We start from the raw sequence: 57,671 nt of genomic DNA on the forward strand, positions 1-57,671 counted from the left end.
TGGGACAGGTTTGAAGTATCACCAGTGTAACCTAAATTTTTCAGCCGTTGACTAGCACGAATTCTTGATTCTAAATCCAGCATATCCATTTGGGATAGGTTTGACGTATGACTTGTGTAGTTTAATTTTCTTGGCTGTTGGCTAGTAAGAATTGTTGGTGCTGGCTCTATATTTCTGCTAGAAGTAGAATCAGTGAAACTATATTGTTGGTTGGTTAGCTTTTTATTTGATGAATAGGATGTTGTATAAAGCGTATTTAAATCTTTAGGGGGTGAAGGTATATAAGTAATTCCTTGATTTGAATTAGTCGTTTTTGTTCCATATTCCCCTGTATGTGGATTAACATTACCAGCAGTTGACCAATTATTATAAAAGTTTCCATCAGGATTTGATCTGTAATGGGGTTGGACATAGGTTCCATTTTTACGGTAATAACCACTAATTCTTACATCAGCATAGATGTGAGAACTAGCCATTAAAAACAATAAAATAAAAATAGACTTTTTAAATAACATGAAAAATAAAACCCCGCCTAGGCGAGGATTTTTATCTCATAAAAACAATAGATTAGTCAACTATTAACCAATCAATTTCTTCATCAACTCATTCACTTGTGAAGGGGCTGACTTTACCATTAGATGATTTCATCACTTGGCCAAGGAGACTATCCTAGGTTTTTTTGCATTTTAAATTCACTTAGCTTTTAAGCGAACTTTTTAAAATGCCATTTTCTCCAAATAATTTTTCTCGGTATTCAGCTTCAAGTTGTTCTGTCTGCATATCTAATGGATCGAAATGTTGATCTCTGACATCAAGCATTTCTATAAATGTGCGGGAGAAAATACCTAAACGATTTACACCACCAAATGCCAGATAAAATGCATCTTTCAGTTCTTTGCCTGAAAACTTAACATCCTTACGTTTTAAAATCTGTATCCAATAATCAAAGGTAATTGGCGCAATAAAGCGAGCTACTCGAATCAAAGCAATTCTTCGATTTCTAACCGTATTACCACCAATCGCTTTCAGCGCATCAAAAGCAACAGATTTATGCTCCAGTTCTTCCAGCGCATGCCATTCCCAAAGATTTCGACTTTCTTGAGTGGTTTTCTGTTTGATTAATGGATCAGTCAACAGCAAACGAGCAAGTGTAGCAGTGAAATGCTCCATCACTACGGTCGCCGCTAATTGTTCAACTTTGGGAAGTTTACGAAAATTATCCAATCTTGCTTTGGTTAAGGCTTCGATTTCGACTACTTCGGGGTAATTTGATTGAATCAGATGCTCATTCAGAGATTTATGTTCTCGACTATGAAAGGCTTCTTGCGCAATAAAATTACGAATATCTTCGAGTAACTTTTCATCCGTAATTTGATCACGAACATTACGTACGCTCTCGATGAAAAACATTTCACCTGGTGGAAACATCGCAGATAAAACGACAAAAAGAGAGGTCACAACAGCATTATCTTCATAGTAAAAAGTAAATTTTTTGTTTTTGTCTAAAGGAATAATCACATTGCGACGGACGATTTGTTGTAGAGATTGCACTGATATATTCATCTTTTTTCCTTTATAGAATACAATTTGAACAAAATTTAGTATGTATATAGAATCTATCAGTGAATTTATACGGAAAAAAGACGGATTTAAGGATGGAATTTTTATAATGGTAACTATCAGAAAACCAAAACAAAGTAGGTCTAAAAATACTTATAAGTCTATAGTTGATGCAGGATTTATATCAGTAAAAAATAATGGATTGGATCACACTACCGTGTTGAAAGTCTGTGAGATTGCGGGAGTTGGTTCTGGAAGTTTTTATGAATATTTTAAAAACAAAGAAGCCTTGTTTGTAGAGATGCAACAACACTTTATTGCTGAGCTTGCCAAAGTGATTTACGAGGTCATTCCAACCATTCAGGAAATGGAAATTCCCGAAGCGATTAGATCCATTTTTTTACATATAGGTGAGTTTTTAGCAGCAGATGAGAATAAATATTTTTATTGGTTGAGTGTATCGAGTAAATACAGTACTGAAGCCAGTCACGTAAAAGCAGTCAAGGCGATCAATACATTAGCGATTGAATACGCGGTGAAACATCCTGAGGTATTGAGAATAAAAAACCTAAAAATGATGGTTTATATTTTGATCAATTCTAGTGTCGCACTGACGATGAATTTCTTTTCATCTCAAAATATGGGTTTTACTTTTGAAGAATTAATAGATTGTCTGATTGATATTACAATGTCCTACATTGATGATGATCGTAATAAGTTAAAAATATAAAAAAACCCGCTCTAAAGCGGGTTTTCTTTTGAAATCAGATCAGTTTAACCAATCAATTTCTTCATCAATTCATTCACTTGAGCTGGGTTAGCTTTACCTTTTGCAGCTTTCATGACTTGACCAACAAGACCGTTAAAGGCTTTTTCTTTACCAGACTTGTACTCTTCAACCATTTTTTCATTGGCTGCAAGTACGTCTTTGATAATTGCTTCAATCGCACCTGTATCGGTTTCTTGCTTTAAGCCTTTCTCAGCAATAATGTCATCTGCAGATTTTCCTTCTGCTTCCCACATAAAGCCAAATACTTGCTTCGCAATTTTGCCGTTAATAGTGTTATCGACAATACGTGCGATCATCCCACCCAATTGCTCAGCAGAAACAGGAGAGTCTGCTAAATCTAGGCCTGCTTTGTTTAAAGCACCTGAGAATTCACCCATCACCCAGTTTGCAGAAACTTTACCTTGCTTCGCACCGCCAGCAGCAGCTACAACAGCCTCGTAGAAGTCTGCCATTTCGCGTGACAGCGTCAATACATGTGCATCGTATTCAGTTACACCGAAGTCAGCAATAAAGCGCTCACGACGTGCAGCAGGCAATTCTGGCAGGGCAGCACGTGCCGCTTCGATCTGCTCATCAGCAATGATCACTGGCAATAAATCTGGATCTGGGAAGTAGCGATAGTCGTTCGCTTCTTCTTTCGAACGCATTGAGCGAGTTTCCATCTTGTTTGGATCGAACAAACGAGTCTCTTGGTCGATCTTGCCACCATCTTCCAAAATTTCCATTTGGCGTTCAATTTCAACATTGATCGCTTGCTCGATGAAACGGAATGAGTTGAGGTTTTTCAACTCGCAACGCGTACCGAATGGTTGACCCGGGCGACGCAGTGACACGTTACAGTCGGCACGGAATGAACCTTCTGCCATGTTACCGTCAGAAATCCCTAACCAACGCACGAGCGTGTGAATTGATTTAATATATGCAACCGCTTCTTCAACCGAACGCATATCAGGCTCAGACACGATTTCTAGCAATGGTGTGCCCGCACGGTTTAAGTCGATACCAGACATACCTTCGAATTGGTCATGAATCGATTTACCTGCATCTTCTTCAAGATGGGCACGAGTCACGCCAATACGCTTTACAGTACCATCTTCAAGCTGGATATCGATATGACCCAAGCCCACAATCGGATTGTCCATCTGGCTGATCTGGTAGCCTTTTGGCGAATCTGGGTAGAAGTAGTTCTTACGTGCAAATACAGAGGCTTGGTCGATATACGCGTCAATACCCAAACCGAAGCGAATCGCAAGATCAACGACTTCTGCATTCAATACAGGCAATACACCCGGCATCGCCAAATCAACAAGGCTGGCTTGCGTATTTGGGTCTTGACCAAATTCAGTTGATGAACCAGAGAAGATTTTTGATTGAGTTGCAAGCTGAGTGTGGATCTCAATCCCGATAACGACTTCCCAACCGTCAATCAGCTTTGATGAAGGAGCTAACTTTTGAGCTTCAGCCATTATGCATTCTCCTCAGCAATTTCCGCACGTTTGGTATGCCAGTCTGTATTTTGTTGATATTGATGCACAATCGAAAGCAATTGCGATTCTGACCAGTAGTTACCAATCAACTGTAAGCCCACAGGCAAGCTGTCTTTATCGAAACCAACAGGTGCGTTGATCGCAGGTAGACCTGCCAAGTTCACAGCAAGGGTGTAGATATCGCCTAAATACATTTCAGTCGGGCTGAGATTCGCACCGATTTTGTACGCTGTCGTTGGTGCAGATGGTGCTGCAATCACATCGACATTTTCAAATGCTTTCAAGAAATCTTGCTGAATCAAACGACGTACTTTTTGTGCTTTCACATAATATGCATCGTAATAACCCGCAGAAAGGGCATAGGTCCCGATCAAGATACGACGTTGTACTTCTGCACCAAAACCTTCTGAACGTGAACGTTTATACAAGTCCATCAAATCCACTGGATTTTCACAACGGTAGCCATAACGAACGCCATCAAAACGTGACAGGTTTGAAGAAGCTTCCGCAGGTGCGATCAAGTAGTAAGTTGGTACATAGGCTTCAGTCATGTTGAGATCAATCTCAACCAAGATCGCGCCCATCTCTTCAAGCTTTTTCAATGACTCTTCAACGCGTGCTTTCACATCTGCATCTAAACCTGCGACATTGAAGTATTGCTTTGGAATACCAATGCGTAGACCTTTCACCGCAGTGCCATTTAGGTTAGCAACATAGTCATCCACTTCTTTGTTGATTGAAGTGGAGTCTTTAGCATCATGACCTGCAATCACATTCATCAAGTAAGCACAGTCTTCCGCAGAACGTGCCATTGGACCACCTTGATCCAGTGATGATGCATACGCAATCATACCGAAGCGTGATACGCGACCATAAGTCGGTTTTAAGCCTGTTAAGCCACAGAATGAAGCAGGTTGGCGAATAGAACCACCTGTATCAGTACCAGTCGCAATTGGAGCCAAATCTGCTGCTACAGCAGCAGCAGAGCCACCTGATGAACCGCCCGGAACATGATCTAATGCCCATGGGTTGCCTGTTGCACCAAAGTAAGAGCTTTCAGAGGTTGAACCCATAGCGAATTCATCCATGTTCACCTTACCTAAAGTCACAAGACCCGCAGCTTTTGCTTTAGCCACCACAGTCGCATCGTAAGGTGAAATGAAGTTATCCAACATTTTTGAACCCGCAGTGGTTTTAATTCCTTGGGTACAAAAAATATCTTTATGCGCCAGAGGAATCCCTGCAAGTGCATGTGCATTGCCAGATTTAAGTGCTGCGTCAGCAGCATCTGCTTCAGCAAGTGCTTGTTCTGCGGTGACCGTCACATAACTTTTTACTTTTGGGTCAATTTGGGCAATACGTTTTAAATAATGTTCAGTCAATTCACGTGATGAAAATTGGGCTTGTTTTAAGCCTTCAGAGAGTTCACGAATTGATAAGCGATGTAAATCTGTCATATGAAAAATTTCTTTACATTCTAAATATAAATTATTGACGAATTGAATATAAATTATTCAATTACACGAGGTACAAGGTATAGACCTGCTTCTGTAGCTGGTGCTATCGCTTGATATTCATCACGATGATTGGTTTCGCTAACAACATCTACGCGTAAAGGCTGAGGATTATCAAATGGGCTTTTTAAAGGCTCAACATCATCTGTATTAATGCCTTTTAAGCTTTCCATCATGCCAAGGATTTTATTTAAACTTTCAGCATATTCAGTAGATTGCGTATCGTTTAACGACAAACGAGCAAGGTGTGCAATCGCTGAGACGGTCTGTGCATTTAAGTCCGTTGTCTGCTGAGCATCTGATGATGTAGACATAACATTACCTAATTCAGTATCAAAAAATTGCAAAATATCGTGCGTTATAATAAGCGATTGACTTGTTCAAAGCATCACATTTCGTTAAAGTTGCCACCTTGCATCCATACAAAGTTTAATTGAGAACGCACCCGTGATTCTAAAACGACTAATTGGCTTGTTTTCGCCGGATTTAGCCATTGATTTAGGTACTGCAAATACACTTATTTATGCTCCAGGCCGCGGCATTATTTTAAATGAACCAACTGTTGTGGCAATTCGCCATAGTGGTTCACAAAAAATTGTAGCTGCTGTTGGTCTTGATGCTAAACAAATGTTAGGTCGTACACCAGCGAATATTTCAGCGATTCGTCCAATGAAAGACGGTGTGATCGCCGATTTTGAAGTAACTGAGACCATGTTGAATCAGTTTATTGGCAAAGTACATGAAAAGCGTTTATTCCCACCAGCACCTCGTGTTGTAGTGTGTGTGCCATGTAAATCAACGTTGGTAGAACGTCGTGCGATTCGCGAAGCAGTATTTAATGCTGGTGCACGTGATGTTCGTCTCATCGAAGAGCCGATGGCTGCTGCGATTGGTGCAGGTATGCCAGTTGAGCAAGCGTGCGGTTCGATGGTGGTTGATGTGGGTGGTGGTACCACTGAAATTGCGATTATCTCATTACAAGGGTGTGTTTACGCCGATTCATTACGTATCGGTGGAGATGTCTTTGATGAACAGATTATCAATTATGTTCGTAAAGCACATGGTTGCGTGATTGGGGAAACAACGGCTGAAACGATCAAGAAAGAAGTCGGTATGGCTATTCCTGATGGCAAAACACTACAAATAGAAGTGCGTGGACGTAATTTAGCTGAGGGGGTTCCTCGTGCAATTACAGTCACTTCTGATGAAATTTCACAAGCGATTTCAGATCCATTACAAAGTATTGTCAGTGCTGTGAAATCTGCTTTAGAACAAACACCTCCAGAGTTATCTTCTGATATTGCTGAACGTGGCATTGTTTTAACAGGCGGCGGTGCATTACTGCGTAACCTAGACAAACTCCTTGCTCAAGAAACAGGTTTACCTGTGATTGTTGCGGATGATCCTTTAACTTGTGTCACTCGTGGTGGCGGTAAAGTTTTAGAATTCTTTGACAATCCAAACCATGACATGCTTTTTGTTGGTTAATTCATAAGGACTAGGCGGTGCAACCGAATCTTTTTTCAAGACAACCGCCATCTTTTCGCTCATTTATCATTGCGGTCATTACATGTTTGGTTGTGCTTTTCTTTGATTGGCGCATGCCTTATGTAATTCAGCCAGCAAGGGATGTCTTATATGCGGCGTATAATCCAATTTATGCGCTAGCGAGCTATCCTGTACTTTCGCGAGAATGGCTAAACCAACAAACCAAATCTGAAGCTCAATTGCGTCGTGAAAACACGGCAATGCAGGCTGAACTCCTCCAAGCACAAGTCCGTCTACAAAAACTTTCAGAGCTTTCTGCAGAAAATAACCGTTTACGTGGTCTTTTGGATACGCCGTTAATTATTGATGGTCGTATGCAAATTGCTGAGGTGATTGGTACAGATGCAGATCCCTTACGCCATATTATTATTATCAACCGTGGTTCAGTTGATCATTTAAAAATTGGACAAACTGTTTTAGATGATAAAGGAATTATGGGGCAGTTGATTAACGTCTACCCGCATAGTTCTCGTATTATGCTACTTTCCGATAAAGAACATTCATTGTCCGTACGTTTAGAGCGTACAGGAATGCGTGCAATCATTTCTGGAACAGGTGATTTAGGTCAGCTTAAAATGGAATATGTACCAACTAGTGCTGATATTAAGGTTGGGGATAAAGTGTTTAGCTCTGGCTTGGGTGAGCATTTTCCAGCAGGTTATTTGGTGGGTACTGTATCTAAAGTCAGTCGACACACATCAGGTGAGTTTGCTGAAATCAGTGTTAAACCAGCTGCACAATTGGCAAGTGGTCATCATGTGGTTGTCCTCTTCTCAGAATCTTTAGCGCAGGAGCAACCATATGCCGATCGCTAAGTTAAATTTTGAGAAACGTAAAGATCCATTATGGATGATTATTATTTCAATCGTCATTGGGTCGGTTTTACTTATATATCCAATGTCGTATGAAGCTGCTGGTTGGCGGCCAGCAATCATGCTAATGATCATGTTGTTTTGGATATTGTATCAACCTGTTTGGTGTGGTGTCTGGTTTGCCTTTGCGATGGGTATTTTTACCGATTTATTATTGGATGCACCTTTAGGTCTAAATGCACTCAGTTTTGTGTTAATTACCTTTGCAACCCGATATTTTATTCGCGAACGTCGTATTTTGACTTTTGGAAATTCATGGGTCATCGCAACACTTGCTGTAATTGCACATATTACGTTTCTGTGGATTAGCCAAACAATTTCCGGAACGCACTTTACCATTGCAAGACACTGGCAACCCTTGGGTACAAGTATTTTAGCTTGGCCAGTACTCTATTATTGTTTGCATAAATGGCGGATATAATTCTTGCTTCAAGCTCACCACGTCGGCAGGAGCTATTGACACAACTGGGGTTGGATTTCGATATCTTTAGTCCAAATGTGGATGAGACTGTACAAGAAAATGAAAGCGTTACGGATTATGTTGAGCGGCTTGCTCGTCATAAAGCGCGAGTCGTTTTAAGCCAGTTTCCAAGTGCGATTGTGATCGCCGCAGATACCAGCTTAAGTGTGAATGGCAAAATTATTGGTAAACCAACATCAAAGCAACATGCTTTTGAGATTTGGTCGCAGCTTTCTGGGCAATGGCATGATGTCTATTCAGGAGTATGTGTTGCTACATCGGCACAAGTATTGAGTCAAGTGGTACGAACACAAGTTGAATTTCAACAGCTTAATCAGGTCGAGATGGAAAAATATTGGGCAACAGGTGAACCAATTGGGAAAGCTGGTGCATATGCAATACAAGGAATTGCTGCTCAATATATTCCTCAAATTAAAGGAAGTTACAGCAACGTTGTTGGCTTACCTTTACATGAGATTGTACAGTTATTAGCAAGCGTTAAAGTTTGAAATAAACACTTTCGGATATAAGAATTTTTATAAAAGTTTTGAGTTGATTATGGCAGAAGAATTACTAATCAATGTCACACCGATGGAATGTCGTGTCGCATTGATTGAAAATGGTACGGTCAATGAATTATTTGTTGAACGCACTGTAAAGCGTGGTTTGGTGGGTAATATTTATAAAGGAAAAGTTGTGCGTGTACTGCCAGGTATGCAAGCTGCTTTTGTTGATATTGGTTTGTCTCGAACCGCATTTTTACATATTAATGATATGGTATGGCCACGTTCGCAGCCAACCCCAAATGTTTTTGAACTGCTCCATCCTGGACAAATGCTCACAGTGCAAGTGATGAAAGATATGTTGGGTACTAAGGGTGCTCGCTTAAGTACAGATCTTTCCATTCCATCGCGTTATCTTGTGTTGATGCCTTATGGTAATCATATCGGCGTATCTCAGCGCATAGAGTCCGAAGAAGAGCGGGATCGGCTGCGTGGAATTATTGAACATATCCAAGCTGAGCATAACTTACCGGGTAGTGTGATTGTCCGCACCGCAGCAGAAGGGGTGGATGAAGCAGCTATTGTTCAAGATATGTGTTACTTGAGCAAACTTTGGGAGTTTATTCAACGCAAGCAGAAAGAAGTGGCAACTGCTGAACTGATTTTTGAAGAATTACCGCTACCACAACGGATTGTTCGTGATTTAGCTAGTGATGAAACCGCAAAAATCTATGTCGATTCGCGTGAAATTCATGCCAAATTGAATGATTTCGTGCTTGAGTTTGTACCTACAATTCAAAATCGCTTAATTCATTATCCGGGTGAGAAGCCACTATTTGATTTGTACAATGTCGAAGAAGATATCCAAAAAGCATTGCAAACGCGTGTAGCGTTGAAATCTGGCGGCTATTTGATGCTTGATCAGACAGAAGCCATGACCACAATTGATGTGAATACAGGGTCTTATGTCGGCGGTCGAAGTTTAGAAGACACTGTTTTTAAAACCAATATGGAAGCTACTCAAGTGATTGCACGACAACTTCGTCTACGCAATTTGGGTGGTATTATCATTATTGATTTTATTGACATGCAAGAGGCAGAGCATCGTGAAGAGGTGATGCGTCAGTTTGAAAAAATGCTCGAACGCGATCATGCAAAAACTAAGATTACTCAAGTTTCTGAGCTGGGTTTAGTGGAAATGACGCGTAAGCGTACGCGAGAATCTTTGGAACATTTGCTTTGTGAGTCGTGCCCAACCTGCCAAGGTCGTGGATATGTGAAAACAGCAGAGACAGTGTGTTACGAAATATTTCGAGAGATCATGCGATATGCTCGTGCATTTGATTCCAAGGGTGGCTTTACTGTCGTTGCTCATCCCGCAGTGATTGATCGACTATTAACAGCAGAAGCCCCAGCCGTGGCTGATTTAGAACATTTTGTGAACCGCGTCATAAAATTCCAAGTGGAAAATTTATATACGCAAGAGCAATACGATATCATTTTAAGCTAAAGTTGTAACAAGATTTCGCTTAATCCTTGTTACAACTGAAATTTTACTTTCTATCACGAATTTTAAATACTAGAACTATAAAATTAGCCATAGATACTTTCGGGTGTCTTAGCAAATATAAGAGGTCTATAATTATGAATGTCAGTGAAAGATTAGTGAGTCATGGTTTTAAACATGTTTTGGACAGTAACCCTGTAAATACATGTTATATGGTCGATAGCCAAGGTAAGGAAGTTCCGATTACCACAGCAATGATTCGATCTGCTTGTCATCAACTTTTACAGCGCTGTCGTGCGATCAAAAAATAAGAGGCTTGTTAAAGCCTCTTATTTTTTCTATAGAATTAATTCGCAACTTTTTGTTTAGGTAAGTCTTTAATAACTTGCTCAAAACGTTGAATTTCATCTTCTAAGTGTGTCAATAAGTTTTGCATCTTCGGTAAAGCATTACGACATGCAATCAAACCCACTTCAAGTTTATCTAAATAACTGGTCATCGTGATATTTAACGCTTGTCCATCCATCACGATAGAAGCAGGATAAAGCGCGTCAAGCTTTGCACCATTCCAATACAGAGGTTCACGTGGACCAGGTACGTTTGAGATGACAAGGTTAAAGGCTTGGCGTTTAGGCAGCATACCAGACACGATATTTAAACCTGCTGGACCATAAACCAAAGCACTGTAATTCAAGATTTCGTTTGCTGTCATACGACTAAAACGCTGTTTTGAATTTTGTACACTACGGCGAATGATTTCTAAACGCTCAATTGGATCTTCAATATGAGTGGCTAGGTTTGCCAAAATCATGGTAATACGATTACTCACATCAGAATCATCTGTACGTAACGATGCTGGTACCATTGCAATGAGTGGCTTCTTAGGTAAGCTATCATGACTGATGAGATATTCACGTAATGCGCCAGAACAAATCGTCAAAACGACATCATTAATCGTTACACCCAATGATTTTGCAATATTGCGCAGACGATCAAGTTCAAATGATTGTGCAGCGAAGCGACGAGACGAACTCACACGTTGATTAAGAATAGAAGGCGGTGCCTGAAAAGTGGAAACATAATCAGGATTTTTACCCATTTCTTTGAATAATGTTTGAGAAAGTTCCTGCATCACTTTAGGTGTGACTTCAAGTTGTGATTTGATTCCATTCATCACACCCTTGATTTTACTGACTGTAGGTGGTTTTGGCGCTTTTAAACGTTTCGTACGTTTACCTTCTACACACCATAATGGTACGACATGCTTTTCATTTGGATCTTTTGAAAGCGATTTTTCAATCAGACGCATACCTGCAACGCCATCGACCATCGCATGATGAATTTTGAAATACATGGCAAAACGATTACCTTCGATTCCTTCAATCACATCGCAGGTCCAAAGTGGTTTTGCACGATCAATCAGTGAGCTATGTTGCTGCGAGATATAGACCAGTAATTCACGAATACGTCCCGGATTGGGTAATGCAATATGACGGAAATGATGGTCGATATCGAACTCTGGATCTTCACCCCAAAACAATCCTGTTAACTGATTGTTGAAAGGCGCAACAGGAATACTTTTGGATTGGCGAATATCTTGAACCAGATCATGCACAAAGGTTGGAGAGGCATTTTCTGGAATTTCAAATAAGAATAAACCGCCGACATGCATAGGTTGCTGTCTTTTCTCTAATGAAAGAAAAATGAAATCAATCGGGTGTAATGGGCGCATAGCAGACATAGCCTCTCTTGCATTTTTTATAAGATACTCTTTGAGCTCTTATTAGAATTATTGAACCGTTGTGTGAAGTATATACGGTTTAGTCTGGTTAAAATATGACTTTGTACAGAGGAGTCAGAAAAAATAAAACCACTGACGAATCAGTGGTTTTTATATACCAAATCTGCTAAGCGTTATTATTTAAGATTGCCTGCATGCAAACCACATTCTTTATGTGTTGCTTCTTCCCACCACCAACGACCTTCACGTTCATGTTGATTTGGTAATACAGCTCTCGTACATGGCTCACAGCCGATTGAGATAAAACCACGCTCATGCAACGGATTATATGGTATTTCCATCATACGTATATAACTCCATACCTCTGCACTTGACCAGTTCGCAAGCGGATTATATTTAATCAACTGTTTGCCTTCACCAGAAAAACCAATATCAGCTTGAACGACGGGCACATCACTACGGGTTGGACTTTGATCCTTACGTTGACCTGTGATCCAGCCATCTAAAGTTGCTAACTTTTTACGTAAAGGTTGTACTTTACGAATACCACAGCATTCTTGATGACCATCTTCAAAGAAGCTAAATAACCCTTTTTCATTTACAAACTGTTGAACTGCATCTGATTCAGGAAAACAAATTTCGATATTAACATTGTAGTGTTTACGAACAGTTTCGATAAATTGATAGGTCTCTGCGTGTAAACGACCAGTATCTAAACTGAATACACGAAATGGTTTGCCGATTCGTGATGCGATATCAATCAATACAACATCTTCTGCACCAGAAAATGAAATGGCGATTTCGCCTTGTTGGCTTAATGCAAGTTCTAAGATTTCTCGTGGTGATTTATCTGCATATTCAGCAGCGAGTGCATCTACATGGTCAATAGTTGGAATAACAGTCATGGATGTTCCTGGCGAAAGGCTTGGGCACAATTGTAAAACATTCTAAGCAAAGCAGTTTGCTTGTGATCGATTTTAATCTTGCAGAATAAAATCGTTTTATTCAACAACAGCGCAAAAATGAAAATCTTAATGGTATGATACAGCAATTTTTAACCAACATTGGACGCATTCATGGAAATCGTATGCTTAGATCTTGAAGGGGTTCTTGTCCCTGAGATATGGATTAACTTTGCAAAAAAAACAGGAATAAAAGAGCTAGAAGCAACGACGCGTGATATTCCAGATTATGATGTTTTAATGACTCAACGTTTAAACATTTTAAAAGAACATGGTTTAGGCTTAAATGATATTCAAGCTGTGATTGCGGATATGGGGCCGTTTGAAGGTGCAAAGGAATTTGTTGAATGGGTGCGTACGCATTTTCAATTGATTATCTTATCTGACACATTTTATGAGTTTGCACATCCTTTGATGAAACAATTAGGTTGGCCAACGATTTTCTGCCACAAGCTTGAAACCGATGAAAATGGCATGATCACAGCATACAAATTGCGTCAGCCTGATCAAAAGCGTCAAGCAGTAAAAGCATTACATGGTTTGAATTATCGTGTCATTGCTGCGGGCGATTCTTATAATGATACAACCATGCTAGGTGAAGCTGATCATGGCTTCTTATTTGATGCACCAGCAAATGTCATCGCTGAATTTCCTCAATTTCCACCACTTCATGGTTATGAAGCATTAAAACAGGCGATTCGTTCTGTATCACAACGTAATATTCCTGAATAACTAATCCTCCCCAGCCCTCCTTTAGAAAAGGAGGGAGTTTTCGCTCTTTATTAAAGAGGGGGTAAGGGGAGATTTCTTAGAATTTATAACCAATCTTTAAACCATAGGCAATTGCATCATTATTTTCAAATTCAGCAACATAAGCTGGCGTATTAAACTGAGAACCTGATTGTGCATTTGCATCACCCAACCAGAAATACTTCACGCCGCCTGCGATAAAGTAATTTGGAGCAGGGCTGTACTGAATACCAACGCCAACATTCCAATAACCCTCAGTTGGACCTAATGTAGTGACTGGATTACCTGCACCAGAATCCCAACCTACAGAAATGTTACCCGCCCATTGCTCATTCAGTTTACGACCTACACCAGCTGTAATCGAGTATTGATCTTCGGTATAAGCAACCAAGTCAAAACCATCTTTTTTACCTGTATTACTTACAATTGGAGGTAATGTGGAAGCTTCACCAAATTTATAAGGTCGAATTGCAAAGTCTTTCCAGTTCACCCAGCGCAGATTGGCAAATGCAACCGTGTTTTCCATAATACCTGTCTGGAAATCAAGATTGACTGATTGTGGGGTTGTGATTTCAGTTGTGCCTTCAGAATTATTAATTTTATTCAAAATGGCGTCAAAACCAGCATTACCAGTCATTCCTGCAATACCATGCTTTTCATAAGCATTCATTTCATGCTTAATCTTAGCGCGATAGGTAATAGAGGCTTTAAGTGCAATTTCTGGCATTTGATAAGCAGCACCTGCTAACCAACCTACTGCCTCATCTTTACCTGTTTTAAAGTCATATCCACTATAAGCACTATAACTTTGACCACGTAACAATACGGTACTATTTAATGTTTGATATACCGCACCAGCATAAAAATTCCAATTTTGCGTTGGTTGAAAACCGAATAATAAATTTAGATTTTCAGTATCAACAGTAACCGATGTACCACCTTTAAATGGGAGTGGACGACTTTCTATAAAATTACTTTGACCTTTATATGCCGCATCAGCACCATAGGGTTGGTCATAGATTAGACCAATAGAGAATTGTTCTGTGGCTTGAATCTTTAATGCAGCATTTGGCGAATAGTAATGATTTGCCATATTGCCAGTACTATTTTGCGCTGTATCTTTGCCAGATACGTTTGGGTCGAGAACGGTAATACCCGCTTCAAAATAGTTATTGGGTTGTAAAAATGGTGCGATAGATTGACCTGAGCGATCCAATGCCGCGGCAAATGTTGTGGTTGTTGGAACTAAACTAAGTAGAAGAGCCGTTTGAATAGCATTAAGCTTCATTGATTTTCTCTCTCAAATCACTTTGTAACAAGAATGGCGCGAAAAGTAACACAATTTTTGTGAGCTTAAATAATTTTACAAATGTCCATAAATGAACTGATAAAGTCATGAAAAATTATTGAATAACATTGTTTTATCGACTATTTGCTCTAATTGTGTTTGTTATCTTTTTGCTAGGGCTAATGTTATTTATAGATGGATTAATTTGAGAGTATTTTTTGTAATTTTCACATAAAAAAAGACCATCATAACGATGGTCTTTTTTTTAAGCTTTTAGCTTAGAAACGGTAACCCATTTTTAAGCCATAAGCGATTGCTTTGTTGTCTTCAAATGTACCAGCAGCTGAGTGAGCACCTGTTACAGCATCAGCATCACCTAACCAGAAGTATTTCACACCACCAGCAATAAATGTCGCAGGAGTTGGGCTATATTGAACACCTACACCAACATTCCAGTAACCTTCTGTTGGACCAAGTGTTGTCACAGGATTACCTGCACCTGAATCCCATCCCACAGAGACGTTACCCGCCCATTGCTCGTTTAATTTACGACCAACACCAGCAGTTACAGACCATTGGTCATCGCTATAATCAACAAGGTTAAATCCATTTGGTTTACCTAATGCTGGAAGCATTCCGCCAGCTAATTTAGATAATTGACCGAATTTGTAAGGTTGGATTGAAAAGTCTTTCCAGTTTACCCAGCGGACATTTGCAAATGCCACGGTATTCGCCATCACACCTGTTTGGAAATCTAAATTCACAGACTGAGGAGTCGTAATTTTAGTTTCGCCACTTGCATTTAATAAGCCATTCAATTGCGCTGGTGTTACTTTACCAGTTGCAACAAGAAGTGAACCTAAAGGACCTAAAAGAGGTAATGATTCATCAACATTAACTTTGTGATCAATTTCAGAACGATATGTTAAAGAAGCTTTTAGCGCAATTTCAGGAATCTGGAATGCTGCACCAGCTAACCAACCAAATGCTGAATCTTCAGGAATATTTGCATCATAACCGTTATATAAGCTATATGCTTGACCACGAAGGCTTACATCACCTTTTACTGTTTGATATACACCACCAGCATAGAAATTCAAGTTTTTATTTGGTTGGAAACCGAAAATAAAATTGATGTTTTGTGAATCTACTTCAACAGATGTATTACCTGATTGCGCTGCATTTAAAGCGATAGCAACAGGTTGACCATTACCATTTACAATCACAGGAATGCCGCCTGGACCCACTGCATTAGGCTTGCCTGTTACTACTGGTAGACCATTAGTTAGAGAAGTTCCTGGTAGTACACCATCAGAGCCTGAAGCTACAAAATTACTTTTGTTTTTGTATTCAGCATCAGCACCAAATGGTTGATCGTAAATTAAACCGAATGAAAAATTTTCTGTAGGTTGTAACTTTAATGCTGCATGCGGGAAATAATAATCGCCAGCCATATCCCCAGTTTTATTACCAGCAAGATCTTTTCCTGAAACATCAGGATCTAGAACCGAAATACCAGCTTCAAAATAATTTCCTGGTTGTAAGAAAGCAGCAATTGATTGACCTGAACGATCTAATGCCGCTGCAAAAGCTCCAGTTGCAGGAAGCGTCGCTAAGATCATGGCAGTGCTAAGATATTTTAATTTCATTTTAAATCTTTCCTTGAACTTCAAGATTCTAAGTATTAAGAAGCTACGATTGGCTATAACTTCATGTAACAAAAATACCATAATTAGAATAAGAGTAAATGTTCTAAATGAACTCCTTAGTACGATTGATTACATGAAAATGAACAAAAATAATGCTAATAAAGTTTTTATACATATGTGTTTTTATTGATAATATCATGAAAAATATAAATTATTATTTAAAAATATTCATATATGTTTTTTGCATTTTATCAAAAATTTTTTTAAAAAAGGTCAAAGATTTTTTGTAAAAAATACGATTTTTTTCTTCATCTTTTGCATTTTGCCGACTTTTTGAGGTTTTGAGCTTTATTTTAAAGAAGTTTACGCAAAATTTACGCGGCTCTCTTATTTCAATATAGAGAATTTACGTCCTGAATTTCCATACTAATACTGACTTATTTTTTAAATGGCATGTGCTATGTGGGAATTTATTTCCGTATTTATCCTTGCATTGGTTTTAGCCTATCCATTAGGACGCTATCTTGCGGATGTGATGCAAGTTCAACCAATGAAAAGCGATCGTTTCTTTAAATGGATTGAGCAACCAATTTATTCCATTTTGAATGTGAAACAAGTGGGTATGAATTGGCGGCAATATCTTGCTGCTTTTGTCATCAGTAATCTTTTGTTATTAGGCATCAGCATCGCGATCTTGATGACGCAAGCTTGGTTACCGCTGAATCCTGATCGTATTCCAAATATGAATTGGGATTTGGCAGTACACACAACGATTTCATTTCTAACCAATACCAATCAGCAGCATTATTCAGGCCAGGCTCAATTGTCTTATCTGTCGCAAATGACTGTGATTGTTGGTTTGCAATATTTATCTCCAATTATGGGTTTAGCTTTGTTAACAGCCATGTTAAGAGCTTTATTTTTACAGCCCAAAGATCAAGCTTTGGAAAATATTGAACCAAAAAATGCATCACAAATTAATCTTGGTAATTATTGGATGGATATGATCCGACCATTATTCCGATTCTTTATTCCTTTGGGTTTAGTCTTTTCTCTATTACTGACTTTTCAAGGTGTGCCATCAACACTTTCTGCTGGTCCAACCGCGCAAGTTTTAGATCGTACATCTGAAGTTCAGACCCAGCATATTCCGCTTGGACCTGTTGCACCGATGGTAGCGATCAAACAATTAGGCAGTAATGGTGGTGGTTGGTATGGTCCAAACAGTAGTGTGCCTTTAGAAAATCCAACGCCATTATCCAATGTGCTGGAGATGCTTGCGATTTTACTGATTCCAATCTCAGTTGTATTTATGGTGGGTCGTTTTGTGCAACGCAAAAAATTAATGTGGATGATTTTGGGCACGATCTTATTGATGTCATTGGCTTCTACTGTATTCACATTGTGGGCTGAAAAATCTTCTTTAATCCCAAATACGGCGCTAATGGAAGGTAAGGAAGTTCGTTTTGGAGCTGAAGCCTCTGCATTATGGGGAAGTTTAACTACACAGGTGAATAATGGTTCGGTCAATATGATGCATGACTCAGCTTCGCCATTAACGGGTTTGGTTGAGTTATGCAATATGCTGATCAATGCCATTTGGGGTGGGATTGGTTGTGGTCTATTACAATTTTTTATCTATCTATTTTTAGCCGTATTTATCGCGGGTTTGATGACAGGTCGCACGCCTGAATTATTTGGACGAAAAATTGAAGTCACTGAAATTAAGTTATTGGCATTGGTCATTCTCTTACAACCTGTGGTGATTCTTGGTTTGACTGCAATCGCCATCGCTTTCCCATCTTTAACAGGAAATTCAAACCCTGCATCGCATGGTATTAGCCAAGTCTTTTATGAATATGTGTCTGCGTTTGCCAATAATGGTTCTGGTTTTGAAGGTTTAGCCGACAACACTTTATGGTGGAATCTAAGCACCAGTGTTGCGTTATTAGCAGGTCGTTATAGCGTGCTGATCATTCCAGTTTTAATTGCAGTCAGTCTAGCAACCAAACCGAAAGCAGATGAGACCAAGGGTTCATTACAGATTGAGTCGCCTACATTTGCACTGACTTTAATCGGAATTGTACTGATTTTAACGCTTTTGCAATTTATGCCAGTGTTGGTGATTGGACCAATTGCTGATTATTTATCTGTAAAGATCTAGTGGAGCAAGTACCATGAATCACTCTAATGCGACACAAATGGATATCTTGAATAAAGAAATTATTCAGCAAACCTTTTATAAATTATTACCACAGCATGCCTTTAAAAATCCTGTGATGGCATGTGTTTGGATTGGAACTGTGTTAACCATCGTGGCAACATTGATGGGTAGCACCAGTTTTGGATTTGGTATTTTACTGAGCTTGATCTTACTAGTAACCGTTTTGTTTGCCAATTATGCCGAAGCAGTAGCAGAAGCCAAAGGACGTGGACAGGCATCTTCTTTACGGCAAGCTCGTGAAAACTTAACGGCAAATAAAATTGCTGATCTGAATGCTACAGCAACGGTGATTTCTGCAAATTTATTAAAAAAAGATGATTTGGTGATCATCAAAGCCGGTGAAATTGTGCCTGCGGATGGTGAAATCATTCAAGGTTTTGCCACCATTAATGAATCGGCGGTGACAGGTGAGTCTGCACCTGTATTACGTGAAGCCAATACGGATCGGTCAGGTGTGATTGGTGGTACCAAAGTTTTATCTGATCAAATTATTGTTCGTGTCAGTAATGAGGCAGGCAATAGTTTCTTAGATCGAATGATCGCTTTGGTTGAGGGTGCAAACCGTCAAAAAACACCGAATGAAATTGCGCTGAGTATCTTACTCAATATCATGACCATTACTTTTATCGTTGTGGTTGCCACATTACCGTTTATTGGTTCTATGGTGGGGATCAAAATCAGTCTGGTGATGTTGATTGCGTTATTGGTCTGTCTCATTCCAACAACAATTGGTGGTTTGTTGCCTGCAATTGGGATTGCAGGGATGAACAGAGCCTTAAAAGCCAATGTATTGGCGAAGTCTGGTAAAGCGGTTGAGGTTGCTGGTGATATTGATGTATTGCTGTTGGATAAAACAGGCACGATTACCTACGGTGATCGCCAAGCAACCGCTTTTTATCCATTGGCTGGTGTGAGTCCAAGTGAATTACGCCAAGCAGCAATGCTTACGTCTTTTGCTGACCCAACGCCTGAAGGCAAATCAGTGGTGAGTTTAGGTAAAGAAATGGGTGAAAGTATCCATGAACCTAAAGATGCAGAATTTATTCAGTTTAGTGCTTCAACGCGTTTATCTGGGGTTGATTTAGCAACTGGACAAAAGATTCGCAAAGGCGCAGTAGATGCAATTCTAAAATTTACCCAGCAAGAAATTAAAGACAATATTGAGCTAAAAACCCGTGTAGAGCAAGTCGCTTCTAAAGGTGCAACGCCATTGGTTGTTGCATCGAATCATACAATTTTAGGTGTGATTGAATTGTCAGATGTGATTAAACAAGGGATTAAAGAGCGCTTTGCATTGTTACGAGAGATGGGGATTAAAACCATCATGGTAACAGGGGATAATCCTTTGACCGCAGCCGCAATTGCCGCTGAAGCAGGTGTAGATGATTATATTGCTGAAGCTCGACCTGAAGATAAATTAGCTTGTATTCGTAAAGAACAAGCCGCAGGAAAATTGGTCGCGATGGTTGGCGATGGAACCAATGATGCACCCGCTTTGGCACAAGCAGATATTGGTTTGGCAATGAACTCAGGAACGCAAGCTGCAAAAGAAGCTGGAAATATGGTCGATCTAGATTCTGATCCAACCAAACTGCTTGATGTAGTAGAAATAGGCAAGCAGCAGTTGATTACTCGAGGCGCTTTAACCACATTTTCTTTAGCAAATGATGTGTCTAAATACTTTGTGATTTTACCTGCATTGTTCGCTGTTGCGATTCCTCAGCTTGGTGTCTTGAATATTTTGCAATTGCATAGCCAAAGTAGTGCGGTGATTTCGGCATTAATTTTTAATGCGCTGATCATTCCAATGTTGATTCCTTTAGCGCTGAAAGGGGTGCAATTTAAACCTGCCAGTGCCTTACAGCTATTGCGTCGTAATATGTTGATCTATGGTGTGGGTGGCGTGGTTTTCCCTTTTATTGCGATCAAATTGATTGACCTTGTTGTGTCGTTGTGGATTTAGGAGTACGTCATGAATACATTAGAAAATCTTCCCTTATCGACTGAAGCACACTCCATTTTTCGGTCTAGCCTAGGTTTAGTGCTGGTTGGATTCTTGATCGCAGGCGTATTGTATTGCAGTGCGAGTGTCTCTTTGGCTCAATTGTTATTTCCTAAACAGGCAAATGGGAGTTTGATTGAACTGGATGGAAAAATTGTCGGGTCAAGCTTGGTAGGACAAAACTTTGTGAGTGAACAATATTTCCATAGTCGTCCGAGTGCTGTGAATTATAATGTGGATGGTGTGGCGGGCAGTAACTTGGCGGTTTCTAATCCTGAATTGCAAAAGCAAATTAAAGAAAGAACCTTGCAGTTTGCTCAAAGCAATCAAATCCTTGAGCAACAAGTACCACCAGAGATGATCACTGCATCGGGTAGCGGGATTGATCCAGATATTTCACCTGAAAGTGCGCTATTACAGGTGAAACGTGTGGCACAACAACGTGCTTTACCCGAGCAGAAAGTCAGAGATTTAGTGCAACAACAGATTGGACCTGTTCAATTGGGCTTGTATGGGCAGGCACGAGTCAATGTGCTTCAGCTCAACATCGCTTTAGATCAATTATCATCAACTTCACGTTGATAGAGCTTAACCTATGCAGATCGACCGAAATAACAAAGCAGATGCATGGTTGGCACATAGCCAACGTGAACAATCTGGACGTTTAACCATTTTCTTGGGGGCGGCACCTGGCGTGGGCAAAACCTTTGCCATGTTGTCGAGAGCACATGAGTTGATGCGACAAGGTCATCATGTTCTGGTGGGTGTGGTTGAAACACATGGTCGAGCTGATACGGAAGCATTGATTCAAGGGCTGAATGTTGTTCCTAAAAAGACTGTTGAATATCAAGATCGATTTTTAGATGAAATGGATCTTGATCAAATTCTGAAGTTAAAACCTGAAATTGTTTTGGTCGATGAACTCGCACATCGAAACGTACCCAATAGTCGTCATGAATATCGTTGGCAAGATGTGAATGAGTTATTAGATGCGGGTATTGATGTGTATAGCACATTGAATATTCAGCATCTCGAAAGTTTGAATGATGTGGTCTATCAAATTACGGGCATTCGGGTAACAGAAACGGTGCCTGATGCATTATTAAAAAGATTAAAAGATATTCGGCTGGTCGATCTTCCTGTACCTGAACTATTGGAGCGTATGAATCATGGCAAAATTTATTTAGCGGATGTCGCTCCACATGCCTTGCAAGGCTTTTTTAAGCCAGCCAATCTCACAGCTTTACGAGACCTTGCGATTCAAACAGTTGCAGGACAGGTGGATATCGATTATCGGGAGAAATTTGTAGCTCAAGGACGAATTATTCCGATTCAAAATCATGTCATGTTAGCCATTGATGGAACTGAGTTTTCAGAGGATTTAGTAAGACGAGCACATCGGATTGCCGAAAGGAGAAATGCGACTTGGAGTGTGATTTCAATTCAAAAAAGCAAGATTGAAAACACGCAAACCTTTGCTGTCACTAAAGCATTTAATTTGGCACGTAAGTTGGGTGCAGATACTTATTTATTATATAGCAATCAAATCGCAGCAACGATTTTACAGGCTGCTTATGATTATGGCGCATCTAATATTTTATTGGGCAAGAGCGCTAAAAAATCTTTATGGCAACGTTTATCTTCAGACCATATTGCTGATCAGCTTTTAGAAAAACAACATCCTTTTGAGATTACTTTTGTTCAGCCGTTAAAAGCAAAAAATAATGAATCTAAAACGCGAATAGAAAACTCAACTTCCGATTGGTTAGAGCAAGGCTTTAGTTTCAATCCACGTGAGATCACAGAAAGTATTTTAATCGTATTACTCGGTTTTTTTGTCGCAGTGGTGAGTGATCACTTTATTGGTTACAGCGAGCTAGCCTTGATTTTTGTTGTGACCGTGCTGATCGTTGCGATGCGGACAAGAATGTTAATTACGATTATGAGTGTCTTGATTTGCTTTCTACTTTATAACTATTTCTTTATTGAACCACGATTTACCTTCCGAGTCAGTGCTGAACGTGGCGTGATGACGATTATTATTTTTATCGTTTCTGCTTTATTAGTAGGACGATTGGCCAATCAACTACGTGCTCAAGTGCTGAGTTTGCGCGCTGCAAATTCGATTTCACTTCAATTGCAAGAATTAGAACGAAAGTTATCCACTTGTGTTGATATTGAGCAAGTTTTAAATATAGCCAAACAGCATTTGGAAAGTTCACTGAATGCCGCTGTTTGGTTGAGAGTGGGCGCACAATCTGTAGGCGATGCATCGATTTTGAATGAAAAAGATCAAATTGCAGCAGATTGGACACAAAAGAACGCTAAACCATGTGGACGTTTTACCAATACTTTGACCAATTCAGAATGGTGGTTTAATCCAGTAAATTTAGTGGCAGATTTTGGTGTGGTTGCCATTCGATTTAACCGCAATTTACAAAGTATTCACTTTGAACAGCAACGTTTGGCTGAGTTAATGATTGATGATATTGCACAAACGCTTTCTCGGGTGCAGCTATCGTTGCAGTTGGAAAATTCTAGAGTTGTTGCTGAAACGGAAAAGCTTCGTTCTGCTTTATTGTCATCTGTATCACATGATTTGCGTTCGCCGTTGGCTGCAATGATTGGTTCAGCAGATACGCTTAAATATTATGGCGAGCAAATGCCTGAGACAGATCGCCATGAATTATTAGATACCATTCATATAGAAGGTGAGCGTTTAGATCGCTATATTCAAAATCTTTTGGATATGACTCGTTTGGGTCATCAAGGATTAACACTTAGTCGTGCTTGGATTGGTGTTGATGAGTTAATTGGTTCTGCTACTGAACGTTTAAAACGATATCAACCGCATGTGAGAATTAAGACCTTATTTGCTGAAGAGCTGCCTGCGTTATATGTACATCCTGCTTTAATTGAACAAGCTGTTTTTAATGTTTTAGAAAATGCGGCTAAATTTTCTCCAGAAAATGTGCCTATAGAAGTGAATATTCAGCAGATCGAAAGCTATTTACAGATCGAGATTGAAGATCAAGGTGTTGGTATTCCTGAAGATGAACGTGAGCAGATTTTTGATATGTTCTATACCATGCAAAGGGGCGATCGCGGTAAAACAGGAACAGGGCTTGGTCTTTCAATTGTTAAAGCGATTATTGGCGCACACATGGGAAGTATTGAAGCTTTTAGTGGCAAACATGGTCAAGGCACTTTAATTAGAATACGATTACCTTTACATCAGGATTAAAATGATTTCATGCCTCATACATTAAACGCCCAAGCTTCAATTCTTATTATTGATGATGAACCACAAATTCGAAAATTTTTGGACATTGCTTTACGCGCACAAGGTTATCAAGTGCAGGTGGCTGAAAATGGAATGAAAGGACTTGAGACTTTGGCGAGTCGAGGTGCAGATTTATTGATTCTTGATTTGGGTTTACCTGATATGGAAGGTCAAGAGGTTTTGACTGAGTTAAGACAATGGTCTGACATTCCTGTGATCGTACTTTCTGCGCGTCCTGATGAAAATCAAAAAATTAAATTACTGGATGCGGGGGCGAATGACTATGTTACTAAACCGTTTAGCATTCAGGAGTTATGTGCCCGTATCCGTGTCATGTTTCGCAATAAACCACAACAGATGGAACAGAAAATTGTTTTTGATGATGGTCAATTATCGATAGATGTGGCTGAACATGTGGTGAAATTAAGTAAAGAAGAAATTATTTTGACTAAAAAGGAATTTCAGCTTTTGGCTTTATTGATTCGTCATCAAGGTAAGATCGTGACTCAAAAGCAAATTATGACGGAGTTATGGGGCATTACTCATGAAGAAGATACACACTATCTCCGAATTTTAGTCAAAAAACTCCGAACCAAAATTGGAGATTCAGCCATCAGTCCCAAGTATATTTTTACAATCGCAGGTGTCGGATTACGTTTTCAAGGGCAATCTGACACCTGAGAATAAAAGACAGTTTTAACTCTCTTTTGGGTAATAGATATTTATTTTAAATTTGGATCGCCTTTTTTCAAAAAGAAATGCAAAGCAAGTTTTTGTACCCAAGTTCCATAGGGTGGATAGAATAATTGCGTTGGGAAAAAGCGATGACGAGCAAACACTGTTTTTGCATGTGAAAGTTCACGAAACCCTTCTATGCCATGATATGTTCCCATACCTGAATTGCCGATACCGCCAAAAGGCGCATCATGATTCACGACATGCCACCCCCAATCATTCATCGTGACACCACCTGAATGAGTCTGTTTTAGAACGTAGTCACGTTCATTAGAATCATGGGTAAAGCAGTATAAAGCCAGTGGTCTTTCGCCCGCTTTAATATATGCAATCGCGTCATCTAAAGCATCGTAAGCAACAACGGGTAACACAGGTCCAAACAATTCCTCTTTTAAAATACGCATGTCTGCTGTGCAATTCAGCACAATATGCACAGGCATACGACGAGCATCTTGGTCGCGGTCGTATTCGGCGCATGCAATAATTTGAGCGCCTTTGGCTTTTGCATCATCAAGAATTTCTAAAAGACGTTTGAAATGACGATCATTAACAATAGAGGTGTAATTTGGATTATCACGGATGCTATTTCCATACATCGATGAAAAATTAGCTTTGCATTCCTCTACAAATTGATCGACTTTATCTCGTGGCACAAGTGCATAGTCAGGTGAGACACAAATCTGACCACAGTTTGTCGCTTTGCCATGCAAAACACGTTTTGCTGCATCGGCTAAAGGATAGTGGCGACTGATCAATGCAGGGGATTTACCACCTAATTCGAGTGTTACAGGTGTTAGGTTTTCTGCTGCTGCGCGCATCACGACTCGACCAATTGCAGGAGAGCCTGTAAAGACAATATGATTGAAAGGTAGGGTCGTGAATAGCGAAGGATCGGTAATTTCTTCGCCAAACACTGCAACTTCATGTTCAGTAAAAACTTCTGCCAGCATGCGTTTCAGAACGGCATTGGTTGCAGGTGTAATTTCAGGTAGTTTAATCATCACCCGATTACCCGCTGCGAGAGCTGCAACCAACGGACCTAAAGCCAAATAGACAGGAAAGTTCCAAGGGACAACGACACCAACCACACCTTTAGGCTGATATTGGACATGGAGACGATTTGACAGAAACAGTAATTCGGTACTTCTTTTACTTGGACGCATCCATTTACGTAAATGACGAATCGCATGTTCTGCTTCCAAAACAGAACCTAACAAATCAAGTAGTTTAGATTCATCTAGAGATCTGGAACTGAAATCTGTATTGATCGCATTTGCGATCACGTCTTGGTAACGAATAATTTGCTTTTTTAGTTTAAATAATTTGCTTCTACGACTATCTAAATCAGGATAGGGGGTGGCTTGAAAAGCAGCATTTTGTTGGTTAAATACTGAAAACATATGATTGTTTTCAGGCAGGTTATCTTCATTGAAATGTGGGGAGTTCATTGTTCTTCCTTCCATGATTTTCGTTAAATTGATTTTTATGTTGATCTAAGGAAAAGATTAATTTCGATTTACAAATCAGGTTTCATCTAAGCCAATTATGCACTATTCGCGAATCTCTGAACTAGACAAACAACAAAAAAGATCGAAAGCATTAAATTTTGTGTGATTTTGAAAATAATATTTTAAATTACATTAATTTGGTTTTAATTGAGTCTTTATTTTAACCTTTTATTGTTCTATTTAAATATTTATTCATAAGCTTATTTTTTCTTTTAATAGTTAATTAATTTTTTATATTTTAATGAGTGTTTTCTTGCGAGTAAGAATCAATATAATTTTTAGTTAAATATAATGTAGTGGTTTTGCAGATTAATGATATTAGTTTAACTGTTTAGGTGGATGAAATACCATCTAATTTGATTAAAATTGCACTGTAATATAGCATTGATATTATAAATATATGGTATTTTTACATTTTATTTGATTGTTTTTTGGTCAAACTAAAAAGTAAATATTTCAATTAAAATAAATATTATCAAATGCTTATATTGTTATTGTTTGTATTGTTGATTTTGCTGTATTTTTCATGTGAATGAATGTGTGAATTATTATAATTAAATTAAATGCAGTGTTTATTTTCAAATCGCATAGAATCACCGCTGGGTTAGGAATTAACCATTCACAATATTTATATGCTAAGGATTGCTTAAAATGCTTACTTTTTTAGGTATTAGCATGATCATGTGCTTTATGTACTTGATTATGACGAAACGTCTTAGTGCATTAGTTGCATTAATTTTAATCCCGTTTATATTTGCAATTATTGCTTGGGGATTAGGTTTTTATTTTGAAAGTTTGAGTCATATTCAATTAGCTGAACTTGGCAATACCATGCTAGATGGTATTAAAAAACTTGCTCCTACAGGCGTAATGCTGCTTTTTGCAATTTTGTATTTTGCTCTCATGATCGATACAGGATTGTTTGACCCTTCGGTAAGATGGATTTTAAAAAAAGTAAAAGGCGATCCATTAAAAATTACAATGGGAACAGTATTCCTGACCTTACTTGTATCTCTAGATGGTGATGGCTCAACAACATACATGATTTGTGTGGCTGCAATGATGCCGCTGTATAAGCGTGTAGGTATGAATCCGCTCATCATGACCTGTTTGATGTTGTTGTGTAGTGGTGTTATGAACCTCACACCGTGGGGTGGACCAACTGCACGAGCTGCCAGCGCGCTTCAAGTCGATGCCAGTGAAGTCTTCATTCCAATGATCCCTTCTATGGTAATTGCAGCTGCTTGGTTATTCTTCTTGGCATATTTATATGGCATGTATGAACGTAAACGCTTAGGTGTGATTGAACTGGTTGATATTAGTCATGCAGATGATATTTCGATTTCTAAAGATCCTGAAGCGCAACGCCCTCACTTACGTTGGTTCAATGGTATTTTAACAATTGTATTGATGGCATGTTTGGTAAAAGGCTTTTTACCAATGTCGATTTTATTTATGCTTGGATTCTGTATCGCATTAGTCGTGAACTATCCATGTGTAAATATGCAGAAAAAACGTATTGCGATGCATGCTGACAGTGTTTTAGCAGTGGTTGGTGTTATTTTTGCAGCAGGTGTCTTTACAGGGATTTTATCTGGTACAGGTATGGTTGAAGCCATGTCTAAAGGTTTTGTAGCTGTGATTCCGCCAAGTTTAGGTCCTTATTTGGCACCGATCACAGGCATCCTGAGTATGCCGTTAACATTCTTCATGTCGAATGATGCTTTCTATTTTGGTGTGTTACCGATCCTTGCCGAAGCTGCCTCTCATTATGGAATCTCACCTGTTGAAATTGCTCGTGCATCGATTATTGGACAACCGATTCACTTATTGTCTCCGTTAGTTCCATCAACCTATTTATTGTGTGGTTTGGCCGCTGTTGAAATGGGCGACCATCAAAAATTTACCTTGAAGTGGGCGTTTATTACCTGCTGCGTACTTATGGGCAGTGCTTTAATCTTTGGCGTGTTCCCATTTTATAATATGTAAATCAAATCATGACGATGCTTCTATATTGAGTGAAATATAGAAGCATTTGTATACATCAAATCCCTTTTTTATTGAATTATTTTGCTCGAAAAATAGCAAAGTAGAATTTTTTTGCTCTTTTTTTAAAGACGGTTAGGACGACTAATATGAAGACGAATATTGCATTAGCAACAATTTTAATGCTTGTAACGGGTTCTACATGGGCAGCGCCAAAATTTTACGGTGAAATCGATGCCAGCTTAGATTATTTACCAGAAAACAATGCCAATTCATCTAATCGCGATGTCTGGAAAATTAACAGTAATAGTTCATTTCTTGGGATTAAAGGTGAGGAAAAATTAACTGAAAATCTAAGCGCAGTCTATTTAGCAGAATGGGCATTTTATGCTGATGGAGACAAAAATGATTGGTCTCAAAGAAACCGTTTCCTCGGTTTAAAAGATGATCGCTTTGGTACCGTTAAAGTTGGTAAACACAATACTCCGCTTAAAGATTTATCTAGCCCAGTAGATAGTTTTAATAATTATATTAGTAATAAAGCCGATATTACGGGCATCATGACTGGTGAAAATCGCGTCAATAATGTCGTGGTTTATGATTCTCCTGAAATTGCTCTAAAAGGAGGTAATCTTGAAGCAAGTGTATTGCTTGCAACGGGCGAGAGTCACGGAATACAAGATGATGGGCGCGGTGGTGTCAATGCTGCTGGTCGTGGTTTAGGTGATGCGTGGTCTGCTTCTTTGAGTTATACCCATCCTATGTTTTTAGTGGGTGTAGGCTATGATAAAGCAATTCCAAGTGACTTTTTAGGACACGGTTTACTGAATAGTTCAGATACCCAAACACAAGTTGATGAAGTTTTTGCTGCCGCAAACACACTTAGATTGATTGGACGTTTGAATCCGTTAGAAGGCTTGATTTTGAAAACGCTTTATCAAAACTCAAAGGTAGAAAACAAGCTAGGGAATGATCAAGCGGCAGCAAATATTGATGATGCTCAAGGTTGGCTGATCGGGGCAGAATATAAACTTCCGCAGCAATCTAAATGGACCGTTAAAGCTCAATATAGCCAAAATTCAACCAGTTTTAAAACCAATGATGCTGACTTTGATGCCAAGCAATTTTTAGTTGGTGCTGATTATGCATTCAATAAACAAGTTAAAGCCTATGGTTATGCTGGCTATTCTACTTTTGAACAGTCTACAGCAGAAGACAAGCAACCTGTGGTCGGTACGGGTTTAGAATTTAAGTTTTAATCCTTCGATTTTGAGCCTTGTGAGTGTGATGAATATTTACATTCACAAGGTAGCATCTAGTTTGCCATACATTTTCTAGTCAAATAGATTTAAAAAGGTGAAAATTAAATTAAAAATTCATCATTTTTTCATTTTCTAACTTTATATTAAGGCAACGCTATTGCTGATCGATCTCAATATATGGAAAGAAATAATATGATCTTGGAAGATACAAATATTCATTTATTTCATGTAATTAACTCACTTGCTACTAAGTATCCAATTATTGATCAAATAGCCATTTTTTTAGCGGATGATTTAAATACATTTTTTATAAGTTTTCTGGTTTTTCTATTGGTTGTGCAATGGAAAACATATCACCAAATCTTTACGAAAACATTGTTCATCGTCTTAGTATCGTTAGTTTTAAGTGATCTGATTGAGTTTTTTTATCATCATCCGCGTCCATTTCAGTTAGATTTAGGGCATAAGTTAATTGGTCACGGTTTAAGTTCATCCTTTCCTAGTCAGCATACTTTAACTATGGTGGTCATTGGTTTTACGTATCTTTTTGCTGGTTTTAAATGGATTGGTTACATTGGACTCTCTACAAGCTTAATAGTCGGTTTATCAAGAGTTTATGTCGGTGTACATTTCCCATTTGATGTGGTTGGTTCTTTTCTTATTGGATTTATTTTAGTGCTGTCTACTCGTTACCTGCTGAAAGAGTTAGCGATAAGAATTAGACGAATCAAACCATTACAAGTGATGGATTAAATTTTGAAGTAAAAAAAACGGAGCAATGCTCCGTTTTTTGTTCATGTAGACTGAATATGAAATGGATTCTAAGATTAAACAAAATCAGAGTTATATTTTGTATCGGGTGCTCTTTTCTATAAGATTATCATTGCTTGAGTACCAACTTCTTACTGCTATATCGGCTATAAAAATAAATGCATAACCCCACGACATATAAAACAGCAGAAAGCAAAAGCAGCGAAATACCTGCAGCATAAATGAGCCAAGCCGAATAAATGACAGCAATGGTTGCAATGCTGATGTGCTTAGTGCGCTTATTCTTCAATGATTCTTTGAAATAAAATGCTGATACTAAAAAATAAGGTACTAAAATCATCACCGATGAAATTAATAGTAATTGTGTATAGTTTTTATCAAAAAAGCAGACTGCGATTAAAGAAATTTGCACCACAATTGATGTAAGCCATAACGAAGAAATAGGCACATTATTTTGATTAATCTTTAAAAATATTTTGGGGAACGCATTATGTTTAGCAGCAAGAAAGGGGATTTCCGTCGCATACAGCGTCCAACTCAAATAAGAAGAACTGACAGAAATGATCAACCCTACAGTGATGATAATCATGCCAGGTAAGCCAATCAGTTGCTCTAAGATCGCTGCCATAGATGGATTATGCATACCTGCAATTTCAGCACGACTTGCCACACCATAAGAGAGCACAGTGACTAAAACGTAGAAGCTAAGCGCGAGTAACACACCTAAGACTGTTGCTTTGCCGATATCATTTCTTTTCTTGGCTCTTGATGACAGTACGACAGCGCCTTCAATACCTGTAAATACCCAAAGGGTAATTAACATCAGGTTTCTGACTTGTTCCCAAGTTGTCGTTTGTAAAGAAAAATCAAGAAAATTGCTCTTGAACAGATCAAGTTTAAAAGCAATCAAAGTAAAAATGATGAAGATAACAATGGGAACAATTTTTGCGATCGTAGCAATTAAATTGACCAGCGCAGCTTCTTTTATGCCTCGACTTACTAACCAATGAATCAACCAAACAAAAATAGATGAACCGATCAATGCATAGAGAGTATTGCCTTCGCCAAAATAGATTTGATTTGGACTATCGGTAAACATGCCTACACTAGAAAATGCAATTACCACGTAGCCAACAATACCAATGGTTGTGCAGAGCCAGTATCCCCATGCAGAACAAAACCCAATTAAATCGCCAAAGCCTTCACGTGCATAATTATAAATTCCACCGTCTAAATCTGGACGCTGACGTGTTAAATACAGAAGCGCAAAAGCAAGAAATAAAATGCCTACGCCTGTTATAAGCCAAGCTATTAACAAGGCTTGTCCATTCGCGACAAAAGCCATATTTTGTGGAAGGCTAAACACGCCAGAGCCAACCATTGAACTAAAAACAAGTGCAGTTAAGGAAAGTAAGCCGATTTTTGCTGTAGACATAAGATGAGATTACTTTTTAAAGAAGTTGGAAAGAGCTGAAATATGTTCTGGACCTATGCCACAACAACCGCCGATCAGTGTTGCACCCGCTTGTTCCCATTGCTTGGCAAAGTTGAGATATAAATCTGGATTTAAATCGGCTCTAATTTCATCTAAGCCATCATTAGCCGTTGCTTCGCTGTTCTGAGGTGGAAAAGCGTTGGCATATGCACCCACTTGAATGCTTTCTGGCAGTGCTGTTTTGATTGCTTTAATCGCTTGCAGAATAACCTCAGGTTGGCAGCAGTTGAAAAGAACAGCATCGGCTTTGATACGGCTAAGTAACTCAATCACTTGCTCAATCGTTTCACCTGAACGTAGCAAAGGCTGTTGATTTTGGATTTCATCTTGTAAGGTAAAAGATACCCAAAATTCACGATTATCTTTTGGTAATAAAGCATGCACTGCTTCAACTTCTGCAATACAAGACTGTGTTTCAGCAAGCCAGAAATCAACATGAGGTGAAAGAGTTTCTATAATGGGATGAGCTAGTTTTTCTGCTTTATCTTTTTGAAAAAGATCAGCTCGATAAGAACCAAAAAGTGGTGGGAGACACCCCGCAATTAACACATTTTTATCACTTTCAATCACCGCTTGTTTGGCTTGATCTACAGCAATTTGAACCAGCTGTTTTACCTCATTTTCGAAACGTTCTTCGCCAATATGAAACGGTACAACAGCATAATTATTGGTGGTGATTACATCAGCGCCAGCATGGATAAAGTCTAAATGTACCTCTTTTACAATTTCTGGCGCTTCGGTTAGGGCTAAAGCCGACCATTCAGGTTGACGAAAAGGAGCACCACGACGAGCAAGTTCTCGTCCAAAGCCGCCATCTAATATTTTCATAATTTAACATCGAAATAATATACAAGTGTATTAATTATACTTGAATATTCAATTATTAAGTGAGTAAAAACAGAATCCTATTGCTTGGTTTTTCATATAATTAAAATCATTTTTTCTTATGAATATTTTGTATTTTTAGTAGTAGAAAATGAATATGTTTCGATCTTTAAAAATAAATGCAATCTATTCATAGTTTTATATTTCTATGCGCGCTGTTTCAATGAAAAGAGGATCTGTTTGATGTGATTGAATTATTTAAATATAATTTTTACAGATTATTTTTATGCGTTAAATACTTAAAGACATAAGTTCGGAGAGGAGAAGAATCAAGGCAAAGCAAATATTTTAATGCATAGAAATGTCGATTTTGAATGAGATTTCATCGGGGCAAATTTATAAATTTTTTACTGGATAGATAAAATAATTTACATAGTCTTTACGTTACAATTATTACTGTATTCACTACGCTAAATAGATCGAAATAACTTAGGTCTACAGCCATGAGTGCTGCGCTAACTGAGATAAACTCTGCTATCAGAATGAATAAAAATATTCATCCATTCATTACTCAAACACCGCAAGAAAAAACGGATCAAAATCATTTATTTATCAAAGAAGTAGAACGATATTTAGAGTGTTATCCCGATACTAAACATATTGATATTTTTCTTTATGATCTTAATGGGCATCTGCGAGGTAAAAGAATTGATATCAGTTGTCTCAGAAATTTAGCTAAAGGCTGTTATTTGCCGCTGTCTATTTATGCGATGAGTTTGGATGGTCGGGTGATTGAGGAAACGGGGATAGGTAAGTTTGTAGGTGAACCAGATTATTTATGTTTGCCCGTGTTGGGGTCATTATGTCCAAATCCGATTGAACCACAGATCAATGCGCAACTACTCTTGACTATGAAAGAGGAGCACTTGCAAGAATGTCGATATGAACCACGCAATATTTTAAAGAAACTGCTGCATCAGCTACATGCCTTAGATTATTTCCCATGTGTTGCAGCCGAGCTTGAATTTTACTTACAACCCTTATCTCAAGAATCCCAAAAATCTGCATTATCCAAACAATGTTTCGACTTAAATCCAGATGAAGCTATTCAAGCTTTATTGGATGAAATTGAAACCATTTCAAAACGACAAGGTATACAAATCACAGGCATTGTATCTGAGTCATCGTCAGAACAGTATGAGATCAACATACAGCATAGTGATAATATTTTGAGCTTGTGCGATCAAATCATGATGTTAAAGCGTAATATTAAACAAATTGCAAACAAGCATGGGTTTAGAGCAAATTTTTTAGCGAAACCTGACCTGCACAAGGCTGGGAATGGTATGCACTTTCATATGAGTCTACTTGACTCAAATAAGCAAAATATTTTTAGTTGTTCTGCGGGTGATTTTACTAAACCCTTATTAAGTGTTATCAGTGGTTTGATATATTTTATGCCAGATTCGATGGCAATTTTGGCACCCAATCTCAATTCATATCGCCGTTTTAAATTAGGGCATCATGTACCCTTAGAAGCTAATTGGGGCTGGAACAATCGAAATGTTGCTGTCCGTATTCCGTGTGCTGATCCAGAAAATCAGAGAATTGAATATCGTGTTGCGGGAGCAGACTGTAATCCTTATTTGGCATTAGCGATGATTCTAATGGGGAGTTTACATGGCTTAACTCATATATCAGCCATACCAAAATCTGTGAATCAACCCAAGCTTCAAACTGAGCATAACTTTCTTCCCACAGAACAAATAGATGCCCTAAAGCGCTTTAAAAACAATCATTGGATGAAACAGTATTTAAATTCTGATTTTGTAGAGTTATGGTGCACGGTAAAACAGGCTGAGTATCAGCATATTTTTAGTCAAATTACGGATGTTGAAAAAAGTTGGGATATTTGAACCATAACTATTGGTAATACTGCGATATAGCAGATGATTAAAGGCTTCAATTTGAACAGAATTATATAAATTGAAGTCCTGTTTCACTATGAATTAAAAATAATTTGTACTGATATATTAGATGAATAGTATTAGTCTCACTCAGTGTTATAGCTTGAAACGTACATTAGCTTTCTAAGTGTGAGTTTTAAAGATAGATATTACTTATGCCAATCAGCCCATCTCATGCCGAGAGGGACAATATTTTATTCAACATCAACGTGATATAAATGAATATTTTAGGTGTTTTTTGTTTGAGGTATGAACTCCGTTAAGGACATAAAAAGTCTTTATAGGACAAATAAGCCCATCAACTTAAAAACATATTGACAGCATATATGCTAGACGATAATTTAATTACTAGTTCCAATTTGGAACTTATTAGTAACTGTAAGCCAATTCATATAATTTCTTATTAGCTGGCTTGGGTAAGGATAAGAATTTTTAGAATCTGTTATTGATTGCCTGCTATTTCTATAGGTGAGGAAAGCCGTGATGCTAAATGATGTAAATACAATTACTGTGCGTCAAACACAATTCAAGCCTGAGAAAATTAAAGCTCATTATACTGAATCCACTTTGATGTCACATTTTCTCACTGCATTGTCCATGAGTTTTCCTCAGGGTGAACGTTTTTTTGTAGAAACCGTCCGAAATGTGCGTAATCAAATCCATGATGAACAACTACAAAAAGATATCTCAGGTTTTATTGGGCAAGAGGCGCATCATGCGCGAGCACATGAGCAGTTTAATCAACTGGTACAAAGCAATGATTATCATCTAAAAAATTTTGAAAAGGCTTATGAGCAGGAAATGATCCGCTTAAGAACATTGAGTCAGCGTCGCCAATTGGCAGCAACGGTTGCACTCGAACATTTTACGGCGATGATGGCAGGCTATATGCTTGAGTATCCCAATATCATGTTTAAAGGTTTATCTGAAAACATGAAGAATCTTTGGCTTTGGCATGCTGTTGAGGAAATCGAACATAAGCATGTAGCATTTGATGTCTATCAGCAGGTTTTTGCTAATTTAGCTCAACGTCGTAGAAGTATGCGTACAATTACAGTGGGATTTATTAGTAGTACCATAGTGATGACCAGCCATCTGGTCTGGCAAGATCGAAAGAATACCTTATATTCCCCTAAGCAAGTTTTAAAAAATACGCAGACCCTTTTAGGGCTCACACAAATGATGTGGCGTTTGTTGCCTGACTATTTAGCATTTTATAAAGCAAGTTTTCATCCATCTGAGATTGATCAACAGGATCTATTAATTAAAGCTAAAGCATTATTAGTTAGGTAATTTACTGATTGATATTTAAAAACTTAATCATGTTGAATGAGTCAATCAGTAGGTTGGAGCTAAGAGAGATTTGGTGATTAAAGAGGGAATATTTGCTCTCATTATTTTTAAAATATTTAGCATTTGAGAAGAGGTAAACTATTTATAAATCGTTGAAATAACTTTGTGCTGTTTAGCGCTTATTGACTATAGTCCCCAAAATCTTTATTAAATTGATTTTTGAACATTTAAAAAGGATTACATAAAACCACAAAATGGTGCGTTCAGCTGGAATCATTTTTATATATTTTTTTGAATTATTTACGATGAAAAAATGAAACTACGATTTATATAATTAGCCAATCACTAATGCTTTAGTGATAGATCAAATAGCTTTATTTCATAAATAATTCAACAATGTTTTGTTGACTACTGTTTGTTACACAATATTCATGTTTCAGATAATAAATGATGTCGTACAAACTTAAACCATGACTAGTTTTTTTCTTTGAAAGTGAAGTTTAGTTATAAATCTATTACATTAAGAATATAGACAATGTAGTCTACTGTTTATAAAATGCGCGAAATTTAAGCCAATATTCAAAAAAGATGTTCAATAATATATTTCAAGCTTTAGAGAGTTTAGGTCTTACCGCACAAAAACGTGCCATTCATATCCAGTTTTCCAATCAAAAATTAAATACACAAATCTTTTTGCAACGTATCGATGGCCAACATCACCTCAATGAAGGCTTTAAAGCAGAACTGATCTGCCTATCCACCAATGCCACCATTCCCTTAAAACAATTCATTGGTAGTCAGGTTGCGATAGATACAGTGACCGATCAAGGTCAGTTGACTCGTGTCACAGGCATCATCATCCAAGCCCTACAAGGACAATCGGACGGCAGCTTAACACTATATAAACTGACCCTCGAAGACCCCACCACACTATGGAAACAACGCCGTAACAGCCGCGTATTTATGAATAAAAGTGTGCCTGATGTAGTGGAAATCATCTTCAAAGAGTGGCAACAAAAAAGCCCACTGTTTGCTTCAAGCCTAACTTTAGATTTAAGTGGCCTCAGCCAAGACTACGATGTCCGCCCATTCATCATGCAAGCCAATGAAAGTGACTATGACTTCCTAACCCGATTAATGCGCAGTGAAGGTATCAATTGGCTAATCGATGAAGCCGAGCGAATTGTTGCACTCAGCAGCGCTGCTATCCAAGCACAAAAACTTCGACTCATCGATGACAATAGCCAATACCAAGCACTCGAACGAAGACAGATTCGCTACCACCGCAGCAGTGCTACAGAACAATACGACAGCATGACCAGTTTGGTCGGGCAGCGTTCACTACAACCCAGTAGTGTACATGTACAACGCTGGCAAGCCGATGCCTTAGAACAAGAAGAAGGCGCAGGCAGCGTCCAAAGTACCCATCTACACAGTGAGCAACATAACAATGCCAGTCTAGGACTAGAACAAGCATGGCACTTCTCACCCGCATGGATGCAAGACTTGAATGGTGAAGATGGATCAACTCAATCAGGCAATGCTCAAATTGAAAAAATCAATCAGAACCTCAGCCAATACTACGACTTACAATCCAAACAATTTATAGCCCAGACCACCGTTCGAGATACCCATGTCGGTTACTGGTTTGAATTGATAGAACACCCTGAAATAGATCAACACGATGGAGCAGACAAAGAGTTCCTCATTACAGGCAAGCAATTTTATAACCAAAACAACTTACCGAAAGACTTGAACCAACAGATTAATCAACTATTAGCGCAAAGCAATTGGCAGCCAACCCAACCAAATAACACCGAAGAACGCCAAGCCAACCAGTTGACACTACAACGTCGCAATATCAAAACCGTACCCGAATATTACCCATTACAACACCGTCCAGCAGCTTCACCACAACGTGCCAAAGTGGTTGGGCCAAGTGGTGAGGAAATTCATGTCGATGAATGGGGTAGGATAAAAGTAAGATTCCTATTCACAAGAAATGAAGACCATAGCCACGATGGCGGTGCAGGCGCGAATAATAACGACACCGATTCAGCGTGGGTGGATGTACTGACTCCATGGGCAGGAGAAGGCTATGGTGCACGCTTTTTACCGCGTATCGATGAAATCGTAGTGATCGATTTCTTTGATGGAAATATTGATCGTCCATTTGTCACAGGACGGATTCATGAAGCACACCGCAGCCCGACCAAGTTCGATAACTCAGGTAAGCTACCTGATACCAAGAAACTGGCAGGGATCAAGTCCAAAGAATATCAAGGCGAAGGTTTTAACCAACTACGCTTTGATGACACCACTGGTCAAATCAGTGCACAACTACAAAGTAGCCATGCAGCCAGTCAGCTGAACTTGGGTAAACTGAGTCATCCCAAAGACAAGGCTGAAAGCGAAGACCGTGGAGAAGGCTTTGAACTGCGGACAGACCAATGGGGAGCAGTACGTGCAGGACAAGGTTTATTGCTCAGCACCCACTCCCAAGAACAAGCACAGGGTGATCACCTTGATGCCCAATCCGCCAAGCAACAACTGCAAGGCAACCAAAACAATGCCAAAGCCCTGAGTGAAGTGGCGAAGAATCAGCAGACCGATGAGATTGAGTCGATTGAGCAGTTAAAAGAATTTGCAGAACAGATTGAAGCAAAAATAGCTCAATTCAAAAAATCATTATTATTACTAAATTCACCTGCGGGCATAGGTTTAAGTACCAATGAAGACATTCATTTATCGGCAGATGGGCAAATTAATCAGATTGCAGGGGAAAGTATCAATCTAAGTACGCAAAAGAATCTAGTTACGCATGCGCAAAATCGAATCAGCCTGTTTGCTGCGCAGAATGGGATCAAGCAGGTGGCTGCCAAAGGTAAGTTTGAAGCCCATGCGCAGTCGGATGGCATGGATTTGCTTGCTAAGCAAGGCATTCAGATTATTTCGACCGAAGACAGCATTGAGATTAGTAGTCCAAAAGAGATTGTGATTACTGCGGGTGGTTCACAGATCAAGCTCAATGGTTCAGGTATTTTTTCAAGCACAGGTGGCAAGTTTGAGGTGAAAGCGGGGCAGCATTTGTTTATGGGTGGGGCAAGTATTTCACCTAATTTGCCAGCGTTACCTGTTCTAAATCTATTACCTAAAGAACTTGAGTTAAAGTATGTCTACGATGATTTAAAGCCTGTAATCCAAGCACCTTATAAATTAATATTTTCAGATGGTACTTCTCAGGAAGGAATTCTTGATGCAAATGGCTATGCTAAGGTATCTATTCCTGGAGATAAAACACAATCCAAAGTTTATTATGGATTTAGTCTCGTAGAAGCAAAGCCTGATAAAGAGAAAGTAGCTAATCCTTTTAAAGATAGGAAAGTTATGAGTGTCGCAGAAGCAGAACAACTCATTGAACAATATAACCAACAGGAATTAGCTACTTTATTAGATGAATATTTTCCTGATGAAATTGAAGAGATGATCAAAGGAAATAATATCGAATATGATGATCATATTAGTGATTATGAAGAACATTTAATTGCATCAGAAAATAATGCAGAGGATGTACTGGAGGATGATGCAGAAGAAATTCTATTGAGCAGCGAGGATTCAACTTCTGGGTTAGGGCTAGGAGATAAACAATGAATACAGCTGTAGCAAGAACAACATCTCAAACAATGAGAGTCACTCAGAAAGGTGAGGAGTCGGCAGCTCAATGGATTAAAGGGGTGCTTGATGGTAGTGGATCAAGCCCGACACAGATTATTGTTGCTGTTGTGATTGGTTGTATCCCTTTTGTTGGTCAAGGGGTAGACGTTGGGAATGTCATTGTTTCTGTAGTGAAGATAGCTGAAAAACCAGAAGAGAAAGATAACTGGTTTGATTTGGTTTTTAATCTTGTGGCATTTATTCCTGTAGCTGGAGATGGGTTAAAAATTGTCTTTAAGCAATTACGCTCAGGTAAAGCGATGGGGGCTATTTTAGATGCGATTCCAAGTAAAACCATGCGAGGGAATGTTGATAAGTGGTTTAGAAACGTAAACTGGAATACTTATACCAAAGAGCTGCAAACGACTTGTAATAAGATTATTGATGGTTTAACTGATGTTTTTGATAGCTGGTTAACTAGAGCTGTATTAGGGCAAGCTAGACTAAAAACCTTGGTTACTCAGTTGAAGCAAATGAAAAAAGTTGCCAATCAAAAAATTGATATGGTAATGAAAGAATTACAGGCTGCACATCAAAAAGCGTTAGGAACACCTTATCCTAATACTACAGCACGAGCTCCAGTTGTGACGACGAGAGCACCCTCAACACCAGCGGCAAAGACCCCTAGACAACCGAATAAACAACCTGCGCCTCACACACCGCCAAATGGTAGCGTACCTAAAAATACCGGTGGAAATACCGCGAATGCTGGTACACAAAATAATTCAACCAAAAGAAAGCAAAGAAAGAGAAGACGACGCTCAAATCAAGAGTTAGGTTCTGGTGGTGAACATATAACGGATTACTACTATGTTAAGCGCATGAAAAGTCGAACTAAAATCAATTTTAATGGTGTACTTTATGAATATCATGATAAAGGTCACAACGGGATTGATCATGTATGGCATAGTGCAAGATTAGGGCATAAATACCGAGTAACCGACAGTAAGGCGACCAATGCTTTAAGTCACAGATCATTGATGACCCCAAAAGCTGCAATGATGGCTTTGAGAATGGGCTTAGATGTTTATATGGCTTCAGACGAAGACGATAAAGTAAAGCGTTCCGTGGGTAGGACTGTGGGAGATGGCGTGCAAATGTCACATCTCTGGGTTTCTAGTAAAATCGAATCAGCAAGAATTATTCCTGCACATGATAGTTTAATTGAAGCTATTGAAGCGTGGAGACGAGTAGATTTTAAGCCATCAACAGAAAGAGTATTTAAAAATGGTAAAAGACAAACAATGGCTGTCCGTTGTCCTTATGATCGCAGTTTAGTAACTATTACTGGAGACAAGTTTGATCATCATCAAAAATGTAAAGGACTTGATAAACCGAAGTGTACACGTACAGTGACAGCACATGGTATTAAATTGGAATTTGTTTTACCAAATGATATGTTGCCGGAGTAAGAAAGTTGAATAACCAAATAAATGATTTAAATATTGATTGGGAACAGTGGTTTAATCAACAAATACTAAATTATGGAAAATATAGAGATAGTTTCTTACAAGAAGATATGTATCAAAGGCGGTTTGATGCTTTTCTTAATGGTGTTTATTCAGTAACTGACGGTTTTCAAAAATATAAGGCAAATGCTAAATCCAGTAAGATGATGGCTGCTGGGCATCAAAGATTAAAAGATGTTTTAAATTTAATGTCATTACAGTACTCTGCTGGTGGTGATATTGCGTTTATTCAGGAGCTTTACCCATATCTTTTAAACTGGACAGAAGAATATGCCGAAATTCATAGTCAATATCATCAAAGCCCTGAGGCAGATGGACGGTATGTTTGGCATATCAGTTTAGGAACAGAAGACTATTGGTATATTGCTTTGCGTCTGATTTGTTTTGGACTGTTGACTGGCTATGCCGATCAGATGGATCGGATTATGCCCATCATTGACTATGTAGAAGCAACACCTGAAGGACAGGAAAAAGATGGATTAATTGAACGTTTAGTTGCTCCTTTTGTTGCAGATCGTGGAACTCCACCAGATGAGGCTAGACGACATTTACCTTATCGTAAGCTGATCAAAGTGTTTAATGCTTCACCTGAAAAGCGTCCAGCTTTAATGCTGCAATACCTAGAAGACTGGTATGAGGCGAGCCGTCGAGAACCTTACCATGATCAACATCCTCAACCAGATATAAGATCTGGAGTTAGCTATTATGGCTATTGGTCATGGGAAGCAGCAGCGGTAACGTGGTTGCTGGATATAGATGATACGTCATATTGTGAACATCAGTTCTATCCAAAAGATTTGGTTGATTTTGCTCGAACACAGTCAAAAGTAGTTCTAGATGATCAACAATTAGAACGCATGAAAGTTAAGGGTGGAGAAGCTTGTATTAAAACAGGTTATTGGAGAACACCAGCACAACCAGATTCACGACAATACTTTAAACAAGGTGAGATTGTTCCTGCACTTATCGAGCTAGATTGGGGGGAGGTATATTGGTATTGGGATGGTGAAAAATAATTTAATCATTTGAGAAAAGCCATCCTCTTTTGGATGGTTTTTTTTACTTTTACTGAATGATAGGTAATAGAAGTAAGAGAATTTAATAGTCAACTAATTGATTTAAATATTGATTTTTATGTGATTGTGTATTCCAGAATAATATTACATAACACCACAAAATGGTGCGCTCAGCGGGACTCGAACCCACGTCGGTCGCTTAGGAGGCAACTGCTCTATCCAGTTAAGCTATAAGCGCATAATTAAATGATTATAAACAAAAAAGTGATTGCCTTAGCAATCACTTTTTGATGAAACCGACTAACTGTGTTTAGCTCTTATTTTTTAGATTTAAAACACGATATAGCACAAACATTAGAACGATCCAGATAGGGATCATTAACACTGATTCTTTAAAACCTTGTTGCCACATGATGTAAAGCACAACTGCAATAAATGCGAGCACAAGATAGTTACTAAATGGTGACCATAGCGCAGGGAAGCTCGTTTTTAAAGCTTTTTGTTTAACCATCGCTTTAAATTTCAAATGCGTTAAGCTGATCATTGCCCAGTTTAAAACTAGAGCACCAACAACAACATACATTAAATGACCCAATGCATCTTCTGGTACAAAGTAGTTTAAAAGTACACATCCGAAGATTAGTAATGCTGAAAGTAAAACGGCTGGAACAGGAACCCCTTGTTTGTTCACTTTAGCAAATACTTTAGGTGCATTACCTTGTTGAGCTAAACCAAACAACATACGGCTGTTTGCATACATACCACTGTTATATACAGATAATGCAGCAGTTAAGATAATGAAGTTAAGCAAATGTGCCGCCCAACCAATTCCCATTTGACTGAAAATCATCACAAATGGACTTTTATCTAAACCACCTAAATCCAACTGATTCCAAGGCACAAGCGATAATAAAATCGTAAGTGAACCGATGTAGAAAATCAGGATACGGAAGACTACTTGGTTGATTGCTTTCGGAATGGTTTTCTTTGGATCATTGGCTTCAGCCGCTGCCATACCAATCAATTCAATACCACCAAATGCAAACATTAAAAATGCCAGCATGTAGAACAAACCATCAAAACCATTTGGGAAAAACCCGCCGTGACTCCAAAGGTTTGTAAATGAAGCAGTAGAGTTGGCATCTGCGGTAAACAGCAAGAATAAACCAAACAAAATCATAGCAACCACAGCGGTAACTTTGATGATCGCTAACCAAAACTCTGACTCGCCGTAGAATTTAACATTGGTTAAGTTGATCGCTGTAATAATAACGAAGAAGAATAGTACTGATTGCCATGCAGCAATATGAGGCCACCAGTAATTGATATATTTTGCGACTGCCGTGAGCTCACTCATCGCCACAAGAATATATAATACCCAATAATTCCAACCAGATAAAAAACCTGGAAATTTACCCCAATACTGATAAGCAAAATGACTGAATGAACCTGCTACAGGCTCTTCAACGATCATTTCGCCTAACTGACGCATGATTAAAAAAGCAATCAAACCGCCAATAGCATAACCCAAAATAATTGATGGTCCAGCAGACTGGATCACTTGCGCAGAACCTAAAAATAAGCCCGTACCAATTGCTCCACCCATTGCGATGAGTTGGATATGGCGGTTTTTTAGTCCACGTTGAAGTTTAGAAGAATCGTTGTTCAAATGATTGAGCTCGACGAGGAATAAGTGGATTATTCTAATAGATTGAAAGATTTTCGCCTAGTAAAAGTACAGGCTTGGTATGACTGGAAAGTTGTTTTTAAAACTTATTTAAAATCCGATATTTGAATGATTAGTAAATTAAAGGTAACTCATTTTTTAAACATTTAATGCACTTTTTTGTTTTAAAAAACCTGAGTTCTTGATTTTAGTGTCATTGTTAAGTTGTTTGCTTTTGATCAATATAGATAACAACTGCGAATGAATCTATTTTGCTATTGCAAAGCAAATAGTCGTATGGCATTTCTCTGCATAGTACGCTAGTTTAGGCTCAACATTTGCTCAAAAGAACATGATAAAAGGATCAATAAACATGAGTTCAGTACCACAAATTAAAGTCCCTGCAACCTATATGCGTGGTGGCACAAGTAAAGGTGTCTTTTTTAAACTGAATGATTTACCAGAAGCTGCTCAGATTGCAGGCAAAGCACGTGATCAGTTACTTCTCCGTGTAATTGGTAGCCCAGACCCATATGGAAAACAAATTGATGGAATGGGGGGGGCGACTTCAAGCACCAGTAAGACTGTGATTTTGGCTAAAAGCTCAGAACCTGAACACGATGTTGATTATCTATTTGGACAAGTTTCGATTGACCAGCCATTTGTAGATTGGAGTGGCAATTGCGGAAATTTAACTGCTGCTGTAGGTTCTTTTGCAATTTCAAATGGTTTAGTAGATGCAGCCCGTATTCCTGAAAATGGGATTTGTACAGTTCGTATTTGGCAGAAGAATATTCAAAAAACCATTATCGCGCATGTACCTGTCACCAATGGTCAAGTTCAAGAAACAGGTGACTTTGAGTTAGATGGTGTGACTTTTCCAGCTGCAGAAGTTCAAATTGAATTTTTAGATCCAGCAGATGATGGCGAAGAAGGCGGGGATATGTTCCCTACAGGAAATGTGGTCGATCAATTAGTTGTACCTGATGTTGGAATGTTCCAAGCGACATTTATTAATGCAGGCATTCCGACTATTTTCCTAAATGCTGAAGATATTGGTTATCAAGGAACTGAGTTACAAGATCATATTAACGGTGATGCCGCAGCATTGGCACGTTTTGAAAAAATTCGTGCTTATGGTGCTGTACAAATGGGTTTGATTAAAGATATTTCTGAGGCAGCGGCACGTCAGCATACGCCAAAAATTGCTTTTGTATCTCAGCCGAAAAGCTATACATCATCAAGTGGTAAACAAGTTGAGACCAATGATATTGATTTATTGGTTCGTGCCTTATCGATGGGTAAGCTGCATCATGCAATGATGGGAACCGCCGCGGTTGCGATTGGTACAGCAGCAGCAATCCCAGGTACTTTAGTTAATTTAGCAGCTGGTGGCGGGGAACGTGAAGCAGTCCGCTTTGGTCATCCATCAGGTACTTTACGTGTCGGTGCTCAAGCTGAGTTGATTGATGGGAAATGGTCGGTGAAAAAAGCGATTATGAGCCGCAGTGCACGTGTATTGATGGAAGGTTGGGTGCGTGTTCCTGGTGATACTTTCTAAAAATATTTGATTTTTAAGCTAAAGCCTCCTTTTTCGGGGGCTTTACTATTTTGATTTGATCGAAAATTACAACGACAGAAACAACTAATTTCACATTATAAATAATGATATGATGTCAGCATTCTGACAATTCTTGTCATTTTCTCCTTCCACCAAGATTTCCCGAGGCAATTGTGTCGTCTATTTCTAAGGTTAATGCGGATGCGCTAAAACAGGCTCAACAACGTATTCAACAAGATTTATTGACAGCATTGGCTGCATTTTCTATGCCTGAACCGTTAAAAGCTGCTGTTCATCATGTTGTTATGTTAGGCGGTAAGCGTGTCCGTCCAGCATTGTGCTATGCAACAGCTTCATTGCAGGCGAATCAAAACTTTGCAGCAGCACGGCGAGCAGCAGTGGCAATTGAATTAATTCATTGTTATTCACTGGCGCATGATGATTTACCTTGTATGGATAATGATCTATTACGTCGTGGTCAGCCAACATGTCATGTGGTCTTCGGTGAAGACACAGCTTTGTTAGCAGGTGATATTCTTCAGTCGATGGCATTTGAGATTTTAGGAAGTCGATTATTTGACGAACAAGGACAAGGTACAGAGCCTTCGATTGTTTTGAAGCAAATGCAGATATTAGCAACCGCTAGTTCAAAAATGGTGTGTGGGCAAGTATTAGATTTACAAGCTGAAGCTAAAAAGATTGATCAAGCTGAATTGGAAAATATTCATCGTAATAAGACGGGTGCTTTGATTCAAGCGGCAATTATGATGGGTGCTGTGACGATCTTCTCAGGTACAGACCAAGCAATTCCTAAGTTACGCCAGTTTGGTCAAAATATTGGTCTCGCCTTTCAAGTACAAGATGATATTTTAGATATTACAGCCAGTACGGAAACCTTAGGTAAAACTGCGGGTAAAGATGAACAAGTACAAAAGTCCACTTATCCAGCACTGATGGGCTTAGAACAAGCGCAAGCTTATGCACAAAGTTTGCATGATCAAGCATTTGAAGCCTTAGCTTTTTTCGGGAATGATGCTAAAGAACTTGTTGAAATTTCTCAATTCTTATTGGCGCGCCAAAGTTAATATTTATTTGATCAAATATACGTTCTTAATAAGTACTTAGAAAAATGAGTTAAATCTTAACTTTCAAACTTTATTTGGATAGTTATGCGATGTACATGATAGATGTTCAAATTGTTAGATACGTTGATAGCTCTTTTCTAGGGTAGGTTGAGTGTATATTAAGAGATGCTTCAAATCGAGAATGGCTGTTTATAGATAAGGTTGCTATTTTTTCAGATCAAAACTTACATTAAATCAGTCGATATCTAAAACAGAAGATGATTGCTTGTGAAATTATTCGTGAATGGATTGGGGCAGATGGGCTATAACGTTGCTTAATAACAACTGAACGACCTTGGGAGATCTCTGCTAAAGAGGGGGAGACTGAGTTTGAAGTATTTTATGATCAACTAAAATTAAAAACAGGCTTAAATATTTAAATTCATTTTAATAATAAAGGGATACCATCGAATGAATGAAGATGAATTAGAACAATTTGCACTTGAGTATGGGCAAGAACTTGCTTTTTCAATTCAGTCTCAACCTTTTGGACCAGACTGTGAAGTGTTTAAAGTTTTTGAAAAGATGTTTATGTTGGTTGGTACCTTTTCGGGCAAGTTGCTAGTGACTATCAAGTGTAAGCCTGAAAAAAGTTTAGAATATCAGGAATTGTATCCATCAATTTCGGCAGGATATCATATGAATAAGAAACACTGGATTTCCATCAAGAGTGGTAATGATATTACAGCAGATTTGCTGCAAGACCTGATTAAAGATTCTTACGATTTGGTGGTAGAAAAATTGTCGGTTAAAGATCGAAAACTGATTCACAATGTATAAAAAATAAAGCAGCGTTATCGCTGCTTTATTTTGATTAGAAATTGGGTTTAGTGTTTTCCCATAATCCCACGAATGGCATTGAGTACATCCGCTGGAAGTACCACAGTTTTTGCATTACTTGATTTAGATAGATCCTGCATTGCTTTCACATACTGCTCACCTAACAAGTAAGCTACAGGAATTTCTTTATCACCTACCGCACTTGTGACCATTTCAATGGCACGTTGCGATGCTTCTGCAAGAACTACCTGAGCTTCTGCATCACGGCGTGAAGCTTCCAAACGACCTTCTGCTTCAAGAATTGCAGCTTGCTTCTCACCATCAGCTTTGGTTACAGCAGCACGACGTTGACGTTCCGCTGCCGCTTGTTCTTCCATCGCAGTCTGCATAGTATTTGATGGTTTAATATCTTGAATTTCTACGGTTTTAAGTGTGATACCCCAGTCAGAAATATCTTCAGAAATAGCTGCTTTTAATTTCGCTTTGATATGATCACGAGATGAAAGAGCATCATCTAAATCCATTTCACCCACAATTGAACGAAGGGATGTTTGAACAAGATTTTGAATCGCCCAGATATAGTTCTCAATACCATATACTGCCTTTTCAGGTGTGGTTAAATTGATATAAGCCACAGCATTCATCAATAAAACAGCATTATCACGAGAGATCACTTCTTGTGATGGAATATCCAAAACAATATCTTTGGTGGTGATTTTATAAGCAACTTCGTCTACATACGGAATCACAAAATTCAGACCCGGAGCCAACGTCGTATGGTATTTACCTAAACGTTGAACAATCCATTTATAACCTTGGGGAACAATACGAACCCCTTTAAAAATGGTTATACCTACAAAAGCGAAAAATGCTAAAACAACAATAGTACCGACAGACATGAAAAACCCTCTTTGTATTTATGCCATATTATGTGGTTGGACAACTAAGTCGTTACCCAAAATATCAACGACTCTAACTCGGTCACCGACTTGTACTGGAGTCGTACAACGGCAATTCCATTCATCTGAACCTAAAACAGGCATTGGAAAACGAACAATGATTTGCCCGTGTTCTAGTCCAGTTTGAATCACCATACCGACTTGACCGATAGTAGACTCCCGCGATAAACCCGCTTTGGTTTTATCGATAGAAAGTGGTTTGATAAATTTAAACCAAAGAATTGTGCATAAAATAGATAAAACACCCCAAGTAATCACTTGAGTGGTGAAACCCATCATTGGGAAAAGCCACAGTAAAATACAGACCATGACAGCTGCAATACCAAACCATAATGCGGCGAAAGCAGGCAGAATTAACTCCGAAAGAATCAATAAAATCCCTAATACAAACCAGTGCCAAGGTTCAACTACAAATTCCATAGATTTGCTCGTATCGTTAGAATGAAATAGAGGTGAAAAAATATTCACCTCTAGCACTGTAACAGATGATTATCTTTATGAATATATAAAGATAATGAATGTGTTTTAGAATTTTGCTCGTGGAGCAGGTTTGAATGCAGCGGGGGATTTTTTGAAGTTAGTAATAGCCGTACGAATCGCGGTAATTTTGGCTTGAGCTGCTTTTTCACCTTCTAGAATAGCTTGGTTACTAGATTTAAGGTCAAGCACACCGAGATGCCCAACTTTAGGTTGAATCACAACAGTTGCTTGATTCAACTCTTCATTAATACTTTGCTGACCCATAATATTAATGGTTTGATCCAATAATCCCCACATACTAAGTGGTTTATCACCTGTTGGACGCGCTGAAATATCCACGGCAATGACAATATCTGCACCCATATCTTTTGCAGTTTTCACTGGAATTGGGCTCACAAGTCCGCCATCAACATATTTTGTATTACCAATGACAGCAGGGACAAATACATTTGGGATACTGCAAGATGCACGAACGGCTTGTCCAGCATTACCTTTAATAAACTCTGCTTTTTTACCATTGTCTAGACGTGTCGCCACTGCTGCAAAACGAATCGGAAACTTTTCAATTGGCTTATTTGCAACTTGGGCATTGACATAGTTTTGTAGTTTTTGACCTTGAATAAAACCTTGACTATTTAAGGTCAAATCACGAATGTCTGATTCTTGCAATTTGAGAGCAAGACTTTGCATTTGATACGGTGTTTGCCCACTCGCATAAATACTACCGACAAAGCTACCCGCGCTCGTACCCGTTACGATTTTTGCTCTGATACCATGTGATTCTAAGACTTTAATCACACCAATATGCGCGAACCCTTTTGCACCGCCACCGCCTAAAGCAAGCGCAATTACAGGTTCACGTGCATTGATCGTTGTAGTGGGTGGAGTTTTCTTTGTTACTTGATCACAACCAAATAAAGCCAAGCTAACTACAGCTAAGCAAGAGAGACGAGCAATATTCATATCAAATGCAGATAAAATGTACAGAAAAGATGGCACATCAGAGCAGATTTACCCTTAATTTTCTAGTCTTTTTTCACTAGTTTTTGTAAGGGTTTCGCTAACCAATCTGGATTTTTAGGTGAGAAATGTCCGACATAATATTGCATAATTTTTTCAAGATCTTGCTGATAGTGTCCAGTGGGAGTGAAACTTCCTAAGCTGTATATGATTTTATGATCATAATCAAATGCAAACATCACAATTGGAATGCCAGCAGCATGAGCAATGTGATAAAAACCACTTTTAATTTTTTCGGCTTGTTTCCTTGTACCTTCTGGCGCCATTCCGATCCAAATTTTATCATGCTGCTGAATCGTCGCGACGACTTGTTCAGTTAGACCATGCGCACTTTCACGTTTTACTGGAATCAGTCCCGCCCAATCCAAAATTGCTTTGAATGGCGGTTTAAACAACGTATCTTTTCCGAGAACTGTGACTTTTAAGCCTAAGCCACCAATGGCTAGAAAACCATACCAACCATCAATATTTGAGGTGTGTGGTGAAATTATTGCTACGGCTTTCGGTAGATTCGGAATATCACCTACGACTTTCCAACCTTGACTCAAAAAGATCTTTTTGCACAAGGCTCGACTATAAGCTGTTCCACGTTGTGGAACTAACGGAGGTAAATCTGGAAAATACTGTGACATAAATTCAGAAATATAATAACGACTAAAAACTATGTTAAACGCGGATGACAGTTGCTGCATTGGCAAAAAATGAGATTTTGTAACACTGAATATGAGAGGATTAGGCAGTTAGAATTATTTTCTTATCAGTGGAATGCGAAGAATGCCTAATTTTCAACAGGTCTATGTTTTATTATTTTCCTTGTATTGGGCTCAAGGATTACCTGTTGGTTTTATGACGCATGCTTTGCCTGTAATTTTAAGAGCACAAGGTGTTTCATTGGCACAAATTGGTGGTTTTGGATTACTGATGCTGCCTTGGTCAATCAAAATATTATGGGCACCATTTGTTGACCGTCATGGCCTTTCATCTTTTGGACACTATCGCAGTTGGATTTTGCCTACCCAATTATTGAGTGTCTTGATTCTTATTGTATTGTCGTTTTTTCCTATTCAAGCCTTAGATCAACCCAGTTATCTCTTGGTTTTTTTCACATTACTATTGCTCATGAATTTAACTGGCGCAACACAGGATATTGGTACGGATGCGCTCGCTGTTCATTTGTTAAAAGGGGATCAGCAGCATTGGGGTAATACATTTCAAGTGATTGGTTCGCGACTTGGCTTCATTGTGGGTGGCGGTGTGGTTCTATGGTGTCTAGACTGGCTGCAATGGCAGACGACTTTTCTGATGCTTGCAGGTATTGTTTTCTTAAATACTCTTCCGATTTTGTTTTATAAAGAAATTCCACATGTTGTTACTGCCACGCCTCTAGAAAATACAAAGCTAACTTTGCTCCAAGCAATCCATCAATATCTAGATTACTTTAAGTCCACGCCAGAGTTAAAAGCATGGTTATGGGTATTGATTAGTTTTAAGGTGGCGGACGGTTTAGCAGGGCCTTTGTTGAAACCGTTGATGGTGGATATGGGCTTGAGTTTCTCGCAAATCGGTATTTACATCACTATGTTTGGTGCATTGGCAGCACTTATTGGTGCTGCTTTCGCAGGGATATTACTCAAACATTTTTTGCGTGTACATGCGTTGATATTTTTTTCAATTTTAAAAATTTTCAGTTTAATTGGATATGTGGTTTTAGCTTACATATATGAACATCAACTTACGGTAAAACCGATATTTTTGTATATGGTCAATGCGTTTGAAGATGCCTGCTCAGCGATGCTCTTAGTGGTGATGCTGACCTTGATCATGCAATACAGTCGTAAGCAATTCGCTGGTACGGATTTTACTTTTCAAGTTTCAATCATGGCAACAGTCAGCGGCTTACTATATTTAATGAGTGGTGTAATCGGTGACTTACTTGGATATTATCGATATTTAGTCTTGATTTGTGCTGCTGCTATTTTGTGTCTATTGCCTATTTTATATTGGAAAAAAAATATAAGTTAGAAATGTATTTTTATTAGAATTTTATTTTAAAAAAAATACACCAGCAAAACTTCTTCAACTCGCAAAATGTGATTTTGTGATCTATTTCATATTTATTGATAATCTTAGAAATAAGGGATATGTTAAATTTTTTAATGGAAAATTAAACTAAAACTAGATAAATAATCTATTGAAATTTAGAATAATTTAGAGTTTATCTTTTTCTAAAAATTTTGTTTTTCAGCCGATTCGCTCTGTGCTTAAAAATTAAACTTTAGTCGAAAATGGAATAAATTAATAAGATTTTAATCGTTTTGTCATATAAAGTTAATGTGTAGGATTTGTTACAAATTTAACTAGGATGTACACAATGAAAATCAAAATTGTAACAGCAGCAGTGCTCAGTTTACTTGCAACTTCAACTTTTGCAGCACCAACATTCTATGGTGAAATTGATGCAAGTGTTGATTATTTACCAGAAAAAAATGCAACAAAATCTAATAAAGATGTTTGGGAAATCAGTTCAAATAGTTCGTTTGTCGGTTTGAAAGGCGATGAAAAATTAACAGATCGTTTAAGTGCTATTTATGCGATTGAATGGGCTTTTAATGCAGATGGCGACGGTGATGATTGGAGCAAACGTAATCGTTTTGTTGGTTTAAAAGATTCACAACTCGGTGCTGTTAAAATCGGTGCACATGACACGCCAGTCAAGCAATTGTCTAGTGTAGTTGATACCTTCAATAACTATGTTGCCAATAAAGCCGACATCACAGGTATTTTCTCGGGTGAAAACCGCGTCTCTAATGTCGTGGTTTATGAGTCACCATCAGTTAAATTGTTAGACGGTGCATTTAAATTTAATGCTTTGCTTGCTACGGGTGAGTCTAGTGGCATTAAATCTGACAAGGGTGTTGTTAAAACAGCTGGTCGTGGTTTAGGTGATGCTTGGTCGGCAGCAGTGACTTATGAAAATCCTTTGGTTGTAGCGGGTATTGGTTATGACAAAGCAATTCCAAGTAATTTCTTAGGACGTGGTTTTTTAAATGCTTCAGATAAAGCGATAGCAGGAGAGCAATTATTTGCTGCTGCAAATACAGTGCGTGCTATTGGTAAATTAACACCACTTGAAGGTTTAGCATTAAAAGCACTTTATCAGACCTCTGAGGTAGAAAAAGCGACAGGTAATGCAGCTGGTTCGGAAAATATTGATGATGCACAAGGCTGGTTATTAGGCGCTGAATATAATCTTCCACAAGCGAAAAATTGGACAGTAAAAGGTCAATATAGCCAAAATGACACAAGTTTTAAAAATAATACGGCTGACTTTAAAGCGAAGCAAATTATTGCTGGTGCGGACTATGCATTTACTAAACAAGTTAAAACTTACGGTTATGCTGGTTATTTAACACTTGAGCAAGCAAGTAAAAAAGATAAACAACCTGTTGCAGGTTTAGGTTTAGAATTTAAATTCTAATTTGCTTGTTTTGAAAAAGAGCCTCTAAGTCTTCTTAGAGGTTTTTTATTTAATATAAAAATCTGTTATAGAATGAAATGTGATTTTAGAAACGACTCTTACGTATTTTAAAATAATAAATAGATAATGATTAGCCAAAAGCGAATGATTATTATCAAAACAAAAGATGTTTTGGTTAATCAATATTTTTTGAAAAATAAAAAAACAAGTTCAGCATTTTAATATCCAATTAAGTCATTTTTAAGTTTTAATTTTTATCTTAGCCCTGCTAAGAATTTTCTTTTCAGATTGTGATTATGAAACTACTACAAAAATTTAAGTTGCAGCCTATCTCGCTACTCACATTTAATGTGTTGTTGGCGATATGGTTAGGTGTTTTTTTAAACGTTGAGTTTTATCAAAAAATGCAATCGCTTACGCCTTATCAAGGAGTCAAAGCAGGCTTTTTTGTAGTAGCTTCAATCGTTGTTATTGTTTCCTTATACACATTTATTTTTCAGTTGATCAATTGGAAATGGACTGCTAAACCAATTGCAATTGCTTTGGTATTGATTGGTGGCTTTGCTTCTTACGCCGTGAGTACACTCGGTGTCTTGATTACATCTGATCAAATCCAAAATCTCATGCAAACGGATTTAGCTGAAGCACGTGATACATGGTCTTGGCAGTTGGTTGTGTGGACACTTGGCATGACGGTATTGCCGATTATCGCAATCATCTTAGTCAAGTTCAAAGCAGAACCAGTTTTAAATCAGTTGATTAAAAAAGTGGTTGCTTCTGTGGTTTCATTGGCGATGGTGGGTGGTCTGCTTTTTGTTTTCTATGTCGATTTTGCTGCAATATTTCGTGAAAATCGTGATTTAAAAAGCATGATTTCACCTCAAAATATGATTGCTTCATTTGTGTCATATTATAAAAAGAAAGCACCGAAAGAAAATTTACCTCTCATGCATTACGGTGTAGATGCACAAATGGTAAAAGCCAAGAATGCAAAACGACCTAAATTGATGGTTCTGGTGGTGGGCGAAACGGCACGTGCTGAAAATTTTTCACTCAATGGTTATGAAAAAAATACCAATCCAAAATTGGCGAAACAGGATATTTTAAATTTTTCACAAGTGAGTTCTTGTGGTACTGCCACGGCAGTTTCAGTTCCTTGCATGTTCTCTGGCATGCCTCGTAAAGAATATGATGAAGCTTTGGCAAGTCATCGCGAAGGGTTATTGGATATTGCCAATCGAGCAGGTTATAAAGTGACTTGGATTGACAATAACTCAGGTTGTAAAGGTGCATGTGATCGCGTGGGTGAATTTAAAATTCCTGAGCCGATCAAACAAAAGTGGTGCAAAGATGAAGAGTGTCTAGATGATATTCTGATCGATAGTTTGAAAGCATATTTAGCAACTATTCCGAAAAATGATACACAGCCTCGTCTGATTGTACTGCATCAGATGGGGAGTCATGGTCCTGCATACTATAAACGTATACCTGATCAGTTTAAGGTTTTCAAACCAACCTGTGATACCAATGCGATTCAAGGCTGTTCAAGAGAAGCATTGTTAAATAGCTACGATAATACCTTGTTATATACAGATTATGTTTTGGATACCCTTATCGAAACATTGAAAAACACAACCCAATATGAAACAGGTTTATGGTATTTATCTGATCATGGTGAGTCGACTGGCGAAAGTGGTATGTATTTACATGGTGCTCCATATGCAATCGCGCCATCTCAGCAAACCCATGTCCCGATGCTGATGTGGTTTTCAAAAGAATGGAAACAACAGGCTGATCAGCAAATAAAATGCCTAGCTAAGCAGCATGATAAAACATTGAGTCAAGACAATTTATTTCCAACAATGCTGAGTTTACTTGACGTTAAAAGCAAAGTTATTGATACAAATAATGATATGTTAGCAACATGTGCTAACTCATAAGGTGAGATGAAATCATGACAAAAATCTTGATGATCGAAGATGATTTTATGATCGCAGAGTCAACATTGACACTGTTGCGATACCATCAGTTTGATGTGGAATGGGTTAATAATGGGGTCGATGGGCTTACATTATTATCTAAGCATGCTTTTGATTTGGTGCTATTAGATTTAGGTTTGCCATTGATGGATGGAATGCAGATTCTGCGTCAAATTCGTCAACGCAGTTCATTGCCTGTGTTAATTATTTCAGCCCGAGATCAACTGCAAAATCGTGTCGATGGACTCAATCAAGGTGCAGATGATTATTTAATTAAACCTTATGAGTTTGATGAGTTGTTGGCACGAATTAACGCTTTATTGCGTCGTGGTCAGGTTGAAACAGCACAATTAAAAAGTCAGTCGCAATTATTAAAAAATGGTGATTTGGTTTTAGATGTTGAACAGCATTTGGCGACTTATAAAGGTCAACAAATCGAGTTGTCGAATCGAGAGTGGGCGATTCTGATCCCGATGGTCAGTCATCCAAACAAAATATTTTCAAAGGCAAACTTAGAAGATAAGTTGTATGATTTTGATAGTGAAGTGACTAGTAATACAATAGAAGTTTATGTGCATCACTTACGTGCGAAGTTAGGCAAAGACTTTATTCGTACCATACGTGGACTGGGTTATCGGATGGGACAATCTTAATTATTATGAAAATATCCAAGCAACATTCACTTAAAAGTAGACTGATCTGGGGAACGTCTATTTTTAGTCTTTTGCTTGGATGTTTATTAATTTTTACCGCTTATAAAATTGCATTACATGAAGTGGATGAAATATTAGATACGCAAATGCAGTACATGGCAGAGCGTTCTACATCACAGCCTCTTTCACCCTTGGCAAGTCGAGTAGAGTTACATCGAACCTATCATGAGGAAGATCTGCTCGTTGATATTTGGGCATACAAAGATCAAAGCCATTTATGGCATCAAACTCACTTGCTGATTCCACCTGTTAAAAAAGCCGGTTTTTATAGCCAAGAAACCGCACAAGGTAAGTGGCGACTGTATGTAATTCCACTCAAAGATTATCAGATTCAAGTGAGTCAGCAGGAGAAAGTACGCCAAGCTTTTGCTTGGGAGCTGGCTGGAAGTATGTTTATTCCTTATATCTTGCTGTTACCTTTCGCAATTTTAATTCTCGCTTTTATTATTAATTTGAGTTTAAAACCATTAGATGATTTTAAAACTGAATTAACCCAACGCGATTCTGATGGCTTGTCACCCATAGATAGTCAAGAATATCCTCAAGAGTTGATCCCCACCATTGAAGAAATGAATCGTTTATTTGAGCGTATCCAACATGCCCAAACTGAACAAAAGCAATTTATTGCCGATGCTGCTCATGAGTTAAGAACCCCTGTGACGGCGTTAAATCTTCAAACTAAGATATTGATTAGTCAATTGCCTGAACATGAGTCATTACAGAATTTAAGCAAAGGCTTGGCACGTATTCAGCATTTAGTTACGCAGTTACTCGCTTTAGCAAAACAAGATGTTGGTCTGAGTTTAGTAGAACCACACACGGTTTTTGTGCTGAATGATGTTGTTCTAAACTGTGTTGAGCAGTTGGTGAATCTAGCGATGCAAAAAGAAATTGATTTAGGCTTTGAGCGGAATGATGCAATTGAAATGCAAAGCCTTGAGTCAACTGTCCATTCAATTATCTTTAATCTGATTGATAATGCGATCAAATATACGCCTCCTCAAGGAGTGATTAATATCGCCGTATATAGTGATTCAGAAAATTATGCCTGTGTACAAATCGAGGATAGCGGTACTGGGATTGATCCTGAAAATTATGACAAGGTGCTGAAACGTTTCTACCGCGTTCATCATCATTTAGAGGTCGGAAGTGGTTTAGGCTTATCTATCGTGGATAAAGCGACCCAACGTCTTGGCGGAACATTAAACCTTTCAAGAAGTATTGAATTAGGTGGTTTGTCGATTTTAGTACGATTACCGAAGAAACTTGAACATCATTAGAAATCGCATTAAAAATGCGATCTTATGAATTTGTTGGCAGAGAATGTTCTTTCAAGTAACGCAGAAAAAGCACACATTTTTGAATGCGTTTACCATCATTACCGACTCGGCTCACATTCAATTTGAGCACCCAATTTAAGCGTTTACCTACTTTGCAGATATCGCTATACACTTGTGGTTCAGCAAGTAAGGCTTGATAAAGAATATGACTGGCTTTTTCGAGTTGTTCAAATTCAAAATGATAAGCTGTAGAAAATATAAATAAGAGCCAATCACGAACAAAACAATCATGCAAACTTAAAACGTCTTGTGGGTCTGTTTCAAAATCAATAAATGTAAATTGATGTTGTTGATCAACTAAGATATTTCGAGCAAAAGCTTCGCTTAAATATCCATGTTGTTGATGTATATCTGAAATTGCTTGGATTGCTTGGGTAAATAAAGAAAATC

At 38.4% G+C, this 57,671-nt stretch carries 46 protein-coding genes, 1 tRNA gene and 1 pseudogene (1 of these 48 running past the window's edge); 29 read left to right on the forward strand and 19 right to left on the reverse strand.

The window, feature by feature from the left end:
• Positions 1-515 (reverse strand): annotated as a pseudogene (locus F933_RS17320) (hypothetical protein); the annotation flags it as partial.
• A gap of 181 nt (positions 516-696) precedes the next feature.
• A complete protein-coding gene (locus tag F933_RS12610; RefSeq protein WP_005061681.1) occupies positions 697-1,563 on the reverse strand; it encodes a metal-dependent hydrolase in 867 nt (288 codons plus the stop codon).
• A gap of 106 nt (positions 1,564-1,669) precedes the next feature.
• On the opposite strand from F933_RS12610, the gene F933_RS12615 reads away from it, so the two are divergent.
• On the forward strand, positions 1,670-2,290 hold the full coding sequence (locus F933_RS12615; RefSeq protein ID WP_005061682.1) for a TetR/AcrR family transcriptional regulator: 621 nt from the start codon (positions 1,670-1,672) through the stop codon (positions 2,288-2,290).
• 44 nt (positions 2,291-2,334) lie between these two features.
• Here the strand turns inward: F933_RS12615 and gatB are convergent, their stop codons facing one another.
• Genes gatB through gatC form a run of 3 tightly spaced genes read right to left on the reverse strand, consistent with a single transcriptional unit; the run spans position 2,335 to position 5,665 of the window.
• Positions 2,335-3,816: an Asp-tRNA(Asn)/Glu-tRNA(Gln) amidotransferase subunit GatB gene (gene gatB, locus F933_RS12620; RefSeq protein WP_005061684.1), complete on the reverse strand. Its 1,482-nt coding sequence runs from the start codon at positions 3,814-3,816 to the stop codon at positions 2,335-2,337.
• Positions 3,816-5,294: an Asp-tRNA(Asn)/Glu-tRNA(Gln) amidotransferase subunit GatA gene (gene gatA / locus F933_RS12625; protein WP_005061686.1), complete on the reverse strand. Its 1,479-nt coding sequence runs from the start codon at positions 5,292-5,294 to the stop codon at positions 3,816-3,818. Before gatA ends, gatB begins: the two co-directional genes overlap by 1 nt.
• A 53-nt stretch (positions 5,295-5,347) precedes the next feature.
• Positions 5,348-5,665: an Asp-tRNA(Asn)/Glu-tRNA(Gln) amidotransferase subunit GatC gene (gatC, locus tag F933_RS12630; protein ID WP_005055807.1), complete on the reverse strand. Its 318-nt coding sequence runs from the start codon at positions 5,663-5,665 to the stop codon at positions 5,348-5,350.
• 133 nt (positions 5,666-5,798) lie between these two features.
• Here gatC and F933_RS12635 point away from each other — a divergent pair, with 133 nt between their 5' ends.
• The 6 genes from F933_RS12635 to F933_RS17165 all read left to right on the forward strand — a co-directional run bounded on the left by F933_RS12635 (position 5,799) and on the right by F933_RS17165 (position 10,552).
• A complete protein-coding gene (locus F933_RS12635) occupies positions 5,799-6,839 on the forward strand; it encodes a rod shape-determining protein (RefSeq protein ID WP_005055806.1) in 1,041 nt (346 codons plus the stop codon).
• Positions 6,840-6,856: 17 nt separating this feature from the next.
• A complete protein-coding gene (gene mreC, locus F933_RS12640; protein WP_005061688.1) occupies positions 6,857-7,714 on the forward strand; it encodes a rod shape-determining protein MreC in 858 nt (285 codons plus the stop codon).
• Complete coding sequence (gene mreD, locus F933_RS12645; RefSeq protein WP_005061692.1) at positions 7,701-8,192, forward strand: rod shape-determining protein MreD; 492 nt, start codon at positions 7,701-7,703, stop codon at positions 8,190-8,192. The genes mreC and mreD overlap by 14 nt, the downstream gene beginning before the upstream one ends.
• On the forward strand, positions 8,180-8,740 hold the full coding sequence (locus F933_RS12650) for a Maf-like protein (protein ID WP_005061696.1): 561 nt from the start codon (positions 8,180-8,182) through the stop codon (positions 8,738-8,740). The genes mreD and F933_RS12650 overlap by 13 nt, the downstream gene beginning before the upstream one ends.
• Positions 8,741-8,789: 49 nt before the next feature.
• Complete coding sequence (gene rng / locus F933_RS12655) at positions 8,790-10,244, forward strand: ribonuclease G (protein ID WP_005055802.1); 1,455 nt, start codon at positions 8,790-8,792, stop codon at positions 10,242-10,244.
• Positions 10,245-10,378: 134 nt separating this feature from the next.
• On the forward strand, positions 10,379-10,552 hold the full coding sequence (locus tag F933_RS17165; protein ID WP_005055801.1) for a PA1571 family protein: 174 nt from the start codon (positions 10,379-10,381) through the stop codon (positions 10,550-10,552).
• A gap of 35 nt (positions 10,553-10,587) precedes the next feature.
• On the opposite strand, the gene F933_RS12660 is transcribed toward F933_RS17165, so the two are convergent.
• Both F933_RS12660 and F933_RS12665 read right to left on the reverse strand, forming a co-directional pair.
• A complete protein-coding gene (locus F933_RS12660) occupies positions 10,588-11,973 on the reverse strand; it encodes a WS/DGAT/MGAT family O-acyltransferase (protein WP_005055800.1) in 1,386 nt (461 codons plus the stop codon).
• 185 nt (positions 11,974-12,158) lie between these two features.
• On the reverse strand, positions 12,159-12,887 hold the full coding sequence (locus F933_RS12665; protein ID WP_005061699.1) for a phosphoadenylyl-sulfate reductase: 729 nt from the start codon (positions 12,885-12,887) through the stop codon (positions 12,159-12,161).
• Between the two features lie 171 nt (positions 12,888-13,058).
• On the opposite strand from F933_RS12665, the gene thrH reads away from it, so the two are divergent.
• A complete protein-coding gene (gene thrH / locus F933_RS12670) occupies positions 13,059-13,676 on the forward strand; it encodes a bifunctional phosphoserine phosphatase/homoserine phosphotransferase ThrH (protein ID WP_005055797.1) in 618 nt (205 codons plus the stop codon).
• A gap of 76 nt (positions 13,677-13,752) precedes the next feature.
• Here thrH and F933_RS12675 read toward each other — a convergent pair whose 3' ends face one another.
• Both F933_RS12675 and F933_RS12680 read right to left on the reverse strand, forming a co-directional pair.
• Complete coding sequence (locus F933_RS12675; protein WP_005061701.1) at positions 13,753-14,982, reverse strand: OmpP1/FadL family transporter; 1,230 nt, start codon at positions 14,980-14,982, stop codon at positions 13,753-13,755.
• 278 nt (positions 14,983-15,260) lie between these two features.
• Positions 15,261-16,631 carry an OmpP1/FadL family transporter gene (locus F933_RS12680; protein WP_005061703.1) on the reverse strand — a complete coding sequence of 457 codons (1,371 nt, stop codon included), beginning with the start codon at positions 16,629-16,631 and terminating at the stop codon, positions 15,261-15,263.
• 460 nt (positions 16,632-17,091) lie between these two features.
• Here F933_RS12680 and kdpA point away from each other — a divergent pair, with 460 nt between their 5' ends.
• The 5 genes from kdpA to F933_RS12705 are packed head-to-tail and all read left to right on the forward strand — an operon-like array spanning position 17,092 to position 24,821.
• Positions 17,092-18,795: a potassium-transporting ATPase subunit KdpA gene (gene kdpA / locus F933_RS12685; protein WP_034710865.1), complete on the forward strand. Its 1,704-nt coding sequence runs from the start codon at positions 17,092-17,094 to the stop codon at positions 18,793-18,795.
• A gap of 13 nt (positions 18,796-18,808) precedes the next feature.
• Positions 18,809-20,818, forward strand: a complete 2,010-nt coding sequence (gene kdpB / locus F933_RS12690; protein ID WP_005061707.1) for a potassium-transporting ATPase subunit KdpB — start codon at positions 18,809-18,811, stop codon at positions 20,816-20,818.
• 9 nt (positions 20,819-20,827) lie between these two features.
• Positions 20,828-21,439, forward strand: coding sequence for a potassium-transporting ATPase subunit KdpC (kdpC, locus tag F933_RS12695; protein ID WP_005061709.1), 612 nt, complete (start codon positions 20,828-20,830; stop codon positions 21,437-21,439).
• 13 nt (positions 21,440-21,452) lie between these two features.
• Positions 21,453-24,101: a sensor histidine kinase gene (locus F933_RS12700; protein WP_005061711.1), complete on the forward strand. Its 2,649-nt coding sequence runs from the start codon at positions 21,453-21,455 to the stop codon at positions 24,099-24,101.
• Between the two features lie 9 nt (positions 24,102-24,110).
• The gene (locus F933_RS12705) at positions 24,111-24,821 is read left to right on the forward strand and encodes a response regulator (RefSeq protein WP_005061714.1); all 711 of its coding nucleotides are present in this window, start codon (positions 24,111-24,113) and stop codon (positions 24,819-24,821) included.
• A 41-nt stretch (positions 24,822-24,862) separates the two neighbouring features.
• Here F933_RS12705 and F933_RS12710 read toward each other — a convergent pair whose 3' ends face one another.
• Complete coding sequence (locus F933_RS12710) at positions 24,863-26,275, reverse strand: coniferyl aldehyde dehydrogenase (RefSeq protein WP_378236431.1); 1,413 nt, start codon at positions 26,273-26,275, stop codon at positions 24,863-24,865.
• 759 nt (positions 26,276-27,034) lie between these two features.
• Here F933_RS12710 and F933_RS12715 point away from each other — a divergent pair.
• The 3 genes from F933_RS12715 (at position 27,035) to F933_RS12725 (ending at position 30,384) form a co-directional block, all read left to right on the forward strand.
• Positions 27,035-28,372, forward strand: a complete 1,338-nt coding sequence (locus F933_RS12715) for a CitMHS family transporter (protein ID WP_005055786.1) — start codon at positions 27,035-27,037, stop codon at positions 28,370-28,372.
• A 146-nt stretch (positions 28,373-28,518) separates the two neighbouring features.
• On the forward strand, positions 28,519-29,628 hold the full coding sequence (locus tag F933_RS12720) for a porin (protein WP_005061718.1): 1,110 nt from the start codon (positions 28,519-28,521) through the stop codon (positions 29,626-29,628).
• A gap of 195 nt (positions 29,629-29,823) precedes the next feature.
• The gene (locus F933_RS12725) at positions 29,824-30,384 is read left to right on the forward strand and encodes a phosphatase PAP2 family protein (protein WP_005061720.1); all 561 of its coding nucleotides are present in this window, start codon (positions 29,824-29,826) and stop codon (positions 30,382-30,384) included.
• A 127-nt stretch (positions 30,385-30,511) separates the two neighbouring features.
• Here the strand turns inward: F933_RS12725 and F933_RS12730 are convergent, their stop codons facing one another.
• Both F933_RS12730 and F933_RS12735 read right to left on the reverse strand, forming a co-directional pair.
• On the reverse strand, positions 30,512-31,837 hold the full coding sequence (locus tag F933_RS12730; protein WP_005061722.1) for a basic amino acid/polyamine antiporter: 1,326 nt from the start codon (positions 31,835-31,837) through the stop codon (positions 30,512-30,514).
• Positions 31,838-31,846: 9 nt separating this feature from the next.
• On the reverse strand, positions 31,847-32,725 hold the full coding sequence (locus F933_RS12735; RefSeq protein WP_005061724.1) for a homocysteine S-methyltransferase family protein: 879 nt from the start codon (positions 32,723-32,725) through the stop codon (positions 31,847-31,849).
• Between the two features lie 500 nt (positions 32,726-33,225).
• On the opposite strand from F933_RS12735, the gene F933_RS12740 reads away from it, so the two are divergent.
• The 5 genes from F933_RS12740 (at position 33,226) to F933_RS12760 (ending at position 42,181) form a co-directional block, all read left to right on the forward strand.
• Positions 33,226-34,638 (forward strand): glutamine synthetase family protein, encoded by a 1,413-nt coding sequence (locus F933_RS12740; protein ID WP_005061725.1) that lies wholly within the window; start codon positions 33,226-33,228, stop codon positions 34,636-34,638.
• Positions 34,639-35,172: 534 nt separating this feature from the next.
• Complete coding sequence (locus F933_RS12745; protein WP_005061727.1) at positions 35,173-35,982, forward strand: metal-dependent hydrolase; 810 nt, start codon at positions 35,173-35,175, stop codon at positions 35,980-35,982.
• A 588-nt stretch (positions 35,983-36,570) separates the two neighbouring features.
• Entirely contained in the window at positions 36,571-39,633 is a 3,063-nt protein-coding gene (locus tag F933_RS12750; protein WP_005061732.1) for a type VI secretion system Vgr family protein, read from the forward strand.
• Positions 39,630-41,108, forward strand: coding sequence for a hypothetical protein (locus F933_RS12755; RefSeq protein ID WP_005061734.1), 1,479 nt, complete (start codon positions 39,630-39,632; stop codon positions 41,106-41,108). The genes F933_RS12750 and F933_RS12755 overlap by 4 nt, the downstream gene beginning before the upstream one ends.
• A 5-nt stretch (positions 41,109-41,113) precedes the next feature.
• Positions 41,114-42,181: a PoNe immunity protein domain-containing protein gene (locus F933_RS12760; RefSeq protein ID WP_005061735.1), complete on the forward strand. Its 1,068-nt coding sequence runs from the start codon at positions 41,114-41,116 to the stop codon at positions 42,179-42,181.
• A 162-nt stretch (positions 42,182-42,343) separates the two neighbouring features.
• Here F933_RS12760 and F933_RS12765 read toward each other — a convergent pair.
• Together F933_RS12765 and F933_RS12770 are read right to left on the reverse strand one after the other, a co-directional pair.
• A tRNA-Arg gene (locus F933_RS12765) sits at positions 42,344-42,419 on the reverse strand.
• A 72-nt stretch (positions 42,420-42,491) separates the two neighbouring features.
• Complete coding sequence (locus tag F933_RS12770; RefSeq protein ID WP_005055770.1) at positions 42,492-43,850, reverse strand: amino acid permease; 1,359 nt, start codon at positions 43,848-43,850, stop codon at positions 42,492-42,494.
• Between the two features lie 370 nt (positions 43,851-44,220).
• On the opposite strand from F933_RS12770, the gene prpF reads away from it, so the two are divergent.
• From prpF to F933_RS12785, 3 genes are all read left to right on the forward strand, one after another.
• On the forward strand, positions 44,221-45,408 hold the full coding sequence (gene prpF, locus F933_RS12775; RefSeq protein WP_005061738.1) for a 2-methylaconitate cis-trans isomerase PrpF: 1,188 nt from the start codon (positions 44,221-44,223) through the stop codon (positions 45,406-45,408).
• Between the two features lie 173 nt (positions 45,409-45,581).
• Positions 45,582-46,493: a polyprenyl synthetase family protein gene (locus F933_RS12780; RefSeq protein ID WP_005061741.1), complete on the forward strand. Its 912-nt coding sequence runs from the start codon at positions 45,582-45,584 to the stop codon at positions 46,491-46,493.
• Positions 46,494-46,943: 450 nt separating this feature from the next.
• Positions 46,944-47,312, forward strand: coding sequence for an MmcQ/YjbR family DNA-binding protein (locus tag F933_RS12785; protein ID WP_005061743.1), 369 nt, complete (start codon positions 46,944-46,946; stop codon positions 47,310-47,312).
• Between the two features lie 47 nt (positions 47,313-47,359).
• Here F933_RS12785 and F933_RS12790 read toward each other — a convergent pair whose 3' ends face one another.
• From F933_RS12790 to F933_RS12805, 4 genes are all read right to left on the reverse strand, one after another.
• Positions 47,360-48,211, reverse strand: a complete 852-nt coding sequence (locus F933_RS12790; RefSeq protein ID WP_005061745.1) for an SPFH domain-containing protein — start codon at positions 48,209-48,211, stop codon at positions 47,360-47,362.
• An 18-nt stretch (positions 48,212-48,229) separates the two neighbouring features.
• Entirely contained in the window at positions 48,230-48,691 is a 462-nt protein-coding gene (locus F933_RS12795) for an NfeD family protein (protein ID WP_005061748.1), read from the reverse strand.
• A 105-nt stretch (positions 48,692-48,796) separates the two neighbouring features.
• Entirely contained in the window at positions 48,797-49,714 is a 918-nt protein-coding gene (locus F933_RS12800) for a patatin-like phospholipase family protein (protein ID WP_005061751.1), read from the reverse strand.
• A 62-nt stretch (positions 49,715-49,776) separates the two neighbouring features.
• Positions 49,777-50,403, reverse strand: a complete 627-nt coding sequence (locus F933_RS12805; RefSeq protein WP_034710867.1) for a 1-acyl-sn-glycerol-3-phosphate acyltransferase — start codon at positions 50,401-50,403, stop codon at positions 49,777-49,779.
• A gap of 142 nt (positions 50,404-50,545) precedes the next feature.
• Between F933_RS12805 and F933_RS12810 the strand changes: the two genes are divergently transcribed.
• The 5 genes from F933_RS12810 (at position 50,546) to F933_RS12830 (ending at position 57,221) form a co-directional block, all read left to right on the forward strand.
• Complete coding sequence (locus tag F933_RS12810) at positions 50,546-51,793, forward strand: MFS transporter (RefSeq protein WP_005061756.1); 1,248 nt, start codon at positions 50,546-50,548, stop codon at positions 51,791-51,793.
• 349 nt (positions 51,794-52,142) lie between these two features.
• Positions 52,143-53,249 carry a porin gene (locus F933_RS12815; protein ID WP_005061758.1) on the forward strand — a complete coding sequence of 369 codons (1,107 nt, stop codon included), beginning with the start codon at positions 52,143-52,145 and terminating at the stop codon, positions 53,247-53,249.
• A 296-nt stretch (positions 53,250-53,545) separates the two neighbouring features.
• On the forward strand, positions 53,546-55,189 hold the full coding sequence (locus F933_RS12820) for a phosphoethanolamine transferase (protein ID WP_005061761.1): 1,644 nt from the start codon (positions 53,546-53,548) through the stop codon (positions 55,187-55,189).
• A gap of 14 nt (positions 55,190-55,203) precedes the next feature.
• Positions 55,204-55,881 carry a DNA-binding response regulator PmrA gene (locus F933_RS12825; protein WP_005055752.1) on the forward strand — a complete coding sequence of 226 codons (678 nt, stop codon included), beginning with the start codon at positions 55,204-55,206 and terminating at the stop codon, positions 55,879-55,881.
• Positions 55,882-55,886: 5 nt separating this feature from the next.
• Positions 55,887-57,221, forward strand: a complete 1,335-nt coding sequence (locus F933_RS12830) for an ATP-binding protein (protein WP_005061764.1) — start codon at positions 55,887-55,889, stop codon at positions 57,219-57,221.
• A 22-nt stretch (positions 57,222-57,243) separates the two neighbouring features.
• On the opposite strand, the gene F933_RS12835 is transcribed toward F933_RS12830, so the two are convergent.
• Positions 57,244-57,671 carry the 3' portion of an RIO1 family regulatory kinase/ATPase domain-containing protein gene (locus F933_RS12835; RefSeq protein ID WP_005055747.1) on the reverse strand. 382 nt of this gene lie beyond the right edge of the window, so 428 of the gene's 810 nt are visible here — the last part of the coding sequence; its start codon lies beyond the right edge, outside the window; the stop codon is at positions 57,244-57,246.

This window comes from Acinetobacter beijerinckii CIP 110307 (assembly GCF_000369005.1).
GTDB lineage: Bacteria > Pseudomonadota > Gammaproteobacteria > Pseudomonadales > Moraxellaceae > Acinetobacter > Acinetobacter beijerinckii.

Excerpts from the sequence above, each read along its gene's own strand:
- F933_RS17165 (WP_005055801.1), top strand. The coding sequence starts at position 10,379 with ATGAATGTCAGTGAAAGATTAGTGAGTCATGGTTTTAAACATGTTTTG.
- F933_RS12790 (WP_005061745.1), bottom strand. The coding sequence starts at position 48,211 with ATGTCTGTCGGTACTATTGTTGTTTTAGCATTTTTCGCTTTTGTAGGT.
- F933_RS12720 (WP_005061718.1), top strand. The coding sequence starts at position 28,519 with ATGAAGACGAATATTGCATTAGCAACAATTTTAATGCTTGTAACGGGT.
- F933_RS12745 (WP_005061727.1), top strand. The coding sequence starts at position 35,173 with ATGCTAAATGATGTAAATACAATTACTGTGCGTCAAACACAATTCAAG.
- F933_RS12785 (WP_005061743.1), top strand. The coding sequence starts at position 46,944 with ATGAATGAAGATGAATTAGAACAATTTGCACTTGAGTATGGGCAAGAA.
- F933_RS12665 (WP_005061699.1), bottom strand. The coding sequence starts at position 12,887 with ATGACTGTTATTCCAACTATTGACCATGTAGATGCACTCGCTGCTGAA.
- F933_RS12810 (WP_005061756.1), top strand. The coding sequence starts at position 50,546 with ATGCCTAATTTTCAACAGGTCTATGTTTTATTATTTTCCTTGTATTGG.
- kdpB (WP_005061707.1), top strand. The coding sequence starts at position 18,809 with ATGAATCACTCTAATGCGACACAAATGGATATCTTGAATAAAGAAATT.
- gatA (WP_005061686.1), bottom strand. The coding sequence starts at position 5,294 with ATGACAGATTTACATCGCTTATCAATTCGTGAACTCTCTGAAGGCTTA.
- F933_RS12825 (WP_005055752.1), top strand. The coding sequence starts at position 55,204 with ATGACAAAAATCTTGATGATCGAAGATGATTTTATGATCGCAGAGTCA.
- F933_RS12815 (WP_005061758.1), top strand. The coding sequence starts at position 52,143 with ATGAAAATCAAAATTGTAACAGCAGCAGTGCTCAGTTTACTTGCAACT.
- gatC (WP_005055807.1), bottom strand. The coding sequence starts at position 5,665 with ATGTCTACATCATCAGATGCTCAGCAGACAACGGACTTAAATGCACAG.
- F933_RS12675 (WP_005061701.1), bottom strand. The coding sequence starts at position 14,982 with ATGAAGCTTAATGCTATTCAAACGGCTCTTCTACTTAGTTTAGTTCCA.
- F933_RS12820 (WP_005061761.1), top strand. The coding sequence starts at position 53,546 with ATGAAACTACTACAAAAATTTAAGTTGCAGCCTATCTCGCTACTCACA.
- F933_RS12705 (WP_005061714.1), top strand. The coding sequence starts at position 24,111 with ATGCCTCATACATTAAACGCCCAAGCTTCAATTCTTATTATTGATGAT.
- kdpA (WP_034710865.1), top strand. The coding sequence starts at position 17,092 with ATGTGGGAATTTATTTCCGTATTTATCCTTGCATTGGTTTTAGCCTAT.
- F933_RS12610 (WP_005061681.1), bottom strand. The coding sequence starts at position 1,563 with ATGAATATATCAGTGCAATCTCTACAACAAATCGTCCGTCGCAATGTG.
- F933_RS12740 (WP_005061725.1), top strand. The coding sequence starts at position 33,226 with ATGAGTGCTGCGCTAACTGAGATAAACTCTGCTATCAGAATGAATAAA.
- F933_RS12725 (WP_005061720.1), top strand. The coding sequence starts at position 29,824 with ATGATCTTGGAAGATACAAATATTCATTTATTTCATGTAATTAACTCA.
- F933_RS12750 (WP_005061732.1), top strand. The coding sequence starts at position 36,571 with ATGTTCAATAATATATTTCAAGCTTTAGAGAGTTTAGGTCTTACCGCA.
- prpF (WP_005061738.1), top strand. The coding sequence starts at position 44,221 with ATGAGTTCAGTACCACAAATTAAAGTCCCTGCAACCTATATGCGTGGT.
- F933_RS12830 (WP_005061764.1), top strand. The coding sequence starts at position 55,887 with ATGAAAATATCCAAGCAACATTCACTTAAAAGTAGACTGATCTGGGGA.
- F933_RS12795 (WP_005061748.1), bottom strand. The coding sequence starts at position 48,691 with ATGGAATTTGTAGTTGAACCTTGGCACTGGTTTGTATTAGGGATTTTA.
- F933_RS12755 (WP_005061734.1), top strand. The coding sequence starts at position 39,630 with ATGAATACAGCTGTAGCAAGAACAACATCTCAAACAATGAGAGTCACT.
- F933_RS12660 (WP_005055800.1), bottom strand. The coding sequence starts at position 11,973 with ATGCGCCCATTACACCCGATTGATTTCATTTTTCTTTCATTAGAGAAA.
- F933_RS12615 (WP_005061682.1), top strand. The coding sequence starts at position 1,670 with ATGGTAACTATCAGAAAACCAAAACAAAGTAGGTCTAAAAATACTTAT.
- F933_RS12730 (WP_005061722.1), bottom strand. The coding sequence starts at position 31,837 with ATGTCTACAGCAAAAATCGGCTTACTTTCCTTAACTGCACTTGTTTTT.
- kdpC (WP_005061709.1), top strand. The coding sequence starts at position 20,828 with ATGAATACATTAGAAAATCTTCCCTTATCGACTGAAGCACACTCCATT.
- mreD (WP_005061692.1), top strand. The coding sequence starts at position 7,701 with ATGCCGATCGCTAAGTTAAATTTTGAGAAACGTAAAGATCCATTATGG.
- F933_RS12715 (WP_005055786.1), top strand. The coding sequence starts at position 27,035 with ATGCTTACTTTTTTAGGTATTAGCATGATCATGTGCTTTATGTACTTG.
- F933_RS12800 (WP_005061751.1), bottom strand. The coding sequence starts at position 49,714 with ATGAATATTGCTCGTCTCTCTTGCTTAGCTGTAGTTAGCTTGGCTTTA.
- F933_RS12700 (WP_005061711.1), top strand. The coding sequence starts at position 21,453 with ATGCAGATCGACCGAAATAACAAAGCAGATGCATGGTTGGCACATAGC.
- F933_RS12735 (WP_005061724.1), bottom strand. The coding sequence starts at position 32,725 with ATGAAAATATTAGATGGCGGCTTTGGACGAGAACTTGCTCGTCGTGGT.
- gatB (WP_005061684.1), bottom strand. The coding sequence starts at position 3,816 with ATGGCTGAAGCTCAAAAGTTAGCTCCTTCATCAAAGCTGATTGACGGT.
- rng (WP_005055802.1), top strand. The coding sequence starts at position 8,790 with ATGGCAGAAGAATTACTAATCAATGTCACACCGATGGAATGTCGTGTC.
- thrH (WP_005055797.1), top strand. The coding sequence starts at position 13,059 with ATGGAAATCGTATGCTTAGATCTTGAAGGGGTTCTTGTCCCTGAGATA.
- F933_RS12680 (WP_005061703.1), bottom strand. The coding sequence starts at position 16,631 with ATGAAATTAAAATATCTTAGCACTGCCATGATCTTAGCGACGCTTCCT.
- F933_RS12805 (WP_034710867.1), bottom strand. The coding sequence starts at position 50,403 with ATGTCACAGTATTTTCCAGATTTACCTCCGTTAGTTCCACAACGTGGA.
- F933_RS12710 (WP_378236431.1), bottom strand. The coding sequence starts at position 26,275 with ATGTTTTCAGTATTTAACCAACAAAATGCTGCTTTTCAAGCCACCCCC.
- F933_RS12650 (WP_005061696.1), top strand. The coding sequence starts at position 8,180 with ATGGCGGATATAATTCTTGCTTCAAGCTCACCACGTCGGCAGGAGCTA.